At 58.3% G+C, this 47,897-nt stretch carries 33 protein-coding genes and 1 pseudogene (1 of these 34 running past the window's edge); 18 read left to right on the top strand and 16 right to left on the bottom strand.

What is annotated here, in order from left to right; all coding sequences use genetic code 11:
• The 3 genes from BFV97_RS14450 to BFV97_RS14460 all read left to right on the top strand — a co-directional run.
• Positions 1 to 660, top strand: partial view of an AAA family ATPase gene (locus tag BFV97_RS14450; RefSeq protein ID WP_069301104.1) — the final stretch only. It extends 729 nt beyond the left edge of the window; 660 of the gene's 1,389 nt are visible here — the last part of the coding sequence; its start codon lies beyond the left edge, outside the window; it ends in the stop codon at positions 658 to 660.
• A gap of 69 nt (positions 661 to 729) precedes the next feature.
• Positions 730 to 1,743 carry a ParB/RepB/Spo0J family partition protein gene (locus BFV97_RS14455; protein ID WP_069301105.1) on the top strand — a complete coding sequence of 338 codons (1,014 nt, stop codon included), beginning with the start codon at positions 730 to 732 and terminating at the stop codon, positions 1,741 to 1,743.
• A 269-nt stretch (positions 1,744 to 2,012) separates the two neighbouring features.
• Positions 2,013 to 3,014 carry a PAS domain-containing protein gene (locus tag BFV97_RS14460; RefSeq protein WP_069301106.1) on the top strand — a complete coding sequence of 334 codons (1,002 nt, stop codon included), beginning with the start codon at positions 2,013 to 2,015 and terminating at the stop codon, positions 3,012 to 3,014.
• 63 nt (positions 3,015 to 3,077) lie between these two features.
• Here the strand turns inward: BFV97_RS14460 and BFV97_RS14465 are convergent, their stop codons facing one another.
• Positions 3,078 to 4,052, bottom strand: a complete 975-nt coding sequence (locus tag BFV97_RS14465) for a DUF2793 domain-containing protein (RefSeq protein ID WP_069301107.1) — start codon at positions 4,050 to 4,052, stop codon at positions 3,078 to 3,080.
• Positions 4,053 to 4,336: 284 nt separating this feature from the next.
• On the opposite strand from BFV97_RS14465, the gene BFV97_RS14470 reads away from it, so the two are divergent.
• Genes BFV97_RS14470 through BFV97_RS14480 form a run of 3 tightly spaced genes read left to right on the top strand, consistent with a single transcriptional unit; the run spans position 4,337 to position 7,480 of the window.
• Positions 4,337 to 5,491, top strand: a complete 1,155-nt coding sequence (locus BFV97_RS14470) for a UDP-galactopyranose/dTDP-fucopyranose mutase family protein (RefSeq protein WP_069301139.1) — start codon at positions 4,337 to 4,339, stop codon at positions 5,489 to 5,491.
• A gap of 4 nt (positions 5,492 to 5,495) precedes the next feature.
• A complete protein-coding gene (locus BFV97_RS14475; RefSeq protein ID WP_069301108.1) occupies positions 5,496 to 6,509 on the top strand; it encodes a glycosyltransferase in 1,014 nt (337 codons plus the stop codon).
• On the top strand, positions 6,506 to 7,480 hold the full coding sequence (locus BFV97_RS14480) for a hypothetical protein (RefSeq protein WP_069301109.1): 975 nt from the start codon (positions 6,506 to 6,508) through the stop codon (positions 7,478 to 7,480). Before BFV97_RS14475 ends, BFV97_RS14480 begins: the two co-directional genes overlap by 4 nt.
• Before the next feature lie 64 nt (positions 7,481 to 7,544).
• Here the strand turns inward: BFV97_RS14480 and BFV97_RS14485 are convergent, their stop codons facing one another.
• From BFV97_RS14485 to BFV97_RS14500, 4 genes are all read right to left on the bottom strand, one after another.
• Positions 7,545 to 9,308 carry a glycosyltransferase gene (locus BFV97_RS14485; RefSeq protein WP_069301110.1) on the bottom strand — a complete coding sequence of 588 codons (1,764 nt, stop codon included), beginning with the start codon at positions 9,306 to 9,308 and terminating at the stop codon, positions 7,545 to 7,547.
• A gap of 48 nt (positions 9,309 to 9,356) precedes the next feature.
• Positions 9,357 to 10,502 (bottom strand): hypothetical protein, encoded by a 1,146-nt coding sequence (locus BFV97_RS14490; RefSeq protein WP_069301111.1) that lies wholly within the window; start codon positions 10,500 to 10,502, stop codon positions 9,357 to 9,359.
• Positions 10,503 to 10,513: 11 nt separating this feature from the next.
• Entirely contained in the window at positions 10,514 to 11,509 is a 996-nt protein-coding gene (locus tag BFV97_RS14495) for a hypothetical protein (RefSeq protein ID WP_069301112.1), read from the bottom strand.
• A 95-nt stretch (positions 11,510 to 11,604) separates the two neighbouring features.
• Positions 11,605 to 12,387: a WecB/TagA/CpsF family glycosyltransferase gene (locus BFV97_RS14500; protein WP_069301113.1), complete on the bottom strand. Its 783-nt coding sequence runs from the start codon at positions 12,385 to 12,387 to the stop codon at positions 11,605 to 11,607.
• Positions 12,388 to 12,604: 217 nt separating this feature from the next.
• Here BFV97_RS14500 and BFV97_RS14505 point away from each other — a divergent pair, with 217 nt between their 5' ends.
• From BFV97_RS14505 to BFV97_RS14520, 4 genes are read left to right on the top strand one after another with little or no spacing between them, the layout of a single operon-like run.
• A complete protein-coding gene (locus BFV97_RS14505) occupies positions 12,605 to 13,450 on the top strand; it encodes a glycosyltransferase family 2 protein (RefSeq protein WP_069301114.1) in 846 nt (281 codons plus the stop codon).
• Between the two features lie 38 nt (positions 13,451 to 13,488).
• Positions 13,489 to 15,477 (top strand): acyltransferase family protein, encoded by a 1,989-nt coding sequence (locus BFV97_RS14510; protein WP_069301115.1) that lies wholly within the window; start codon positions 13,489 to 13,491, stop codon positions 15,475 to 15,477.
• The gene (locus BFV97_RS14515; protein WP_069301116.1) at positions 15,474 to 17,066 is read left to right on the top strand and encodes an FAD-dependent oxidoreductase; all 1,593 of its coding nucleotides are present in this window, start codon (positions 15,474 to 15,476) and stop codon (positions 17,064 to 17,066) included. Before BFV97_RS14510 ends, BFV97_RS14515 begins: the two co-directional genes overlap by 4 nt.
• On the top strand, positions 17,056 to 17,826 hold the full coding sequence (locus BFV97_RS14520; RefSeq protein WP_069301117.1) for an SDR family oxidoreductase: 771 nt from the start codon (positions 17,056 to 17,058) through the stop codon (positions 17,824 to 17,826). Before BFV97_RS14515 ends, BFV97_RS14520 begins: the two co-directional genes overlap by 11 nt.
• On the opposite strand, the gene BFV97_RS14525 is transcribed toward BFV97_RS14520, so the two are convergent.
• Positions 17,768 to 19,321: an O-antigen ligase family protein gene (locus BFV97_RS14525; RefSeq protein WP_069301118.1), complete on the bottom strand. Its 1,554-nt coding sequence runs from the start codon at positions 19,319 to 19,321 to the stop codon at positions 17,768 to 17,770. The two genes, BFV97_RS14520 and BFV97_RS14525, sit on opposite strands and share 59 nt — an antisense overlap.
• A gap of 403 nt (positions 19,322 to 19,724) precedes the next feature.
• Between BFV97_RS14525 and rfbC the strand changes: the two genes are divergently transcribed.
• The 5 genes from rfbC to BFV97_RS14550 are packed head-to-tail and all read left to right on the top strand — an operon-like array spanning position 19,725 to position 24,243.
• A complete protein-coding gene (rfbC, locus tag BFV97_RS14530) occupies positions 19,725 to 20,291 on the top strand; it encodes a dTDP-4-dehydrorhamnose 3,5-epimerase (protein WP_069301119.1) in 567 nt (188 codons plus the stop codon).
• Positions 20,288 to 21,325 carry a dTDP-glucose 4,6-dehydratase gene (gene rfbB / locus BFV97_RS14535; RefSeq protein ID WP_069301120.1) on the top strand — a complete coding sequence of 346 codons (1,038 nt, stop codon included), beginning with the start codon at positions 20,288 to 20,290 and terminating at the stop codon, positions 21,323 to 21,325. The genes rfbC and rfbB overlap by 4 nt, the downstream gene beginning before the upstream one ends.
• Positions 21,322 to 22,182: a dTDP-4-dehydrorhamnose reductase gene (gene rfbD / locus BFV97_RS14540; RefSeq protein WP_069301121.1), complete on the top strand. Its 861-nt coding sequence runs from the start codon at positions 21,322 to 21,324 to the stop codon at positions 22,180 to 22,182. Before rfbB ends, rfbD begins: the two co-directional genes overlap by 4 nt.
• Positions 22,179 to 23,048, top strand: coding sequence for a glucose-1-phosphate thymidylyltransferase RfbA (rfbA, locus tag BFV97_RS14545; RefSeq protein ID WP_069301122.1), 870 nt, complete (start codon positions 22,179 to 22,181; stop codon positions 23,046 to 23,048). Before rfbD ends, rfbA begins: the two co-directional genes overlap by 4 nt.
• The gene (locus tag BFV97_RS14550) at positions 23,005 to 24,243 is read left to right on the top strand and encodes a glycosyltransferase family 4 protein (protein ID WP_157888339.1); all 1,239 of its coding nucleotides are present in this window, start codon (positions 23,005 to 23,007) and stop codon (positions 24,241 to 24,243) included. Before rfbA ends, BFV97_RS14550 begins: the two co-directional genes overlap by 44 nt.
• A gap of 23 nt (positions 24,244 to 24,266) precedes the next feature.
• Here BFV97_RS14550 and BFV97_RS14555 read toward each other — a convergent pair whose 3' ends face one another.
• From BFV97_RS14555 to BFV97_RS14565, 3 genes are all read right to left on the bottom strand, one after another.
• The gene (locus BFV97_RS14555) at positions 24,267 to 25,631 is read right to left on the bottom strand and encodes an oligosaccharide flippase family protein (RefSeq protein WP_069301124.1); all 1,365 of its coding nucleotides are present in this window, start codon (positions 25,629 to 25,631) and stop codon (positions 24,267 to 24,269) included.
• A complete protein-coding gene (locus BFV97_RS14560; protein ID WP_069301125.1) occupies positions 25,628 to 26,608 on the bottom strand; it encodes a glycosyltransferase family 2 protein in 981 nt (326 codons plus the stop codon). The genes BFV97_RS14555 and BFV97_RS14560 overlap by 4 nt, the downstream gene beginning before the upstream one ends.
• A 323-nt stretch (positions 26,609 to 26,931) precedes the next feature.
• A complete protein-coding gene (locus BFV97_RS14565) occupies positions 26,932 to 28,539 on the bottom strand; it encodes a GMC oxidoreductase (protein ID WP_069301140.1) in 1,608 nt (535 codons plus the stop codon).
• Positions 28,540 to 28,841: 302 nt separating this feature from the next.
• On the opposite strand from BFV97_RS14565, the gene BFV97_RS14570 reads away from it, so the two are divergent.
• Both BFV97_RS14570 and BFV97_RS14575 read left to right on the top strand, forming a co-directional pair.
• Positions 28,842 to 29,849: a sulfotransferase family protein gene (locus tag BFV97_RS14570; RefSeq protein ID WP_069301126.1), complete on the top strand. Its 1,008-nt coding sequence runs from the start codon at positions 28,842 to 28,844 to the stop codon at positions 29,847 to 29,849.
• A gap of 76 nt (positions 29,850 to 29,925) precedes the next feature.
• Entirely contained in the window at positions 29,926 to 30,723 is a 798-nt protein-coding gene (locus BFV97_RS14575; RefSeq protein ID WP_069301127.1) for a sulfotransferase, read from the top strand.
• 61 nt (positions 30,724 to 30,784) lie between these two features.
• Here the strand turns inward: BFV97_RS14575 and BFV97_RS14580 are convergent, their stop codons facing one another.
• The 7 genes from BFV97_RS14580 to BFV97_RS14610 all read right to left on the bottom strand — a co-directional run bounded on the left by BFV97_RS14580 (position 30,785) and on the right by BFV97_RS14610 (position 46,935).
• Positions 30,785 to 31,816, bottom strand: coding sequence for a sulfotransferase family protein (locus tag BFV97_RS14580; protein WP_069301128.1), 1,032 nt, complete (start codon positions 31,814 to 31,816; stop codon positions 30,785 to 30,787).
• Positions 31,817 to 31,848: 32 nt separating this feature from the next.
• Positions 31,849 to 32,682 carry a 2OG-Fe(II) oxygenase gene (locus tag BFV97_RS14585; protein WP_069301129.1) on the bottom strand — a complete coding sequence of 278 codons (834 nt, stop codon included), beginning with the start codon at positions 32,680 to 32,682 and terminating at the stop codon, positions 31,849 to 31,851.
• A 116-nt stretch (positions 32,683 to 32,798) separates the two neighbouring features.
• Complete coding sequence (locus tag BFV97_RS14590; RefSeq protein ID WP_069301130.1) at positions 32,799 to 33,728, bottom strand: hypothetical protein; 930 nt, start codon at positions 33,726 to 33,728, stop codon at positions 32,799 to 32,801.
• Between the two features lie 166 nt (positions 33,729 to 33,894).
• Positions 33,895 to 38,493 carry a MupA/Atu3671 family FMN-dependent luciferase-like monooxygenase gene (locus BFV97_RS14595; RefSeq protein WP_069301131.1) on the bottom strand — a complete coding sequence of 1,533 codons (4,599 nt, stop codon included), beginning with the start codon at positions 38,491 to 38,493 and terminating at the stop codon, positions 33,895 to 33,897.
• A gap of 4 nt (positions 38,494 to 38,497) precedes the next feature.
• On the bottom strand, positions 38,498 to 39,487 hold the full coding sequence (locus tag BFV97_RS14600; protein WP_069301132.1) for a glycosyltransferase family 2 protein: 990 nt from the start codon (positions 39,485 to 39,487) through the stop codon (positions 38,498 to 38,500).
• Positions 39,488 to 45,922 carry a type I polyketide synthase gene (locus tag BFV97_RS14605; protein WP_069301133.1) on the bottom strand — a complete coding sequence of 2,145 codons (6,435 nt, stop codon included), beginning with the start codon at positions 45,920 to 45,922 and terminating at the stop codon, positions 39,488 to 39,490.
• A 269-nt stretch (positions 45,923 to 46,191) separates the two neighbouring features.
• The gene (locus tag BFV97_RS14610) at positions 46,192 to 46,935 is read right to left on the bottom strand and encodes a VPLPA-CTERM sorting domain-containing protein (RefSeq protein ID WP_083225662.1); all 744 of its coding nucleotides are present in this window, start codon (positions 46,933 to 46,935) and stop codon (positions 46,192 to 46,194) included.
• Positions 46,936 to 47,133: 198 nt separating this feature from the next.
• Here BFV97_RS14610 and BFV97_RS14615 point away from each other — a divergent pair.
• Positions 47,134 to 47,897 (top strand): annotated as a pseudogene (locus BFV97_RS14615) (hypothetical protein); the annotation flags it as partial.

Raw genomic sequence — 47,897 nt, forward strand, 5'->3', positions numbered from 1 at the left:
ATTGATCTGATCGGGGCGCAGCTGAACCTCTACTGGGCGGAATTCCAGATCCCCGTCTGGCGCATGGGGCTCAAAAGCTGGAAGCTCTGGGATGCGCTGACCAATGCGCTGGAACGGGACGGGGTGCTTGATGATTACGATCTGGTGATCCTCGACACCCCCCCTGCCCTTGGCTATCTGACCATCAACGGGCTGACTGCGGCGGATATTCTGATGGTGCCCATGGGGGCGTCTTTCCTTGAATTTGATTCAACGGGGCGGTTCTTTGACATGCTGCACGCCACGTTCAATTCCATTGAGGAAGGCGAGAACATGGCGGCCCGCGCCCTCGGGCGGGACGAGATCCGTTTTGAATGGGATGCAGTGCGCACGGTGATCACACGGTTTGACAGCGGCCAGCAGGCGGAACTGGCCGCGCTGATTCAGGCCTATATGGGGCGGTTTATGACCCCCTACAGGCAGGATTACACTGCTCTGGTGGGGCAGGCCGGCGAACAGGTCAACGGCATCTACGAGGCCGATTACCGCGATTTCAACCGCGAGACCTATGCCCGCGGTCGGGAAACCTTTGACCAGACCTATGCGATGTTCAAAAAACTGCTGATCGGAAGCTGGCGGCGGGACGAACTGGAGGCGCAGGGCGCTGCGAGCAAATCCTGATGGCGCACTGTCATACACCCGAGGCATTTCCCGCGTTTTCTTTGTCCTGCGACAGAAAGGAATAACATCATGGCCCGCAAGAGACTGGCTCCGGCCAAACCGGATTTCCTGACACAGGACGGCCCTGCCCCCGCGACTGAAACCGCCCCGGAAGCGCCGCGCATGTCTGGCCCGCCAATTGCGCAGGTGGCTGCCGAGGCTTCGGCCCACAGCGCCCTGCAGGGGCTGGCGGATGATGTCAGCCGCGCCCGTGCTTCTGGTAAGATGATCCTTGATATACCGCTCGATCATATTGCGCCGGACCATCTGGCACGGGATCGTATCCGGCTCGACGGTGAGGAGATGAAGGCGCTGATGGATTCCATCCTGCGTCACGGTCAGCGCACCCCGATCGAGGTGATGGAAATCGAGGGAAGCCAGAAATACGGGCTGATCTCGGGCTGGCGGCGTCTGATGGCGCTGGAGTTCCTGCGCAAGGAAAACCCTGAAAACGACCGTTTCGCCACGGTGCAGGCACTGCTGCGCAAACCCGATGCCTCGGTGGATGCCTATGTGGCCATGGTCGAGGAAAACGAGATCCGTGTCGGTCTGAGCTATTACGAGCGGGCCAGCGTGGCCGCCGAAGCGGTAAAACACGGGGTATTCGGGACTGAGAAACAGGCGCTCTTGTCCCTGTTCGCCACCGCCAGCCGCCCGAAGCGGTCCCGCATTCGCTCTTTCATTGAAATCTATCACGCCCTTGGGGATGTGCTCAGCTTTCCGGGGCATATTCCCGAACGACTTGGCCTGTCGTTGGTGGACGGGCTGCGGCGGGATCCCGAACTGGCTGACCGGATCAAGCGCAGCCTGCGGGAGAAACAGCCTAAAACGCCTGATGCAGAGTTGGCCCTTCTGACGCCATTTGCAGCACCGCCCAAAGAACCAAAGTCTGCGCCCGCAAAAAAAGACGCGCCGGTCCGGCAAAAACTTGGCAACGGGCTGGAAGTGTCTTTGAAACAGGGGCGCATTGAAATAAAAGGGGAAAATCTGGACGAAAAGACCCTTACGCGGATTGCAGAACTGCTGGAGCAAGAGTCTTTTTAGCGGCTTTCCCCTGTTGGGATGTTCCGCATGCGGAACAATCAGGGGCGGAAAACTTATGGGCGCGGTGCGGCGATCATTCCGCTGCCGCGCCCTTGTTTTTAAGGGAGGATGGCCGGAGTATTTCCTTCACAGCAGCGGTTTTAACCGTTAGACAGGTTCAACGGCAGCGCGGTACCCCGTCTGCATTTCAGAACTTGCAGCAAAAAGGGGAACGTTGTGGGGCAACATATGAAACAGGACTCCGTGTTCTTGGAACAGGGACGAGTCTTTTGGACGTTGTAAGGAGCCGTGTGCGCTGGGATCTGGATAACGACAAGGCGATTGCCGCAGCGGTGCGCCATGCGCGTATTCCGCTGTGTATTTCCGATCCGAACCTGCCGGACAATCCGATCGTCTTTGCCAATGCCGCCTTTATGGAACTGACAGGCTATTGCGAAAGCGAAGTAATCGGGCGCAACTGCCGGTTTCTGCAGGGGCCGGAAACCACCCCCGAAAGTGTGCAGGCAGTGCGGGATGCGATTGAATCCTGCCGGGTGGAAACCGTCCAGATCATCAATTACCGCGCGGATGGGACGCGGTTTGACAATGCCCTGCAGATCGGGCCGATACTGGATGACGACGGCAATGTTGTGTTCATTTTCGGTTCCCAGCTGGATGTAACGGAAAAACGCCGACAGGAAGAGCAGGCGCGGGCGCTGGCCAATGAGGAATTGATCCACCGGCTGCGCAATATCGTCAATGTGATGTCCGTTGTCATCAAGATGAGCGCGCGGGAAGAGCCGGACAGCAAAACGCTTGGCGCGTTGGTGACACAACGATTGCAGGCCCTGAGCGATGCCCATTTCAGGGCTATTACCCAGCCGGTGGATGTGGGTGTGAACCTTGGCGAACTGGCAGAGGGCATTCTGGCGGCCTATGCCCCGAAGGGTCCGATGCAATTTGATCTGCAGGGGCCGCAGGTGGCTTTGAAGGGGCATCTGCTGTCTTGCATGTCGCTGGGCCTGCATGAATTTGCCACCAATTCCGTCAAACACGGCGCGCTCGGCGCGGAGACGGGCAGGATTGCGCTGAACTGGACGGTAGAGGCCGGTGAAGGCGATGCCCGTCATCTGGTGCTTCACTGGGCAGAGAGCGGCGGCCCGAAAGTGGTAAAGCCCGAGCGGCGCAGCGGATCGAAAATCGTCAATGACCTGTTTGTGGCTGTGGGGGGCGCGATCACACTGGATTGGGCTGAAACCGGCCTTCAGGCCCGTGTCAGCTTTCCGCTGTAGACTCTGATCAGACTCTGATCCGGTGCAAAATGTTCCGCATGCGGAACATTTGCCCCCCCTGCCCTAGAGTCCGCCGATGAAGGTGTAGGAATAGGTCCACGGGTTGGTATAACGGTTCTCGATCTGGAGTTGGCCAGTCTTGACCGCAATACTGCTGGTGTTCACTGATCCGGTTGTTCCGTCCAGCACCGCCGTACCCAGATTGGCAAAGCTGCTGCCTGTATAAATCGTATCACAGGCCAGCGAGCCGCCGGTGTCATAGCAGAAAATCCCGCTGTGACTGCTTTGGGGATAGGTGGCATGGACCACGGTGATCAGCACAAATCCCCCCGCGCCCGGCGTGTCGATCAGCCCGACATTGTCCGCAGCCACCGTCAGCTTGCCGCTGGACAGGCATTTGGCCTGTGTGGTCGCGCTGGCCGGATCAAAGGACAGTGCGGTGTCAAAACTGCTTCCATCCGCGCTGACCTTGATGCGAAAACTGTCATCCCCGGCCAGCCCCATCTCTGCCCGCCCCGACCAGTTGCTTTGATAAAGCAGGGAGGCGGTGTCGCTGCTGCCGGCTTTGTTGATCTTGAGCTGATGCCCTGCCCCGTCATGGCTGAGCAGCGTGGCATCCCCCGATACGGCCAACGGATTAGTGGCATCCGATGCGGTGTTAATGCCAAGGCCGCTCAGGTTTTGCAGGATCACGCTATTGCCCCAAACGCTGCCGTCAAAGGTAATTCCCGCCGCCTCGTCCAGCGCATAGGCGCGCCAGCCGGCCTGTGGCGGGGTAAAAGCCCAAGCCGTTCCTTGCCAGACCGCCAGAGCGCCCTCCTGCCCCTCCCAGTCGCCGCTGGCTGGGGCGGGCACTACATAACAATCCCCGATGGCAGGGCTGGCAGGGGGGCTGGTAATGGTGCGGCTGATCACAGTCAGTTGCACCAGCAGGTCGAGCATGCGGATCGATTCATTATGGGTGACATGTTTTTGCGCCTGTGCTGACAGAATATAAGGCAGGCCGAGGATCGGGGAGGTGTCTGGGAAAGCGGTCATGGGCGGGCTCCGGTTTTGGGTAATATTCGCGCCAGACTAGCCGGAATATCTCAACCACTCCTAAAGCGGGCGTCCGGTACTGGCAGGATTTTTTAACCTTTACCCCACCCGCGCCCCCGCAATGGGCGAAGGCTTGCCCGGACAGGGAAAACAGGTATCACAGAACTGCGGAATATGGCCCCAGCCTTGACCAGAGGGCCGCAATATGAAACGGGATGCGCGGAGCTTTTACCCGCAGCTTGGCGGGGTGTGTGAATTTGAAGAACGGGGTGGATGAATTGAATATGGCGCAGAAAAATCTTTTGATGGTGGGGGCCGGTCTGTCCGGTGCCGTGATCGGGCGTAAACTGGCCGAGGCGGGGCATAAAGTGACCATCGTGGATGCCCGCGATCATATTGCAGGGAACTGCCATACGGAACGGGACGCAGACAGCGGCGTTATGGTGCATGTCTACGGGCCGCATATTTTTCACACCGACGATACCGAGGTTTGGGACTATGTGAACCGCTTTCAGACCTTCATGCCCTATAAGAACCGCGTGAAAACCACCAGCGGCGGGCAGGTGTTTTCCCTGCCGGTCAACCTGCATACGATTAACCAGTTCTTCAACAAGACCATGCGCCCAGACGAGGCCCATGCCTTCATCACCGAAGAACAGGCCGATACCAGCATCGAAGATCCCCAAACCTTTGAAGAGCAGGCCATGCGCTTTGTGGGCAAGGATCTTTATGAAGCCTTCTTCAAGGGCTACACCATGAAGCAATGGGGCTGTCATCCTACGGAACTGCCCGCAAGCATCCTCAAACGCCTGCCGGTGCGGTTCAACTATGACGACAACTACTTCTTCCACAAATATCAGGGCATGCCGGAGAACGGCTATACCGATATGGTGGCGGGTATTCTGGAACACGAGAATATCACTGTGCATCTTTCCACCCGTTTTGATCGCAGCCAGACGGCAGAATACGATCATGTGTTCTACTCGGGGCAGTTGGACGGCTATTACGATTACGATCTCGGGCGGCTTGGCTACCGGACGCTGGATTTTGAACGCTTTACCTATGATGGGGATTATCAGGGCTGTGCGGTAATGAACTACGGTGAGGTGGACGTGCCTTATACCCGCATCACCGAGCACAAGCATTTCTCCCCTTGGGAAACACATGAAGGATCGGTCTGCTACAAGGAATTCAGCCGCGAATGCGGGGCCGAGGACATTCCCTATTATCCGATCCGCCTGATGGATGAAAAAGACATGCTGCAGGACTATGTAAAGCGGGCCGGAGCAGAACAGAAAGTCACCTTTGTGGGCCGGCTTGGCACCTACCGCTATCTCGATATGGATGTCACCATCCGCGAGGCGCTGGACACGGCGGATGTCTTCCTGAATGCAACAGACACCAACCCGATGCCCGCCTTCGTCAAGGCGCCCCTGTAAGACAATGGTAGCGGACGGGCAGCATATCCTGCTGGACCAGCGGCTGGTGGCGGTTGTGGCCACCTTCAACCGTTCTGCCGCGCTGCAAAAAACCATCGCCCGTCTGCTGGATGAACCCTGCGAAGCCATCGTGGTGGTGGACAACGGATCGACGGATGGCACGCGGGAGTGGCTGCACGACCAGACCGATGCGCGGATTTATCCGGTGTTTCCCAAGGACAACCTTGGCGGGGCAGGGGGGTTCGAGCTGGGCATGCATGTGGCGATGGAGCAATTCGACCCCGATTGGGTGGTGGTCATGGACGATGACGCCCGCCCCGATCCCGGTGCCTTTATCCGCTTTGTCGATGCGGCCCATCATGGCTGGGACGTATTGGCGGCGGCGGTCTATTACCCCGATGGCAGCATTTGTGAGATGAACCGCCCCTCGCGCAATCCCTTCTGGCATGCGCGCGAAGCCCTTGGCACCATCTGGGGCACCCTGCGGGGGCAGGGGCGGCAGGGGTTTCATATTCCCGATACCGCCTATACCGGCGCGGATGTGCTGCCGGTGGATGCGGCCTCTTTCGTGGGGATGTTTGTGTCCCGTGCGGTGATCCAGAAGATCGGTCTGCCTGATGGCAAGATGTTCATCTACGGCGACGATGTGGGCTACAGCCTGCGGGCACGGCAGGCGAATTTCAAAATCGGCTTTGCGCCCGATCTGCGCTTTGAGCATGAATGCTCCACCTTCATCGAAAAAAAGGTCTACCGGCCCTATTGGAAGATCTATTACAACTACCGCAACGGGTTGATCAATTACCGCGCGGCAGCAGGAATCTATTTCTGGTTCGTCGCCCCTGTGTTCATCGCGAAATGGTTCCGCAATGCAAAGCATTACGGCGAAGATAAACATATATTTCTCAATCTGTTACGCCGCGCAATTAAAGACGGTTTTGCCAACCGCAGAGAGGTCAGCCACACAGAGGTTCTGGCCCTTGTAGAAGCATTAAAAACAAAGGATAGGCCCGCGCCATGACCTGTGAACTCGTATTCCATCTCGGGGACCGGAAAACCGGCAGCACCTCGATCCAGAAGACCCTGACCGATGGCTTGTGGAACAGCGACAGCCGGTCCCTGTATTATACCGCCAACGGGCATAACGGGCCGCTCGCCAAGGCGCTGGCTACAGGGGCGAATGCCGACATGATCCAGCAGCGTTTTGCCAATCTCGGCCAGCGGCTGACCCGTCACGCATCAGAGGCAGATGTGGCGGTGGTCTCCAGCGAAGGCTTTGAGGATGTCGCCCCCAAGACCCTGAAACTGGCGCTTGAGGCTTATCTGCCCGATTATGCAGACTCCGTCCGCCTGATTGCCTATGTGCGACCCCACGGCGCGCGGGTGCTGTCGGGGTATAGCGAGCAGGTCAAACGGGGCCAGAGCGTGGGGAGTCTTGAGTCCTATTTCAGCGAAGGCATGGCGCTGGGGCGGTTTGATGCCTTTCCGCGGCTGTCTGAATGGCGCGATGTTTTTGGCGCGGCCTTCACCCTGCGCCCGATGATCCGCGAGGGGCTGTATCAGAACTGTGTCGTGCAGGACTTTCTGCGCTATGCCCTGCAAAGCGAGGATTTCTCCCTGTCATGGCAGCCGGATTCGAACCCGTCTCTCTGTTCACAAGACATCGCCATGTTGCGCGATATTCACCAGCAACTGGACGGGGCAGGGGTGTCACCGGCGCAGGCGGGCTATCTCGGTGCGGCTCTGGGGGAGCAGATGGCAGAGCATCCAAACCCTGATGGCCAGCGGCTGCAACTGCCCGAAGCGCTGGCAGAGCAGGTGATCGCCGGCTGTAAACAGGATGCAGCGGCACTCGACCAGATGTTCTTTGACGGCACCCCGATGGGCGATGCGCTCAACGCTTTGAAAGGGGCTGGCGATACCCTTGCCGCCCCAAGCCCGGATGCCGCACGGATTGCCGGGCTGATGGGCGCGTGGCTCGGCCGGTTGTAGACGCCGCGCCGGATTTCGACAGCCTGTTATTTAGCCGAAGAAACAAGGGGTCAGCGCCCCTTGTTCAACTGTCCTTATAAACCTCGTCCCAATAACTGGCAGCGGCGATCCTTGGATAGCTCTCGCGGTAGTCTTTCACCAGTTCGGGATAGGTGTTGCGCAGTTTCCAGAACAGTTTTACGCCCCGCCACATCAAGCCGATCCCCCGCCCGGCAGAGCGGCGCGTGGTATAGGCTTTGGTCCTGTCGGTGTTCAGATAGGTGATCCTGCGCGCGCCCCAACAGATATGCAGGCTGCCACGATCCTGAGGCGCAACCACCACGGTGCCAGCCCCGAGCATGGGCAGCAGATGTCCGTTCAGGCTGAATTTATAAAGCATCAGCTTCCAGCGGGGAATATGGCGATGGGGATCGGCTACATTGTCCAGCGTGCTGGCATCTACAGGGCGCCAGACTTCGTTTCCGACCATGGATTTGATCCGCCCGCGCCGTTCGGCCATGTCTTTATTGTCCAGAAAAAACTGGGGACCGCGCATCACATCTTCCCAAGCCAGAAGACAGGTTTCCATGGTATCATACTGGAATTTAATAATATTCCTGAGCAGAAACTTCAGACCGATCTTGCCAACACCGGTGCTGCCGATCTCCATACTTTCCAGTGACAGGTGATGGGCCATATGGCTGCGCAGATCCAGATACCACGTCAGCGGGTTCTCTTTTTCGATGAACCCGTCCTGAAAGGACACAACCCCGTTCAACAGGGTGATGTTGAAATCATTGGCAATGGAAAAACTGACATCATCGCCGCGCACAAAGAACGGGTAGGGGTGGTATTTTGCGTGTTGCACCGGAAAGGCAAAGAACCACCAGCCGCCGTAAAGTGTGGGGTGGTGATCCCGTTCGGAGGCAAATTCCATATGGGCCAATGCGCCAAGGTCGCGCAGGTCAAGGTGACTGTAGAGCGGGTGGCAGCTCTGATCGAACCACGCGCCGTTTTCCCACATGGCCCATTTATGGGTGTTGTTGATCATCGCCCCTGCAATGGCGGTGCGGCTGTCTGTGGCAAGGGCCAGAAACACAAAGCTGCGGTGCAGGCTTTCCATCGGGAAGGCAGCATCGTCATCGGTAAACAGCACATGGGTGAAGTCCCGCTTGATTGCTGTCTGCAACCCCCGCGCAAAACCACCGGCCCCGCCAAGATTGTCATTGGGATAATAACTGGTCTGCGGGCTCTCAGATACGTCTGCACTTTTGCCGTTATCTACCACAAAAATATGAATATTCTCTTTATATTCATGGTCTTCAAGGTAGCTTTCCAAGCGTTTCACCGTGTTCTGGACAGCGGTTTCCCGTTTGAAAGTGGTGATCGACACAGCCAGTCGCGGCAGGGTGGTCAGGGTGCGTTCCGTAGTGAAACGGGCCTCTGTAATCCGTGCATCGCTCAGCGCTTTCAGGCGGAAATAGATCATCCCTTTTTCCGAGGTGTCGCTGTAGCGGCTGATGTCCACCAGCGAAGGCGTGCCGCCCAATGTGACGATTTCGCATTGCTGGATGTTCCAGGACTGGTCAGGCAGGGCGTGGTAGACTTCCAGCTCCAGCGTGCCGCTGCCTGTCAGCTCCAGCCAGAGATTGTCCAGCGCACAGGCCTTATGCCATTTGCCAATGGAGAGCGCGTTAAAATACGTGCCGAAATCCGCCACCCCGCCAGCACTGAACTGCAGCGTCCCGTTCGGGCGGTCCAGCCCCACCAGATTGTTTAAACGCACATAAAGGTCGATCTCGGTACAGATATCGGGATCGGGAAAAACAATATTCTGTAATGTAATCATAAGTATATCCTCTGTGCGCAGGCCTCGCGCTAAATCGGAAAAAAGGCTTTAGAAAAGATCAAGAAGGTCGTCCTCGTTAAAGTCCTCGACAGAATTTTTTTCAGGGGTTTTGTTCTTGGCCCCCTCTTTGGTCTTTTGGCTGGCCGCGCGGGGCCCGTCCTTGAGGATTTCCCGCAGGGCGGCGCCATCCGAAGCTGCGCGGCTGGTCAGCAGGCCGGCCCAGACCTCGACCATGCGGAGGGCTTGTTGCGAAAGATGGTCTTTGGCGTCAACGGACTGGGGCGCCGCTACAGCCTTGCTGCGGGCGGCCATCAGGGCGTCTTCCATCGGGGTTGCGGGGGCGAAAAAGGCGCTGTCCAGCGCTTGGGCGTCCTCACGATAGGCCGTCTCTACTGCCTCCACCAGACCGGCGTGCAAGGCTGGTTTGGTATGATCCACAGGCTGTTCCGGTGCTTCGGACAGCAAGGTGCCAAGGGTCTTGCCCAGACTGATTTTGAATTTTCTCATATTCGGGGCCGAGCCGAGCCGGTTTTGCAAATGCCGGACCATGGCAAGGTCTTGGATTGACATGGAGGGATTGCTTGGCGCACCGCTTTCGACCTGATGGGGGGTATCCCCGAAAAGGAACTGGGCGAAATCCTCGACAATATCCCCGCCGGTAAGGGTCTTGCGCACGAAGGGGCGTAGGGTAAAGGCATCCCCGAAAGTCTCGCGCCATCGGGTGAAACGCTCGGTATATTGCAGCGGTTTACGGGTCAGCCGCATGGCATGATAGGCGTCCAGATCTCCGTCAAAATGCCCGAGCTTGACGGACTCGGCAAAATTGGAGACCAGCCGGTCCGCATGGGGACGCACATAGGCGAGCAAGCGGGTCCTCCCCCGAAGATCAGGGAAAAACCTCTCCAGAGCATCCCGCAGGGCCAGCGGATCGACGGATTCAAAATGCTCTGCCGAGATCACGGCAATATCCGCATCCGAACGGGCAATCCGTTTGGCAAGCTTGCCAAACCGCTGGTCGCGCTGGCTTGCCAGCGCTTTCATGGACAGGGTCTTGGCCAGCGGAATGTGATTGTTGCCGGTGGGGTAGAAAATACTGCTCTCAGGGCTTTGGATCGCCCCTGCGACCAGCGCATCTTGAATGGCGGTGCTGCCGGTTTTACGGTCCCCCAGATGAATGACAAGCTGCTTGACCATTACGTTCTATCCTACTGTTTGGACTTGGCTTTATGCGCATCTATCAAGGCGCGCACCAAAGGGGCCACAAGGGTTTCCATGGTTTCGTAACTGTCCGCAGGCAGTTTTAACTCTGAAACTTTTGCGCTCTCGTCGGGAACCGGATCCTGAAACAGCTCCTTGCGCCCGAAATAGCGTTCCGCCACCCATGCGTTGCCCGCTGCATGTTCCTCCAGCACCCTGCGGCGCTGCTCATGGCTCAGGATCAGGGAGCCGGCGGCTTCAGGCTGTGTTTCGCGGATGATCTTGTCCACCTTGCCACAGGCGCGATCAAACACCACGCGGTAATCGGTGGGGGCTTCGTCCAGCGGCAGGCAGCGCATCATCTCACTGACCAGCGGTGTCAGGCTGGCATTGCGTTTGGGCGGTGTGGTGAAGCTGTCATCCAGTTCCAGCCCCATAAGCTGTGCAAAACTGTGAACCGGTCCTTCGGGCATCTGGTCCCGCTCGAACACATTCAACAGTACATTCTCGCGGCCGAACAGCTTTTCTAGATGGGTGATATGGGCCTTGTAGTCCATCCACGGGAACTGGTTGCGGCGATCAAAGAATTCATTCACCGTCAGATGGCACAGGGCCGGGCGCCATTGCCATTTCACATTCTGGAAATACCAGCTTTCCAGCCACAGATCCTGACGGCGCAGGCAGAAGATCACTTTGACATCGAAAAATTCGCGGAACTTTGCCAGTACCGAAAGATCGCGCCGACAGGAGATATCTTCGTCGCTGAGCAGGATGGAATGGATGTCCATGTTTTTGCTCTCGGCGCGGAAGTCCAGATCCTTTGCCACCTCCTGCGGGGTTTTGGTGCCGTCGAACAAATTGTTCATCAGCTTCAGATGACGCGGGGTGTTATAGGGGTAGAGCACGCCTTTCTGACGCAGGGCTTTGGCATTCTTTGCCATAAAGGACTGGATTGAACTGGTGGCCGTGCGATGGTTGCCAATATGTAAATACAATCTGCGCATGAAATACAGTACCCTCTGAGTGTCGCTGATGTGTTTAGTCAAGTTGCTCGGCGGGCAAAACCCTATTTCTGCGGATTTGGCAAGGAAAAGAGCCGTTAAGCGCGGTTCTGCTGGGGGGGGCGATCCTTACGGGCGGTCCAGGCCAACTCCGGCAGGATCGCAAAACAGGCACCATAGCGTCGTGCCAGCCGCCCAGGGTTTCCTGCCAGTCGCCAAAGCCATTCCAGCGCCAGCCGTTGCACGATACGGGGTGCGCGGTGTTGCGTTCCGGCGATGAAATCCAGACCGGCGCCAATCGACACAAAACCGCAGGCGGGCAGGGCCTCTGCGCCACGGACTGCCAAAATCTCCTGCTTGGGCGCGCCAAGGGCCAGAAAACACAAGCCTGCACCGCTGGCTCCCAATTTGGCGATCAGTTCGCCCGCATCCTCGCCTGTCGGGTCAAACCCGAAAGGAGGAGCAATCTGCGCCACGATCTCAAGACCGGGATGGGCTGCTTCCAGCGCTGTGGCTGTGGCAGATAATGTGTCCGGAGTTGAGCCGAACAGCGCCACCGGAACACCGTGCTTTGCTGCGAGATCCGCCAGAGGGGTGATCAGTTCGGACCCGGGTACGAGATCCACCGGTCGCCCCGCCAGACGCGATAACCAGACGATCGGATTGCCATCAGCGACCACATGGCTGTGGTGAAGGTAGGCCGCCTTGAAGTCCGGATTTTGGCGCAATTTGACACAATGGTCCAAATTCAGCGTGGCAAGTGCAAAACCCTGTCTCTTTGCCAGACGATCCGAAATTTCCCCAAGGAGGGCGTCGCGGTTCGGGTGCGTGATACGCACTTTGCCTGCCGGCGCGTTTTGCCCCCAATAAATATCCGCCATGATCTTCCGCCTAACCTTGTAAATTATCTTGTAAATAACTTCCGATATTGCCTTCGCAGGAGGCTAAAATTTCCTTTGAACAGGTCTGTAACCAGAACGCTTTGTATGTTGCTTCATTGTGCTAAGAATAGGGCACAGCGAAGCACGCTCTGCCCGAAGTGTCGTCAAGTTAGACAGAAACAGGCAAGACCGGCAAGATGGAGCAAGAGGTTTGAGTATGACAGTGGCAGTGAATACCCAGTTGAGCATCATCATCGCGGCGAACAATGAAGAGGACTATATTGGCCCCTGTCTGGATGCTGTGCTGGCGCAGGATGCGCAGGCCGGTGCGCTGGATGTCATCGTTGCTGCAAATGCCTGCACGGATCGTACCAAAGACATCGTGGCAGGTTATGTGCCCGACTTCACCGCACGGGGGTGGCGGTTGACCTGTCTGCATCTGGACCGGCCTGGCAAGGTGGGTGCGCTGAATGCAGGGGACGGGGCGGCCCTTGGCGCAATGCGCGTCTATCTGGATGCCGATGTGATCTGTGACCCTGCCCTGATCGGCCAGCTTCGGGCTGCCTTGACATCAGAGCGTCCGCTTTATGCCACCGGCACGCTGGTTGTGACACCGGCCCGTAGCTGGATCACGCGGGCCTATGCCAAATTCTGGCAGCAACTGCCATTTGTCAAAGGCGGCGCTGTGGGGGCGGGGCTGTTTGCAGTGAATGGTGCGGGCCGTGCCCTTTGGGGGGACTTCCCCGAGGTTATCTCGGATGATACCTTTGTGCGGCTGAATTTTCCGCCAGATCAGCGGATTGAGGTGCCAGCGGCCTATCACTGGCCCATGATCGAAGGCTGGTTCGGGCTGGTCAAGGTGCGCCGCCGTCAGGATGCCGGAGTGCGTGAAATTTATGATCTCTATCCCCATCTGGCCGCCAATGAAGCCAAGGCGGGTTTGGGACGGAAGGAACTTGTGTCGCTGGCGTTGCGATATCCGGTCAGTTTTGCTGTTTATGTGGGCGTGGCGCTGAACGTACGCGCACGCCCTGCGCCTGCGGGCTGGACCCGTGGGCGATAGCATCGTATTTGGAAAGAACATATTCAAGGATCATTTGATTGCATCAATACCGTAGAGAGATCGATGGACTGCGCGCGCTCGCCATCTTGCCGGTCTTGTTCTTTCACTTCGATATTCCCGGATTTTCGGGTGGTTTTGTCGGGGTAGATATCTTTTTCGTCATATCGGGCTTTTTGATTGGCGGTATCCTCTGGGGGGAGTTGTCAGACACCGGACGGGTGCGGCTGGGGCATTTCTATCTGCGCCGGATCCGGCGGCTGGCTCCGGTTTACTTTGCGGTGATCCTGACCTGCCTTGTGATTGGCTGGCTGATCATGCTGCCGTTTGATTTCCGCGCCCTTGGCAAAGAGATCATCAGCTCCTCGGTATATCTGTCCAACGTCTATTTCTTTTCCGAAGCAGGCTATTTCGACACGGCGGCCAAGGAAAAAATCCTGTTGCACACATGGTCTCTGTCGGTGGAGGAACAGTTCTATATCTTCCTGCCTTTGACCCTGCTTTTGCTCAAAGCTGTGCGATCCTCCCTTCCGGTTGTGTTGGGTCTTGTCGGGCTGGTCTCGTTTATAGCCTGTATTGCCGTGACCCCCCAGTCCCAGACTGCGACATTCTATTTGTTCCCGTTTCGCGCATGGGAGATGCTGGCAGGTGTCTTGCTGGCTGTCGCGGGCGCACAGCGGGGCCTGACATGGGATCTGCACCCCGCCCTGTCTTGGGGGGGCGTTGCGCTAATGGGGGCGGGGGTGACGCTGCTCGTTCCGGACCCCAGCTTTCCGGGCTGGAAAGCCGCCGTGCCGGTGCTGGGGGCCGTGCTGATCATCGCCAATGGAAAGAACACCAATCTGATCAATCAGGGGCTCTCCAGTCGGGTGTTGGTCTTCATCGGGTTGATCTCCTATTCGCTTTATCTCTGGCACTGGCCGATCGTGACGCTGTCTACCTATTATTGGGGCGAGGCGGGCTCGCTCCCTGTGCGTCTGGCGAAAATCGCTTTGTCTGTTGGCGTGGCTTACCTGAGCTGGCGGTTCATCGAAGGGCCTACCCGCCGTGCCAGAATTTCCCCCGCGTGGTTGTTCACCACAGCTGGTGTTGCCACGGCGGGGGCGGTTGCGGCAGGGGCGCTGTTGTTTGTCAGGGACGGACTGCCTGCGCGGTTTGATCCGCAGGTGCGCACCCATATCGAAGCCACGCGCGGATTCCGGCAGGACTGGCGCCGCTGTAGTGTACCGGCAGAGGGTGGTTTTGCCGGGATTGAGGTCTGCCCCATAGGCCCTGAAGGTGAACCGCGTCTGTTGATCTGGGGGGACAGTCATGTACGCGCCTTCAAGGAAGGGTTGGAGCAGGCGGCTTTTGAACACAATGTGCCTGCACTCATCATCTGGCGGGCGGGTTGCGTGCCGGCTTTCGGATTGGAGAAGTCCGAGAACACTTCGACTCCGGTGCAAAATACGGCGTGCGGTGAGACAAACCGGCAAATCGAAGCAGCCCTGAACACAGGCGCCTTTGATACGGTACTGCTGATCGGTCGCTGGACCTATTATACCCAAGGGGTCGGTGTCGGGCGCGATGTGCAAAACACGATCAAGATTAGCGCCACCGATGGGCACGAAGCCCCGCAGGATGCGCTGGTCCGCCAGGCGATGCAGGACAGTATCGCCACCCTGACGGCGCAGGGGCGCAAGGTCTTTGTGTTGCGTCAGGCTCCGGAAATATTCGACTATGATTCCCGTGTGGTCGCGCGGGCTCTGGCCCATGGCCGTATGGATCAGGAGGATGTGGCAAGGCTTTCCGTGACCCCGCTGGCAGATCTTGAACTGCGCAACGCCGAGGCCGACCGGATGCTCGCCGCCCTGACAGGGCAGGCCGAGATAATCGACCCCTGGCCGTTCTTTTGTGATGACACCGGTTGTTCGGCCATGTGGAATGGTCGTGCGGAATATCTGGACAACAACCACGTGATTAATACTACTGCCAAACGCCTGCGCGGGATTTTTGCCCCAGTGTTTGATGCTGCCGGAGGTGTACCATGAACCTGCAACAGGCACAGGCCCGCACCTGGGATGTGATCGTCATCGGTGCGGGTATGGGGGGCGGGATTACCGCGCGCCGGCTGGCTGAACAGGGGCTGTCCGTCCTGATTGTTGAAAAAGGTCCTCAGGATTATCCTCAAGAACAGCAGGGGCTGAACCAGAAGATGCTGGATCCGGTGGCGCGGCGTGTGCGCAGTTTCTGGCCCACACAGATAGAGTCCACGCTGAACGGACGTACCAGCCGCAGTTTTGCCGCCCTTGGGTGCGGTGTGGGAGGATCCTCGGTGTTTTATGCAGGCGCGTTGGAGCGCCCCGAACGCCACGATCTGGAAGATACACCGGCCATGCCCCATCCCACAGGGGGCTGGCCCGTCGGCTACGACGATTTTGCGCCCTATTATGCGCAGGCCGAAGACATTCTGCATATCGCTGGTGAAAACGACCCGCTTTCGACCGAGGCTGCGTTCCCGCTGAAAACGCCGCTGCCGATTGGTGCCGAGGAGCAGCGGATGATGGACAGGATGGCGGAGAGCGGGTTGCACCCCTACCGCTTGCCGCTGTCGATCCGTCAGGTTGACGGCTGCATGATGTGCATCGGGCATAAATGCCCGCGCCGTTGCAAGATGGACGGGCGCTCTGCCGGGATCGAACCGGCTCTGGCCACGGGCCATGCCATGTTGCTGACCGATTGTGATGCCACCGCGCTGGACTATGACGAAAGGGCCGTGACAGGGGTCAGGCTGACCCAAGACGGACAGGACGCGACCTTGAAGGCGCGTTTTTACGTGCTGGCCGCAGGGGGGTACGGCTCGCCCCGGTTGCTGTTGCGGTCGCAGGGACCAGACCCCGCCGGCTGCGCCAATTCTTCGGATTGGGTGGGGCGCGGGCTGATGTTTCACCTGAATGAGCTGTTCGTGCTTTGGCCCCAGCGCAAACATCGCTTCAAAGGGGCGTCCAAGGCGATTTCCCTGCGGGACCTATACAGTCACAAGGGCGAAAGATTCGGGGTCATCCAATCGGTCGGGCTAGAGGCTTCCTTTGGCAATATAGCCACATTCCTGTGCGGGCTTTACGACCGCTCGGTACTGCGCCATATCCCGAAATTGCGCTATCCGCTGACCAATATTCCGGCTCTGATTGCAGCGCGGATGTTGGGAGACGCCAAGATTTTTTCCGCCATTATGGAAGATCTGCCATACCCTGATAACCGGGTGGTTCTGAACAAAAATGACCCCGATGTGCCGACGTTTCAATATACCATCTCTGATGAGATGATGGCGCGATGGCGCACCTACCGGCGCCGGATCAGAAAGGCGTTTTCCGGGCACCGGCGGCTGATGACGGGGATGGCCCCCCAGTTGAATTTCGGCCATCCCTGCGGCACCTTGCGGTTCGGACATGATCCGGCAACCTCCGTTCTGGATGCCAGTTGCAGGACCCATGATTTGAATAATCTCTATGTGACGGATTCGTCGTTCTTTCCGACCTCTCTCGGAGTGAACCCCAGCCTGACCATTGCCGCCAATTCCCTGCGTGTCGGTGATATCATCGCCGCACGCGCCAGATCGGAGACCCCAGATGGATTATAGTCAAACCTTGGCAAACGGTGTTGTTGTCGTCACCGGGGCCAGCGCGGGCCTTGGGCGGGCGCTGTGTCAGGACTTGATGGGGCGGGGCGTGCGCGTTGCAGGACTGGCCCGCTCAAACGCCCCTTTGCAGGAAATGGCAAAAGACGCGCCCGAGGGATTGTTCTTGCCGGTTGCTGTGGATGTGGGCGATCCGCTGGCGGTTACGGAAGCATTTGCAAAAATCCGCAGCGAAATGGGTGCCGTAAGCGTATTGATCAACAATGCGGCGCTCTATCCGCGCCGTGATCTCCTTGAGGAAACGGTCGACAGCTTCATGCACACGGTGCAGGTCAATCTGGGCGGCATGGTCGCCTGCACGGCCCAAGCGCTTGCCGATATGGTGGAAACCGGCGTGGGCCGGATCGTGAATGTCACGACCTATGCAGGCAACAGACCGGCCCCGACGGCAGCAGCCTATTCGGTATCCAAAGGGGCCTGCCGGATTTATACCAAGGCGCTGCTGGCCGATCTGGGCGACCGGTTTCCTGACATCATTATTAATGAATGGATCCCCGGACGATTAAACACAGCGATGGGCATTCCGGAGGGACTGGACCCTGCCGATGTCGCCCGCTGGGGGGGCAAACTGGCGTTGATGCATGACCGTGAAATATCCGGAATGACATTTGCGGGGGATCGCTCGGTTCAACCCCCCGCCGGGATCAAACGGCGGATCGTGAACCGGATATTGGGGCGGGAGCGGCAAATTCATCTCGGCTAGGTCTTCTGCGCGGGGTTGGTTTGGCCGGATCTCCGCGCGGCCGTCGTTCGTATCGCCCCAAAAGGGCCCCCGTCACCATCCAGGTGACGGGCGTCAGTCCGGAGTTGGGGATCAGATCAATCAGATTGACCACAAGGATTACGCAAAGTCCTTGGGTGACGAAAGAATTTGCCAGCGCTCCCCTGCTTGTCATGTACAAAAAGGCCGGCAGGGTCAGCAGCCCGAATTGCGCCAGATAGCCCGCCCACCCTGCATTGCCAAAAACGATCACCCAAGTGCCATCGGTGACGGACAGATCCTTGCCGCTGACAGGGTCGTATACGCGGCTGCGGCCCCATCCACCCCAACCCAACAGAGGTTTTTCCGAAGCGCGCTCCAGCAGGATATCTTCGTTGTCGAGCCGGAATTTGAACGACTTTGCGCGATCGGCACTGATCGACTGGGCGAATTCATACATACGGTCCACCGGGGCCAGTCCCGCCGAGCGCATCATCGGATAGACCAGTACAGCCAGTGCAAAGACCACCGACAGGATACGCCAGTGCCGCGCTTTGGTCAGGAACATGATCGGCAGGAACAGTGACGCAATCATAAAGGCGCCAAGGGTTTTGGACATAAAAAGGATGAAGAAGAGCCACAGGAACGCATAAAACGTAAGCGCTGCACGTTGTGGCGGGGCGGCGGCTGTGTCACGTGCGCCCCGCAGTTTGCCTGCAGCAGACCTGCTGGCAATCCGTTCCCGGTAAAGCGTGAAGGCGGCCAGAACCGACAGCAGTATGAACAATCCGACCCGCAGCCCGTGCTGGATAAACACCATCGGGCGGTATCCTCCGTCCCGCACCTGCTGGCCAAACAGATGGGCGTGAAAGCCGTAAAGCCAGCGATGCAATTGCGGGCTGAGACGGATCTCGATCAGGATCAGCAGTGAATAGACCAGTCCGGCGGCGACAAAGGCGCGCAGCAATTGAACATGCGCCTCCTGCGTGGCCAGATGCCGCCGCGCCAGCAGAAACGGCAGCAGCATCACGGCGGTATTCAACATCATCGAAAAGATGTCATAGGTCCGGATACCCGGGATCACCCGCGGTCCGGCGACAACCATATCGTTGTTTGTCATCGAAATCCCGATCGGGGTGATAAAGAGCATCAGCAGGCACAGGTTCGCAATCCAGTTGTGCCGAAAGGGTTTCTTCTCTTTTTCCCTGGGGCGGGGCCGCCTTGCCGGGGGCGATGTTCCCGCAGCGACGGGCGGCACGCGGCGCGGCTGCAAGGGGGGCGGGGTCAACCAGCACATTATTGCCGCCATCAGACTGGGAATAAGCACTTTGTCCAAAGCGGGCAAAAGGGGAAGGTCTATTTCGGTGCGTTCGGGCAGAAACAGATAGCCGCCCATAATTGACCATACTAGTGCTTGTGGCAGGGGTAATCGCCGGAACAGGATGATCACAACCAGCGGATAGCTGAACAAAACAATGTATGCGAACAGATTGGGCATCAGCTTATGTCGGGTAGACCTCTATTACGTCATACTGTTGTTGATATCTTAACCAATAGATACCCTGCATGCCACAAACCATGACTTGTGATCCAGCACTGCTTTTGAAACGGAGAGGCACATGTGGCTTGTCTGTCGGGGTTCCTGACGTGCCGGGCTCTGACCTATGTGCTACAAGCTTTTGACAGAAATGAAGAATTGCGATATCGAGATACCCTTAATAGATAGTATGAAAACGGGATGAATCCCCATTTTTCCAATACGGATTTCCATAAGGAGACAACCTCGGCGGCGAGCGCTTAAAACATGACCTAACCTCTCCCCATTCGTGTTATGGTGTCTTGGAAACAAGAAGCGCGACACAGTATTTTAAGGGTATTCAGGGTGCAGAAAGTTTGAATTAATGATTGAAAAGACTGAATTGGACGGCGTTGTTATTATTGAACCGCGCCGCTTCACCGACAGCAGGGGTTATTTCTGCGAAACGTATAATATTAATACCTTGGCCGAATTTGGCATCACCACCACCTTTGTGCAGGATAACCAGTCTTTCAGCGAAGAGACAGGCACCGTGCGGGGGTTGCACTTTCAGGCGCCACCGGCGGCACAGGCAAAACTGGTGCGGGTGCTGAGCGGCGTGATCTGGGATGTTGCCGTGGATATCCGTTCGGGCTCTCCGACATTCGGCCGCTGGGTCGGCTGCGAATTATCCGCTGAAAAAGGCAATCAGTTGTTGATCCCTGCCGGTTTCCTGCACGGGTTCGTCACACGCACCCCAAAATGCACCGTGGCGTATAAATGTTCCGCCCCCTATGCCCCTGCCACAGAAGGGGCGGTGCGTTTTGACGATCCCGATCTGGGAATCGACTGGGGGATCCGGCCCGAGGACGCAGTGCTTTCCGACAAGGACGCGGCTGCCGCAGCTTTCGCTGATTTGAATACGCCGTTCACCCATGAGGCCCACCCTTGAAAATTCTTGTAACCGGAGGGGCAGGGTTCATCGGCTCTGCTGTTGTGCGGCTGGCAGTGGCACAGGGACACACTGTGGTGAACCTTGATGCGCTGACCTATGCGGCCTGTCTGGCCAATGTTGCCAGTGTGGCGGGCATGGCGAATTATGCCTTCGAACAGGCAGATATCCGGGACCGCGATGCTTTGGACCGTATCCTTGCACAGTATCAACCCGATGCGATCATGCATCTGGCAGCGGAATCCCATGTGGACCGCTCCATTGACGGGCCCGGTGCGTTTATCGACACCAATGTGACCGGCACCTACATCCTGCTAGAGGCCGCACGCACATATTGGGAACGGCAGGGCTGTCCCGACAGTTTCCGCTTTCATCACGTGTCCACGGATGAGGTCTACGGCTCCCTCGGGGTAACGGGACAATTCACCGAAACAACGCCTTATGATCCCCGAAGCCCCTATTCCGCTTCCAAAGCCGCATCCGACCATCTGGTCCGTGCCTGGGGTGAAACCTATAACCTTCCCATCCTGTTGACGAATTGCTCCAACAATTACGGGCCGTTCCATTTTCCCGAGAAACTGGTCCCGGTGGTCATTTTGAACGCTCTGCACGGGAAACCCGTTCCTGTGTATGGTGCGGGTGAAAATGTGCGCGACTGGCTTTATGTTGAGGATCACGCCGATGCGCTACTGACCGTTCTGATGCGCGGCGTGCGGGGGCGCAGTTATAACGTTGGCGGGGGAAACGAGGCCCGCAACATTGATCTTGTAAAAACCATCTGCAGTTTGCTGGACCGTCACCGTCCTGATGCAGCCCCTCACGGGGATCTGATTACCTTTGTGGCCGACCGTCCCGGCCACGACCTGCGCTATGCAATTGACTCTACACGGATCAACACGGAATTGGGCTGGTATCCTTCGGTGACACTGGAACAAGGGCTTGAGAAAACCGTCGCGTGGTATCTCGGCCACGCGGACTGGTGGCAGCCTCTGCTGGAACGGGACGGCGTGGGTACACGTCTGGGAGTCTTATGAAGATCCTCGTCTTTGGCAAAACCGGACAGGTCGCGCGCGCCCTGATCGCTGCCGGACCCGCCGCTGGCGTGCAGATCACCGCGCTTGGGCGCGATGATGCGGATTTACGTGATCCTGCCGCTTGTGCCGGGGCCATCGCCCGGACGGAGACGGATGCTGTCATCAATGCAGCGGCCTGGACTGCGGTGGACGCGGCCGAGGAGCATGAGGCCGAAGCCCATGTGATCAACGCCAAAGCTCCTGAAGCGATGGCCGCTGCCTGTAAAGACCGCGGCGTGCCATTCGTACATATATCAACGGATTACGTTTTTGACGGGGCGCAGGGGCCAGCATGGAAGCCTCAGGACCCCACAGCCCCGCTGAGCGCTTACGGGCGCAGCAAACTGGCGGGGGAAGAGCTTGTGGCGGCTACGGGCGCGCGCAGTGTCATCTTGCGCACGGCTTGGGTCTTTGACGGGACCGGCAGGAATTTCGTGACCACCATGCTGGGGCTGAGCGTGACCCGTGATGCCTTGACTGTGGTTGGCGACCAGACAGGCGGGCCGACACCGGCGGCAGCCATTGCTGCGGCCTGTCTGACCATCGCCAAGGCGCTGCACGCCGGGCAGGGTGCGCCGGGTGTTTATCATTTCTCAGGCGCCCCCGATGTGACCTGGGCCGATTTTGCCCGACGGATTTTTACCACGGCCGGACGCCCTGTCACGGTCACAGATATCCCCACATCCGATTATCCGACCCCCGCCATGCGCCCCGCCAATTCACGGCTTGATTGCAGGAGTCTTGAAGCAACTTTTGGCATCTCCCGCCCCGATTGGCAGGCGGAACTGGATGCTATTATCAAGGAGACCCTCCCATGAGCACCCGAAAAGGTCTGATCCTCGCCGGCGGCACCGGATCGCGGCTCTGGCCGATCACACAAGGTCTGTCCAAGCAGTTGATGCCGATTTACGACAAGCCGATGATCTATTACCCGCTGTCGGTTCTGATGCTGACGGGCATCCGCGACATCGGGATCATCACCACACCGCAGGATCAGGGACAGTTCCAGAACCTGTTGGGGGACGGGTCGCAATGGGGCATTACCATCACCTGGCTGGTGCAGCCCAACCCTGAAGGTCTGGCACAGGCCTATCTGATTGCAGAGGAGTTTCTGGCCGGAGAACCCTCGGCCATGGTGCTGGGGGACAATATCTTTTTTGGTCATGGCCTGCCGGAATTGCTGACCTCGGCAGATACCCAATCTGCGGGGGGCACGGTCTTTGGCTATCGTGTCGCTGACCCCGAACGCTACGGTGTGGTGGGGATGGACGGGGATGGGAAAGTGACCAAGATCATCGAAAAACCCGAGGTTCCCCCTTCAAACTATGCGGTGACGGGGCTTTATTTTCTGGACGGCACCGCGCCCGAGCGGGCACGTTCTATCCGGCCCAGTGCGCGGGGCGAACTGGAAATTGTCACCCTGTTGGAAAGCTATCTGAACGAAGACGCACTGACTGTGGAGCGTATGGGACGGGGCTATGCCTGGCTTGATACAGGCACTCACGGCAGCCTGCTGGATGCGGGCAATTTCGTGCGCACCTTGCAAAGCCGTCAGGGGATGCAGACCGGCTGTCCCGAGGAAATCGCCTATGAGGCCGGCTGGATTGATGGTGCTGCTCTGCGCGTGCTGGCCGAGCGTTATGCCAAAACGGGTTATGGCGATTACCTGCGCGGGCTGCTCTGATATGGGGCTGGCCTATCTGATGAACACCTATCCGATCACGTCCACGACCTTTGTGCGGCGGGAAATCCACGCCCATGAAGCCGCAGGTGTGCCCGTCACCCGTTTCGCTATTCGCGACTGGGCAGAGGTGCCTGTGGATCCGCGTGATCGGGACGAAATCGGCAAGACCACCTATATTCTCAAGCAGGGGGCTGGCAAACTTGTGACCCGCACATTGCGCGAGATGATATTGAACCCCGTAGGCTTTGCGAAGGCGCTGAAGACGACAATCCATCTGGCCACCCGTCCCGGCAGCACAGGGATAAAAAACGCAGCCTATCTGGTGGAAGCCGTATTTTTCAAACAGGCGGCGCTGGCTTTGGGGGTGCATCACGTCCATGCGCATTTTTCAACCAATTCCGCGGCTGTCACCCTGTTGGCCCGCCGGATGGGGGGACCGAGCTACAGTTTCACCGCCCATGGTCCGGATGAGTTCGATGACCCGATCGGCAATGCTCTGCCGGTGAAAGTCGAACATGCCGCTTTTGTTGCCGCAATCACCGATTACGCGCGGGGTGTGATCCTTGACGCCTCCGGGTCCGGGGCTGCGGATAAGGTCAAGGTGGTGCGCTGCGGCATTGATCTGGATGAATTCGAGACAACGCCGACACCCCCAAATAAATGTATCGTTTGTGTCGGGCGGCTTTGTCCCGCCAAAGCGCAAGCCTTGCTCGTCGAAGCTGTGGCGCCGCTGGTCAAGGATCACCCGACGCTGGATCTGGTCTTTATCGGGGATGGGGAAGACCGCGCCGGAATTGAAAAACAGATTGCCGAGCTTGGGCTTGAGAACCATGTAACATTGTCGGGTTGGGGCACAGGCGAAGAGGTCCGCGCGGCGATCAAAAGCGCTCGCATTTTTGCCCTGCCCAGTTTTTCCGAAGGTCTCCCGATTGTGCTGATGGAAAGTCTCGCCATGGCCCGCGCTGTGGTGACAACGCGGATTACCGGCATTCCCGAACTGGTGGATAGCGGCTGTGGCTGGCTGGTGGAGCCTGGCGACGTGCCTGCCCTGCGCACTGCGGTCGCGGCGGCCCTGTCAGCGGATACGGAGACTCTGGAAGCTTTGGGCGAAACGGGCCGGTCCCGCGTGATCCGCGCCCATGATCAGGCGCGAAATGCGGCCAAGCTGCGGACGCTCTTTCCCGCGAAACTGTAGTATTTTTCCGTTACTGAACGGGTTTACGCGTAGACATAGACGCAACCGGCCACAACAAGCGTCAAAACCAGCCAGAGCATATCGAAACGGATTTGTGTGTTTCCCAGAAACGGGCGCAGCACTGACAGGGTATAAACCGCCGTTATCAGCGGATTGACTGCGATCACCAGCAGGGCCGCTGACAGGCCGAGCGTATGATAGGTGAGCGGCAGCAATATACAGATCGACACGGCCCGAATGGCCGAGATTATCATCATCGTCTTGGAGTGGCCAAGGTTCATAATCAGCCCGTTGAGCGTGTTGAACCGCAGCGTCAGAAAGATGACCGACAGGATCGCCAGATAGCGCCCGGCCTCGCTGTAGACGGGGGTGTAAAGCAGATCAATCAGGGTCTGCCCGCCAAACAGCACGATCAGAAAGGCCAGAATACACATGATGTCGATGACGCTTTGAAACTTGCGATAGAGGCGGGGGACATCATCAGGGCGGGTGCGTATCATCTCGCTGACCGCCGGAAACCCGACGCTGTCGCTGATGCGCGAGATGATCATCCCACCGGCTCCGATCCATGTTTGTGCAATGGCATAGATGCCAAAGGTTGTGGTGCTCAGAAGGGCTGCCAGAACGAACCGGTCCGCGCTTTGCGCAACAAAGCTGAACACAGAGGACCCCATCAGCCATTTGCCGTAGTGCCAGATCCTTCCCGCGATTTCCGTATTCCAGGCCCATGTCATGCGGGGACCGGAAAACAGGAAGTGGGTGCTTCCCGATTTTAACGCGGCGCCTGTCAGCATGCCTGCCATCAGGGCCCAGACTGTTGGGGACAGGGCAGCGAATGCCACCATAGCAACAATTTGCAGCACCTGCCCGCCAACTTCGATCAGGGCAATATATTTCATGTTCAGGTGACGCGCAGCCAGATCGTAGGTGGTGGATTCAAACCCCATAATTATAGGCGTAAGGGCTGACAGCGTAATAAGCAGAGGCAATCTGGGATCGGCATAGACCGATCCCAAGGGGGCCATCGCGGGGGCCAGCAACCAGAGCGCCAGCGCGGTGAGCAGTACCCCCAGACCAATGGTCGCCCCCCGAAGGATTTTGAACACCCAGGCCACATGCAAAAAGTGCTCCTCATCCCCGTCAGGCTCGCGGGCGATGCTGCGGTTGATCCCGATGTCGGTGAAATGACCAAAACCTGCTATCAGAATACCCACCATCGCCATTAGGCCAAAGGCTTCGGGCACGAGGATTCGGGTCATGATCAGGTTGCTGGCCAGCCGCAGACCGCGTCCGCCCACCACCAGTATCAGGCTCCAGCTGCCGGCTTTGAGAATACGTTGTCCCAAAGATCCGGGACGGGGTGCAGGGGGGGAAGTGGGATTGCTCATTTATATTCAATCAATTCCGCATCATGGCCACGCCAGCGGCGCCAGTAATAATCCAATACGCCGCGGCATTCGGCAAACTTGCCCAGGGTCAGCAGCAATCCCCGTTCCCATCCAAACCGGCTACCGCCGTCGCGCAGCGCCAGCCGGACCATCTGTGCAGGATAGATTATCGTCATCCAAAGGGCCAAAGGCCCGAATACAAGACAGCTCAGTAGAATTATGACAGGAAGCACCAAGCCCCAGACCAGCGCACGGCTTGTGGTCGCGACGCCGTGCCGTTCCCCGCTGGCACCATACATCGCCGCACCTTCCGCCGCTGCATAACCGGCCCGCCGCGCGCGACTGAAAAACTGCCGGGCTGTCGTCATCGCGGCATCGTGCAGGGTCATTTCCGCGTCCAACCGCCAGATGATCCACCCCATACGTCGCATCCGCAAACACATTTCGGGCTCTTCGCCGGCAATAAGGTTTGGATTGTAGCCGCCCACCTCGCTCAGTGCCTGCATCCGGATCAGGGCGTCTCCGCCGCAGGCTTTGGCCTCACCCACCGGCGTGTCCCATTCCGCGTCACACATGCGGTTGTAAACCGAGACATCGGGGGCGCGTTCGCGCCGGCGTCCGCAAACCACAGCGACCTTGGGGTTTTGCGTTAAAAAGGCAGTGGCTGTTCTGATCCAGTCTGGGTCCAGCGTGCAATCACCGTCAATGAACTGTACCAGATCGGACCCTGTACCCCGCTCCAGCGCGTCAATTCCGGCATTGCGTGCCCGCGCTGCGGTAAAGGGCGTGTCTGTATCCAGCACCACAATTTCGGCTCCGGCAGCGCGGGCGGCGGCGACCGAGCCATCCGTTGACCCGCTGTCGACATAGATGATGCGTTCCAGCCCCTTGCCCAGAGATGCGAGACAGGCCAGCAGGCGCGCGCCCTCGTTACGCCCGATAATCACAGCACTGACGGTTGGGCCGGGTTCAATCATCGCGCTCTTTTCAAAATCCGCGCGAACATATTGCGCTTTGTCCGGCGACCTGTCCCGATAGTGATCCGGCCGCGGGAAATCCCCAAGGCAGAATGCGTCCCAAGGACTGTATCGTCTCCAATTTTTTGCGTTAGCAATATCATAGCGTCAAAGTGGTCCAGTTCTATCAGCGGTCTCTAAAAGTCGCATCAGGCAAGCTGATGCCTCTGCCGGTCCTAAAAAACATATCGTAAAGCAGATTGAATGGCGTCCGCAAAGCCTGCAGCGGGAATTCCATGCGCTAATTTTCAAACCGATGCTAAAACACCGCTTGTTAACCGGCTCTATCGGGGCAGTTTTTGACCCGAGGGGCCAGTGTGACGGGTCTTCAACCGGCCTGCAATAACATCACCGACCCGCAACGCATTGGCCGCAATGGTCAGACTGGGATTTACGCCCATTGATGTGGGGAAAAAGGATGAATCCGCCACGTATAGATTGTCCAGATCATGGGTCTTGCAGTTTGCATCCAGCACCGAAGTTTCCGGATCCCTGCCAAAGCGCAATGTGCCACAGGGATGGCCGTAGTTCAGTTCGGGCCGCTGGCCCATCAGCATGGTGCGATACCCTTTGAAGGTCTTTTTGATCTGGCGCCGGAAAACCTGACGGCGGTGCAGCAGTTCCGCAGGCAGATTGTAAACAAAGCTGGGGACCTCTTTGTCATCAGCGTCTACCAGAACGCGATTTTCGGGGTAGGGGAAATCCTCCAGAATTCCGACGAAGACTTTTGCCTTTCCCAGAACCTTGGCGGCGACCAGCGCGGGGATATTGGTCAGATAGCGCAGCTTCGGGATGCGACCCAGGACCGAGCGGTCATAGAGTCTGGCAAGATAGGCCGCGATATTGTTAAAGGACACCTCAAGCCCCAACGACTGGATCATTCCCATCCGCGCGCCGTTCACCGTGTAGATGTCGCGCAAGGACACAGCTTTGGTGGCTCCCTCAAAGCGCTGGTGCCGTTTTGGCCAAAGGGCAAAAACTTCGTTCAGGTGGAACATCAGGCCCCGCCCGACCCAACCGCTGGAATTGGCACAGCCTTTGGGGTTGGCCCTGTCCGACATTAACAGCAATCTGGGCGACCCAAGCGCCCCGGCGGCGAGCACGTAATACTGCGCGCGTAAACTATAACATGCGCCGGCATGTGCGACTGTAATTCCGGTAACGCTCCGGGTGTCATAGTCGATTTCTGTTACGTCGCAGTTCTCCAGCAAGACAGCATTGCCGGTTTCAAGCGCGGGTTCCAGTCCGGCGGACCGACCGTCCATCTTGCATTTGCGCGGGCATTTGTGACCCAGACAGACAAGACACCCGGGCAGGTTGCGAAGGGCCAGATGCTGGCGGTAGGGGTGCAAGCCATCGGCGCGCATTTCAGTGATCATCGCCGTCTCGCCGGCGCTGATTTCGGGGGGCGGGCCCAGATCCGACGGCGCTTCGCGGGACAACGGATCATGGGTGCCCGAGATGTGCAAAAGGGCCTCGGCCTGTTCAAAATAGGGAGTGAAAGCATCATAGCCGACAGGCCAGCCGCCAGTGGGATGTGGTATCTCGGCGGTCTCCTCCAGATCGTGCCGTTCGGGGCGTTCCAGCGTACCGGCATAAAAGGCCGAGGTGCCACCGACACCGCAGCCGATCGGGGCGAAGAACCGCATCTGGCGCTGGTTCACTGTGGCCTGTACCGGCTTGGGCCAATACCCGCGGATGCGGCGCGCGTGGGGGTCGGACATCGTCTCGTCGAGTTCTTGTTGTTCTTGGGTGTACCCTCTGGGGCCCTTTTCCACGACCAGCACCGACAGCCCCTGCTCGGCCAGCCGCCGCGCGGCCATACCACCGCCCATCCCTGCGCCAATTACGATGACATCCCAGTGGCGTGTTCGGGCATCTTGCGGTGTCATCTCTTTGCTCCTGAGACGGAAAAACTCCGGGGCACTGATGTCCCGGACCCGCCGCGCGTTGGTGTTGGTGGTGACGCAGTTGGTATCGCAGTATCCCGCCATGCCGTACGCGATGGCCGAACCTGTCGAGTTGTCACAAAACAGGGACCAGCGGTCAAGCATGCAGACCCCTGGTCTTGCGCTTTGGACCCTTTGGCAGAATTGTTCCGGAACAAGTTTACGGTTGACGGACTGTCTTGGTAACGGATTATGTTTCTGTCTGGAGGAGCTATGACAGAGCAAACGTTTGCCGTGATGTGGGCATGGCCACATTCGGTACCCAAAGCATGAGCGCCAGCTCCAAAGCCCGGCTATTGGCCCGCAAAGCCAAAGCGCATCTGATCCGTTTTGACGCGGCCCACAGACCCATCGTCGTTATGGCATTGCGCCGGGGAGGATCGACGATGGTGGCGGATACCATTTCGATCAACCGTGGTGTCTGGGGGGCCAATGAACCCTTTGCCGTTTTTGACGCGCATCCGGGATATGACCTGAAACAACGCCTGCTGCCGCCGCGCGAACATTCGCAGTTCTTTGAACTGGACCCCGAAGAGCTGGATCAATTCGCCCGCTTTGCCAAGGGTTTGCTAGGCGCACAATACCCCCAGCTTGGGTCTTGTGCGCGGCCCAAACCGTTTCTGAAGGCGGATCGGGTCTGCCTGAAGGTCTTGAACGCGCCTTGGATGATCGACTGGTTTGCGCAGAACACCAATGCCCATGTGCTGCCACTGGTGCGTCACCCCGGTGCACAGGCGATTTCGGTGCTGCGCCAGAACTGGGGCTTTGCGGTTGAAGCTTATGGTCGCCAGCTGGATCGCATCGGACATCATTTCAGCGAAGGTCAAAGAGAGATGATCACGGATGTGCTGAAGGGTGACGACACCTGGGCCATCGCTATCCTGGATTATGCAGTTCTGACGCGACTATTCTTTACCGGCTACACCGACCGGATTGTGCGGTACGAAGACATCGTCACTGATCCCGCCCGCTTTGTGGATGAGGTGCTGATTGCGCAATTCGGCCTGCCCGAACGGGACCGGATGCTGGCTACTCTGTCCAGACCCTCCCATTCCTCGCGGATGAGCTTGAACAGCGTGAACGAGGCTATCAAGGCGGGAAAAACCAATGACATCCTGCACAACTGGCGCAGTAAGGTCACACCCGAGATGCTGGCCGTCGGGCAGCGGATTCTGGATATGTTTGAAATTGAAACCTATCATTTTCTTGATGACAGGAAGGCAGATTTACAGCCCTCGGACAAGGGGCTGTGACACGGGTGGGGTGGATGGTATTTCTGGATGATAAAACGAACTGTCGAATCCAACGACGCGGGCTATTGGAAGTTTAATGGAGCGGCATTTCATCCTGACTTTGGGGCGATCCGGTAGCAACGCGCTGGTTGATGTGATCAATCAGCATCCGCAGGCGCTGAATTATGGCGAACTGCTGGGCGACTGGATGCAGATCCGCAAAATACGTGACCGGTTGGGTCTGTGGGGCGGCGATGATGCGGGGTATCTGGACGCTTTGCTGGCGGATGGCGTGCCCTTGCGGGTGGTTAACACCTTGCGCAATCTACGCAAACGCCGCGCGGGCAAGGGCGGCGAGGTGCAACGCCGCGCTAACCTGCACACCATCGGGGCCAAGGATTTTGCGACGTTTTTTCAGGCGCCCGACCTGCGGCGCTATTTTCTGGACCGTCCCGATCTCAAGGTAATCGGGCTTTATCGCGCCGACACCATCGCCCGCTTTGTGTCCTGGCAATTGCTGGATCAGACCGGCACCGTCAAACGCGATTTGAATGATACCTCCGGCCCTGCCCGGATTACGCTGGACACAAGGACCCTTCTCGCGGACATCACGCGCGTCGCAGAAGAATCTGCGCTGCTGGAGACCCTGCTGTCAGAACTGCCGGAAGACCAGGTCACACGGGTCTGTTACGAGGAGTTCTTTTTTGACGCACAGGCACAAAAGGCCACCATCAAGTCCCTTTATGCCTTTCTTGGCTTGCCGGACGCACCGGCAAACATACGTGCACGAAAGATCAACACCACACGGCTGCGCGATACGGTCCTGAATTACGACGACTGCCTGAACGCGCTTGCGGGCAGCCGGTTTTATGACGGATTTCTTGCCGCGGGATAAAGCCAGACCTGCGCGGCTGGTCCATGAGCATCTGTAAGACCCTTATGTGACGAGAAGCGCTTTAAGAAGAACCGATACGCGCTTTGATCCGCCCCAAGGCTCTTCCCAGATGGAACCTGCCAAAGCGTAGCGTGGTTCGGGTGAGGTCGGCAAAATCCGCAGGCCGCACCGGTGTCTGTTGCAGATCATACTTCAGTGCTGCCATTTCACGATGTGCAATCCTGTTGAGAATCCAGTGTTCTAACCCGGTAAGCTCATCTGGTTTGCGCGGGCCTGTCCCATGGGACGTATTGGGCTTTTCCGGCACATCTACGTCTTTGGGTGGTGTGGCCCCGAGAAAACCAGCGATCCGGTTGGCGGTCTGTTGTGGCTGGCCTACGAGGTCCTCAAACTGTACCAGCGTCAGCCCGTCGCCCAGTGTTTTGCAGTGTCGTTGATAGGATCGCACAGCCATGCGCCAGTAGATTGCATAGGCGATGGGATGATAGCGTCGCGGATCGCCATCCTGCGAGGACATCGGCATATGTTTGTAAGAGGCCAGAACCTTGTAGGGATTGCGCAGGATAAACATGAAGCGCGCCTGCGGGTAATGCTGCAGCAACTCGGGAATCCGGCGGAACGCGCCGGGCATCTTATAGCCCCAACGGGTGCAGCCGGCACGTTTTGCCAGACGGCGCATGAACTCTTCCTGCATCTCGGCCCACGATCCGGGCCGGTCTGTGAAAGCCTGTGCGAGGGCCCCGTCCAGTGCCGGGACTTCTTCTTCGGTCACATTGGGAACCGCATAAAGACCAAAGCGCAACCGCGCCCGGATTTGCCAGCCCAGATAATAGGTCAGCTTTTTGACATCCCGGGCATTCATCGGGGTGTTTACCCCGATCTCTCGCGCCTTGCGTTGGGTATAGAGATCGTCAAACACATACCAGTCGGGGATTTGTGACAGGATATGGCTGAGAAAAGAGGAACCGCTGCGGGGCATGCCAACCACGATCAACGGATCGCGGGTACAAATCTCGACAGGCAGGCGGATCGGGGCAAAAAGCGGATCGCAACTGTCAATTTTTGCGGCGCTAAATCCTGTATCATCAGCCATCCGAATGTCCTGTCAGAGGTCCGCAGAGGACTCTATTTACGCAGTTTGCGGAGCAGGTTGCGGGATTTGCGGTAAATCAGAGGGGGCACCAGTTCGCGGAGCATTCTTTGGGTCGCCTCGGAGCTTTTGGCATCATTGGTGCCGGGGCGCTGCTTGAACACGGTGGATTGAGAGACACGGGCGTCGTCCCAGGTTGAGGTGTAGTAATAGAGTGCGATGGACAGGCGCGGGTCGTCTTTGGGATGGTTTACCACTTCGGGGTTGCCGTGCATCGTGTTGTCGCCGGTTGAAAAACAGCACATCCGGTTCATCACCGGGGCAAAGGACGCCACTTTTTTGGACATGTCATTGGTCCAGACCTCAAAGGAGCCGCCGTATTCTTCTTTCCAGTCGGGATTGAGATAGATCAGCAGGTTCAGGCGGCGTTCCAGATTCATGATCGAATGGTGGTTGAAATCCGCATGGATATCGAGAAATCCGCCGGTGTTGGTACGGTGAATGCCACCGCCCAGATAATAGGGATCGGGGATCAGCCCCTTTATGCCCGACATTCTCTCCAGAAACTGGATGAAAGGGCGCGACGAGAGCGCGTGGAACACGGACTTGGTATAGGTTGGCAGACGATCAGGATTGTAAGAGGTCTTGAGTTTTTCGTTCTCGCTGGCGTTTTCCGCTGGCTTGTCGCCCATAGCCAAAGCTTCCTCGCGCACCCGTTCCAGTATTTCTGGCGGCAGGAAATTGTCCACGCAGGTGTAATGATAGGGCGTCTTGGATTGGTATTCAGTGGCAATGCTGTCACCGATTTCTTTTGCCTTTTGATGGGTGATCGTCAGGGTTTCTGGGTCGAGTGGAAAAAATGCAGACACGGGTATATACCAATAAAAAATGAAGATTGAGTAACATTAGGAGGGACCGCGCGGGTCAAAAAGTCAAGATTCGTTTAAGAGACAGAGCGTTTCGAAATGAGCACCCGCCCATAGTGTCAGCCCTCCGGAACACCTGTCATCGGATCCTGCGAGACCACCTGCCAGACGATCTTTTGCATCAGTCGCGCGGCCGCAGGACCGGGATCGTCCGCCGGAGTTCCATCGGCCCGTTGCAGGGTATGGGGGAGTCCTGTCGGGTCGCGCTGGTAAAGAACTGCATAATGGGTGAGCGCCATCAGGTAGGCGCCGTAGTCGTTGAAATGGATATCGTCCTTGAACAGATCACCATGCTGGGCCAGCGGGCCGACGGCGCCTCCGGTTTCCAGTGCACGGGAGAGGGCGGCCATGACCGAACCACCGGGGATCACATAGATCGGGCGCAGCGGATCACTCCGGGCGAGGGCAGGGCGCAGCACAGCATCCTCCCAATAGAGAGTCCGGTCGCGGTCCAGCCGCACCCGCCAGCCGGCAGGGTCATTCAACTGATGCCAGGTTTCATAAAGATAGACCACCATACCGGCCTCTTGGCCTTTGGCGGCCCAGCGGTGCAGATACGTGGGGGTGTCATGGTAGCGGATTGCGTCTGCGATTTCGACCATTTCGGTCAGCACCAGCGCGTCATAGGTGCCGGAGGCCAGTGCTTCATCGGGGTCACGATAGGCGGCATGGGCGTTTTCGGCTTCAAATCCTTTAACCGGCACATCCGGCTCCCAGTGGGATCGCAACGTCGCGCCCCAACCAAGCTGGCTGGCGTAGCCGTGCCCCGCACCCGCCAGTTGCGCGAGCATCGCCGGCATATCCCGCCCTACAAGGCTATGGCCCAGATGGTATACCTGACGCGAACCCTGCGGCGCAGGGGCCGGAGTGTCGTAAAGGGCTGCAAAGGTCTGCGGGTCCAGCGGCGCAGGCTGGCGGCTGTAAAGGCCAAGCGCTGCAAGGATGAATAGCGCCGGAGCGATCAGGATCTTTTTCAGACGGTAGCGCATGATGGACCGGAAAGAGGTTTGAGGAGGAATGCCACGGGTTTCAGTTTGATGCTGCCCGCGGATAAGGGCAACAGATCAAAGCAAGGCACCTTCGGGGGCAAGCCGGTTTGCCCCTGGCCGACAGAAATCCCCGGCAGGTCACACAGGGTTGCCCCGCATGGAAGGCTCATCGGCTTTGCCGCTGTTTGCGCATCTCACGCCGCCGTGCCATGGCATCGGTGAGCGTGCCCCCTGCTGGGGGCACGGGAGTTACGGGGGCGGTTTGCGCGGGCTGGGGAACCGCCGCGACCGGGGGGGCTTTGGGCGCAGTGTTTCCGGCTTTCTTGGCGACGATCTCTGACAGGGCGCCAAGGGTCGGGGCGCGAAAAATATCGGTGATCGAGAGCTTTTGCACGCCAAGCCTCGCGCGGATTTCCCGATGCGCCTGTACCGCCAGCAGCGAGTGACCGCCCAAGTCAAAGAAGCTGTCTTTGGGGCCAATCTGCCCGACCCCGAGGATTTCGGACCATATTTCAGCGATCTTCTGGCTGATTTCAGCCTCAGAACCCAGATCGACCGCCGCTGCCTTCGGCGCCGCTTTTGTCGCTGTAGCTGTGGTTGGTGTTGGTTTCACAACGATTGGGGCGGCTTTACCCGATACAGGCGCGGGCAGGGCCTTACGATCGACTTTCTTGTTCGGGGTCAACGGAAAGGCCTCCAGCGTCACGAAATGACGCGGCACCATGTATTCGGGCAGGGATCTGAGCATTTCGGCGCGCAAAGCGGCTTCATCTATGTTCGCTTCCGTCAGCATATAGCCGACCAGCTGCACCCCCCCCGGCGTATCTTCCCGTGCCATAACAACGGATTGCTGGACACCGTCAAACCGGTCCATGACGCTTTCGATTTCGCCCAGTTCCACACGGTAGCCGCGCAGTTTGACCTGAAAATCCGCACGTCCCAGAAAGTGCAACCGCCCGTCCGGTTCCCAGCGCACCAGATCGCCGGTACGATACATGCGCCCCCGCCCCGCAGAGTTAGGGTCAAGGGCCTTGAAGGGATCTGTCACAAAACGCTCCGAGGTGAGCGCGTCCCGCTGGAAGTAGCCCCGCGTCACACCGGCCCCTGCGATATACAACTCGCCCGGCATACCAATGGGCCGGGGTTCCATATCCTCGCCCAACACATAGACTTGTGTATTGGCGATCGGGGTGCCGATGGGCACTGCGCCCTGGCCCGGCGCGGCTGTCTGTGTGGTGGACCAGATTGTGGTTTCGGTCGGGCCGTACATGTTTTCCACGTGCCCCCCTGTAAGGGTGCGCAATTCATCGGCCAGCGCCCCGGGCAAAGCCTCACCGCCCACCATCAAATGGTCGAGCTGGCGTAAAGCGGTCCTTGCCTCTTCGTTCATGGCCAGCATTTGTGCCATGGACGGGGTGCATTGGAGATGGGTGACGTTATGGCGCAAAATCTGCGCCGCAATGGAATAATCGTCGTCCGCCACCGTTTGATTGCTGGCAGCGACCACCTGTGCAAGCGGCTTCAAGCCTTCCAGCACGTGATCCACGTCGATGCCGTAATCAATCAGGCAGGCGATCTCGGTGACGCCGATGGCTTTGACCTCAGCGACCCGTTCAATCGCGTCCTCAACCGTGCCAAACAGCCCGGAGTCGTTGAAATACCGTTCAAAGGCGAAATCGAGGATACCTTCCATTTCCTCGGCATTCAGCGACGCCAGATCAATCTGCATCGGGTTCTCAACCCCTTTGGGTTTCTTGAAGGCCGGAAAAGCCCATGCGTATTGTTTGATCAGGCCGGCGGCGGCCCGCAGGTAATCCTTCATAGGCTCGCGGGCAATCTCGCGGGCCTGCTCGCGGGTGTCCGCAAGAAAGCTGTGCAGCATCAGAGTGACGGAAAAATCATCGGGATTATGGCCCGCTTCGCGCAGGGCGGCGTGGTAGATGGCAATTTTCTCCGCAACCTCATCGACGCTTTGTCCCAGAAGATGGGTCAGCACGTTGCAACCGTTTTCTCCGGCCTCTTTCCAAGTGGCAGGATTGCCAGCGGTCGTGACCCAGACATTCAGTGTCTTGGAGACGGGACGGGGTTGGGTGACAACACCATGCATCTCGCCGTTCTGGCGGGGAAATTCTACTGTCTCTCCGGCCCAGAGCTTGCGCAGGTCACGGATGGCCTCAAACATCGCCGGTTTGTTGTTCGGGGGCGTGTTTTCGGGACGCAGCACAAAGTCGTCAGGCTGCCAGCCGGAGGCTATAGCAATTCCACTCCGCCCGTTTGTCAGATTGTCGATGACGGCCCATTCTTCAGCGATACGCGCGGTATGGTGCAATGGGGCGACGCAGGAACCGGCCCGCACAGCAAGGTTACGGGTGACGGCTGCGACCGCTGCCCCTGTGACCGAAGGGTTCGGATAGGGGCCGCCAAAGGCGTGGAAATGCCGCTCAGGGGTCCAGACTGCGCAAAAGCCGTTTTTGTCGGCAAACTGTGCGCCCTCCAGAAGCGAGCGGTATTTGTCGCGGCCGACGCCATCGTCATTGCCCCAGTAAAACAGGCTGAAGTCCATGCCGACACCGGCTGCGGGGCCGTCGCCTGAGACCAAGGCGCGGCTTTCATCGCCCGAGATGACCAGTTTGAAACCGCGCGCAAGGGTCCAGAATAATTCCAGCACCGAAATGTCAAAGGACAAGCTGGTCACAGCCATCCAGACGCCGGGGGGGGAATGGGAAATACGGTCGTCCATTCCGGTAAAGAAGTTTGCCACATTGCGGTGTTCGACCATCACGCCTTTGGGGGTGCCGGTCGATCCGGAGGTGTAGATCAAATAAGCCATGTGGTGGCCTGCAACGTCTGAAACAGGATTGCCGGCTTCGCTTTCTGGCGACACTGTATCGACCCGTATGATCTCGGCGGATGTTCGGGGCAGGTTGGCGGCCAAAGCGCTGTCGGTGATGATGACTTTGGTGCCGCTGTCCTCAATGAAGAACTCTGTACGGCTGGCTGGATAGACCGGATCGAGTGGCAGATAGGCACCGCCTGCCTTCAGGATCGCAAGGGCTGCGACCAGCAGAGCCGAGGAGCGGGGCAGGTGCAGGCCTACAATCACATCGGGGCCAACGCCTTTGGCTTGCAGGATGCGGGCAAGTTGATTGGCTTTCCCGTTCAACTGCGCATAGCTGAGGCTTTCGCCCTCAAAAGCCAGTGCCTCTGCCTCAGGGGTGCGTTCGACCTGCGCTTCAAACGCCTGATGGATACATTGGGATTCGGGAAAGTCTGTTGCGGTGGCGTTCCAGTCGAACAGCACTTGCTGGCGTTCGGCGTCGGGCAGGATGGTGGGGGTTTCGCCTTTGGCGATCTGGGCGGCCATATGGGTTAATCGGGCCGCCATAAGGGTGGCAGCCTCGGCCGTGATTTTGCCGGTATCGGCGTGCAAGGTCGTACCTGCAACAGTCAGGGCCGTGCCGGAGATATAGGCATCATCCGAGAGTCCCAAGGCAGGGATTGCGACATCACCGGGCATCCGGGCAAGCAAGTCGGCGGCAAAGGGGCCGCGGGCTCTGGCTGCGGCGGGGTCAGAGCCTGCGCGCAGCGGCACCCAATCGGACAAGTAGCCGGAATGGTCATGGGGCAGACCCAGAGCCAAATCGACAGGGTCTTCAGCCAGCGCACTGCCCAAATGCATCAATGCGCGCGCCAGATGGTCGTGATCACCGGCAAGCGGAATGGCGACGATCTCGCCGGACGGGGCGCCCATGTCGATCAGCGGCAGGGCGACAGGGGACATGGCTTCTAGGGTGTGGCGCCAGTCTTCTTCGGTTTTCAGCGTGGCTTTCAGGGCTGCAGTCAGGGCCTCGGCCTCGGTTGTATCAAGGGTGGGCAGCACATCCCCCACGGCCGCGATCCGCGAGGGCGCAACCGGCGTGCCGTAAGCATCACACAATTTGCTTAAAGTTACGGGCGCCGTGGCGGTAGCGACGGTCAGGCTGTCACTGTCCAAGGCGATCACGGTTCCTGCGCTGGCATCGGCAGAGCTTTTGCCGGCTTCGGCCTTGCCCACCAGAAAGACACCGGCGGCAGAGGCGAGTTTGGGACAGGACAGCGGGTTCCAGTAAGCGCCATGATCCAACGCCCGGACCAAAGTGGTGATCTGTCGCGCACTCCGGCTGAAATCAAGCCGTGCGGCGTTCTCTGGCCGGTCGTTCTTGGAAAAATAGCTGCGCTGTGACAGGTCTTGGGCCGTGGTGACAGGGGCCTCTGTTGCCAGTTTCTCGATGACTGTGGCAAAGCTGTCGATGGCCGCAGCATAGCATTTGGTGTTCAGGGTCAGTGCGGTTTCGTCCGGGCTGATGTCAAAGAAGCTTTGTGCCAGTAAATCCCCTTCGTCGACGCCGCCCGAAATCATGTGCCAGCTTACGCCGTATTCAGCCTCACCGTTCAGCAATGCCCAGACCGGAGCGTTCAAACCTGCATAGCGCGGCAGGGGGCCGTCATGAAAATTCAGCGCCCCGCGAAGGGGCAGCGCCAATACAGCCTCAGGGATCATATCAAGATTGGCAATCGACATCAGCCAGTCGAATTCCATTCCGCCAAGGGCCGCACCAAGATCGGTGTCAGGGCTATGCAGCACCAGCCCTGCGTCCTTTGCCCAGTCCGCCACATCAGGGTGGCGGGTCACAACGGCGACGACCGTATGGCCTGCTTCGCGCAGCATCTCACCACATTGAATGGTCAGCGTTTCATTACCAATAACAACGGCGCGATAGGACATGGGGTTAATCTCCGGTTTGCGAACGGGCCTTGATCGTGTGGTCTCGTTTAGAGGTAAAAAGTTGGGCGATATCGTGACGGGCAAGGGTGCGCAGGAAATGCGGCGCGCCGCCATGTGGTTTGCGGGTCACTTTGCAGCGCAGCCAGTGCAGCCCGCCACCGCTCAGGTGCAGGGCCGTGGCCAAAGCGGTATAAGCGCGCCCGTGGTTTTTTGTGAAATAATGCCAGCGCGAGTTGAACCAGTAATCCGGCACGCGGGACCATTCCTTCATCCCTGTAGACACCGATCCCAGATGGGTAACGACGCTGTCTTGCAGAAACATCACCCTGTGACCTGCCTTCTGGGCGCGGCGACACAGGTCTGTTTCTTCAAAATACAAAAAGAAGGTTTCGTCAAAAAGGCCGATTTCGTCCAGCACGTCCTGACGCATCATCACCGAGGCCCCCGCCAGCCAGTCGACAGGCCCGGAGCTGTTGCGAGGATCGGGCACGCGATGGGATTTCAACAGGCGGCTGACGGGGCCCAGTTTCACAGAGCGTTCAAACTCGCTCCAGAAGGAAGGGAAGCGGAAGGTGGTGATGTGACGTATCTCGTCCTCACCCTCTATATAGCTGCCAGCGAAACCGGTGCCGGGTGTGGTGTTCAGATGGTCGTAAAGCACCCGGATGGCCCGTGGTTTGGGGAAGGCATCCGAGTTCAGAATATAGACGTAATCGGGGCGTGATCCATCCGAAAGCCCGGCCCGGATGCCAACGTTATTGCCCGCGCCATAGCCCCCGTTATGGCCCGACTGGATGACCCTGACATTGTCCCGGCCCTGCGCCGTCACACGGGCGCTCAGGGTTTCGTACGACCCGTCCTGACTGTCATTATCCACAACCAGAATTTCACCAGGCAGACCCTCCATCGCTCTGTGGGCGGCTTCAACGGCCTTCAGGGTCATTTCAGCGGTTTTGTAATTCAGAATGATGGTCAGAATGGTCGGGTCAGACATTTATTCGGCGGCTTCCTGAAATTGGATCTGATCGCGGGGGCGTTCCAGATACCGGCGGATGCGGGCAGCAAGCACGCGCACATTGGGTTCCAAAACCATGGAATCGTGATCGCCGGGCACCTCGAATATCTGGATATCGGGGGCGAATTTGCCCCAGTCGTTATCGTCATAGAGATAGACGCGCTCATGGCTGATCAACCTGTCGCCTACGGTCCATTTGGGCGCAAGTTGCGGGCGGAACAGCGCCAGCGTGCCATCCCAGGCTTGCACCTGATAGGCACCGACGCTTTCCAGAAACGCATCCTGAATGGCGACGTTGTGGAATTGCTGGCCGTCTTCGGCGGTTTCCTCGCGGGTCTGACGCTTGCGCATTTCCCAGGCAATGCGGTCGCGGGCCCAGTCGCGGAAATACCCCAGCCCGCCCTTGCGGATATCCTGTAACTTGATCCTCAGCCTGTCGGCTTTTTCTATTCCGGGACGCACCGGCAGGGGGGTGTCCAGCAAGACCAGCGCTGCGATTTCTTCGCCATCTGCGCGCAGTTGCCGGGCTATTTCAAACGCGGTGATGCCACCCCCTGAAAACCCGCCCAGATGATAGGGGCCATGGGGCTGCACCTGACGCATCTCGGCGATGTAGTCGGCCGCAGCGGATTCAATCGTGCGATGGGGCGGATCGTCCCCCAGCAATCCGCGCGCCTGAAGCCCGTAGAACGGACGGTCACTGCCAATCAGATGGGCCAGATGGCGCAGGTTCAACACATTGCCAAACATCCCTGCCACAAGGAAAAAGGGTGGTTTATGCCCGCCTTCGCCCTGATGCATCGCGACCAGATGGGTGAAACGGCGGGGCGGGGCTTTGGGTTTATCCGCTACTGCCGCCTCGTCGCTATCGCCATCCGTGACACCGCGTGCAGCAATCAATTCGGCGCATTTGCGGATTGTGGGGGCTTCAAACAGCACGGATATCGGGAAATCGACCTGATAGGCTTTGCGGATCTGTGCAAACAGCCGCACGGCGATCAGGGAATGGCCGCCAAGATCAAAGAAACTGTCCTCGACTCCGATCTGATCGACGCCCAGAAGGTCCTGCCAGAAGGCGGCGAGGCGTTCTTCGATGGCATTCGAGGGGGCCACAAAATCACTGTCCAGTTGTGGCCGCGAGAATTTCTGGCTGTCTTCGGTGTCGGTATCGTCAGATTGTCCGGCCTGTGTGATAAGCGCGTTCAGATCGAGCGAGGACAGGATGATCTGGCGGTGCGTTCCCATCAATGCTTGCAGGAACAGGTCGGCGCCTTCTTCGGCCCGGATCCCCTGCGACAGATTGTGGCGCAGCCGTTCTTCGGCGGGCGACAGGGGGCGTGCAGTATCGTCGGGCGCTTGCGACGGGGCTTCGTCCTGCGCACCAAAGCCCGAAATTTCTTCCATCTGGCGGATTGAGAAGCCGCTGATTTCCACGCAGACCGTCCCGTCGGGGGCTGCGAGTGTGATGTCAAAGCTGGCGATATCCCCGTCCGAGGTGTTGTCACCCGCGTTGCGCACCCAGCTGACAATTTCGCCGGGCAGCGGTGCGTAAACCTTGACCGAGCGGTAACTGACCGGCACCCAGAGGTGCTGGCTGGCATAGCCCGCAATCAGTTCCATTGCCCAACCTGTCGCCAGATCCATCAGGCCGGGATGCAGCAGATAGCCCTGATCCGTGTCTTTTGCAGCGGCAGCGGGCAGTTTCAGACGTGCGATGCCTTCGCCGTCCCCGAGCGCAGTGGATTGCAAAACACGCCAGCGCGAACCAAAATTCAGATGCGCCTCTTGGGGGGAGGTGATCCAGCCTGTTTCCCCTGCCTCAACCGGCGGGTTACAGCGGGCGGTGATGGCCGCGACATCCAGCGGGGCTGGTGCTGCCAGAGGCAGGATTTGCAAGCTGGCTTGGGCGTTTTGCGCAAACCCTCCCTGTCCGCCGCTTTCCACCAGAAACCCGTAACCCGCATCGCTGCGCGGCAGGGTCAGGCGCAAATCAACCGCGCCCGCATCGCCCACCGCAAAGGGGCGCAGGAAATACAGGTCGCGAATTTCAAAGGCTGCCGTTTCCCCCATGGCATGCAGCGCCTCGATTGCCATTTCCAGATAGCCGGTGCCCGGAACCAACGCATCGCCGGCCTTGGTGCGGTGCTCGTCCAGAAACCAGCGGTCGGCCACAGTGTAGCTTGCGGTAAAGACCCTGTTTCCGGCGCGGTCAAACGTGGCCTGATCCAGCATGGGGGCGTTTATCTCGTGAACTTCCGGGGGGGTGGCACTGCCGGTGCGCGCCTCCATTGCGTCGGCGGCCATGCCCACATCGGCCCAGATGCCCCAGTTTATCGCCCGCACACGGGTCTGGTCGCCGCTGCGGGATTTGGCGTAGGCATTAAGATATTCATTGGCGGCCACGTAATCCACCTGCCCGATCGGGGCTGTCGCGGTGGAACTGGAGGCAAACAGCACGAGCCAGTCCAGCGTCCCGTCCGGAAACACTTCGTCCAGCACATTGGTGCCGTGGATTTTAGGGGCAAAGACGTCTTCGATACTGGTGACATCCTTGGTCATGATTGGCGCGTCGTCGATATGGCCGGCAGCATGGATGATGCCGTTGATCGTACCCAGCTCGGCTTCAATCGCGGATTTTGCATCGCGAATGTCTTCTACATTGCTGATATCGGCAGCGAAGGTCATGATGGTTCCGCCCAGTGCCTCAAGTCGCTGCAGGGCTGTAATCCGGCGGGCAAGCGGGGCTGTAGCCGCTGTGTTCTTCAGGACCCTGTCCCAGGTTTCGCGCGGTGGCAGGGGGCTGCGCGCAACCAGCGCCAGCTTTGCACCTGCACGTTTGATCAGGGTCTCGGCCAGCGTCAGCCCGATGCCGCCAAAGCCGCCGGTAATCATATAGACCCCGCCCTGTTTCAACACGGGGAGTTCCCCCTCGGGGGGATCGTCCAACGGGGCGGGACGATAGGTCAGGGCATAACGTTTGCCCCCCCGTATCAGGGCGGTGTCATTGTCCGGCTCCGCCAATGCGTCCTCAAGGATATGATCGACCAGTTGGTTAACCTGATCCTCGGGCAGGGCATATTTCTTGGGCCCGGACCGGGGCGGCAGGGTAATGTCGAGCGTTGAGACCGTCAGATGCGGAAACTCGCGCGGGATCACACGGGCCGGACCTGCAAGGGTTGCCTTTTCAGGGTGGGGCAGGGGTTCGTCCCTGTGCTGTGCCGCGCCATTGCTGAGCGCCAGAATATGGATGTCTTCGGGCAGGTCTTCGCCGCCAATCGCCTGAGCGAGGAAAAACAGGCTATAGAACCCCTGTTCCTGCACCCGATGGAAAAAGCTGGAACCGGGGCGGAAACTTTCGTCAGGGGTGATCATCCAGCCGTGCAGGATACGGGTGGGGATCAGATCGCGGGTGTTGAGGTCTGATATCAGGGCGTCATAGCTTTCGCGGCCCCGTTCGGGGGCAATGAAATAGCCGCCCTCTCCATCCCGGGAAAAAGTGTCTCCGGTGCGCACGGTGATCACGTCATGACCAGCGGCACGCAGTCGTTTTGCGGCCGCAGTCACCAGCCCTGCCTCATCGGTGAAGGCCAGCCAGACCTGTTTTTCCGCCTCGGACAGATCGCCCGTCACATCCACGTCACAGGCAGCATAACGCGGCACCCATGCGGGTCTGTAACCCCAGTTTTCAGGCGTGTCGCTCCGGGTCAGCCATTGCGCATCGGCATCGGATTTGGCCATGCCGGGTTCAATGAAATAGGCAGCATGCTGGAAGGCATAGGTGGGCAAAGGCACGCGGTGACGGGGAACGCCGCCCCAGATCTGATCCCAGTCAAATGTTCCGCCCACAGCCCAGATCCGGCCCAGCATCGCCATGAAATAGGCGTCATCGGCCACGTCATCCTGCTGGTGGCGCAGGGTGTTCACAATTTGATTGGCCTGTACCTTATCGTGTTGCCCCGCCAGCGCGGACATCGCCCGTCCCGGCCCGACCTCAATGAAGACCCGTTCGTCTTTTGACGCAAGGGTGCTCAGGCAATCGGCAAAATGCACCGTGCCGCGGAGGTGTCCAACCCAGTAGTCGGGGTCTTGTGCCTGTGCATCAGTGATGAAATCGCCGCTGCGGTTGGATGTAAACGGAATCTGCGGTGCCTTCAGGGGGATTGCGCGCAGATAGTCGCCAAAATCTTTCAGAATAGGTTCCAGCATCCGCGAATGGGCGGCGATATCAATCGGAATGCGCTGGCAGTCGATACCGTCGGCTTTCAATCGCGCTTCAAGAACATCCAGTGCGGCCTGCGGTCCGGTCGCCACGCTAAGGGAAGGTGCATTCACCGCCCCGAGATCCAGTTCATCCCCTAAAAGCGGTTCAAGCTGGTCTGCGGGCAGGGCGATGGACAGCATGCCCCCCGCAGGAACGGTGTCAAACAGCTTGCCGCGCAAGTGAACAAGGCCGATGCAATCTTCAAATGACATCACCCCTGCCACGCAAGCAGCAGTGTTTTCCCCCATGGAGTGTCCTACAAGCGCAGCAGGCGTGACGCCCCAGCTGATCCAGAGCTGCGCCAGCGCATATTCCACAATCATAATCAGCGGCAGTTGCACCGAAGGCTGCGTCAGCCGGGAGTCGGCGGCTTCTTCGGCCCCCGGTTCGGGCAACCACAGCGCGCGGATGTCGTAATCCAGCTTGGGTTGCAGAATTTCCAGACCCTTATCCATCCATTCGGTAAAAACGGGTTCGGTCTCATAGAGATCGCGGGCCATGCCTGCATATTGGGCGCCGCCGCCCGGAAACATAAAGACGTAATCGGGATCATCGCCCAAAACGCTGTGGGAAAATGCGCGACGTGGATCGTTCTTTTCCAGCTGGTCAGCGGCGTCTTCGTGGCTTTCGGCCACGATCACCCTGCGGCGTTCAAAGCCCCGCCGCCCGTTTTTCAGGGTCCATGCGATATCGGCCAGATCCTGTTCGGGATGGGCCCGCAGATGTGCTGCCAGCCGGGCAGCATTTCCGTCAAGTGCTGCCTTGTTGCGCCCCGATACAGTCAGAATCTGAAACGGCCAGTCCGAGGGCTGCGTTTCTGCCCGGTCCGGGGCTTCTTCCAGCACCACATGGGCATTGGTGCCGCCAACGCCCAGAGAATTGACTCCGGCGCGGCGGGGGCCTTTGTGACTGATCCAGTCTGTTAGCTGATCATTGACGCGAAAGGGGGTTGTTTCAAAATCAATCGCAGGATTGGGTTTCTCATAGCCCAAGGACGCCGGGATCTGTTTGTGATGGAGCGCTAACGACGTCTTGATCAGACTGGCCACACCGGCGGCAGTATCCAGATGGCCGATGTTGGTTTTTACCGATCCCAAACGGCAAAATCCGACCTCTTGTGTGGTTTCGTTAAAGGCTTGCGTCAGTGCGGCCACCTCAATCGGGTCGCCCAGATAGGTGCCGGTGCCGTGACATTCGACATAGTCGATGGTGTCGGCAGGGGTGTCAGCGATCATCTGTGCTTCGGCAACGGCTTCGGCCTGACCATCCACCGAAGGCGCAAGATACCCCGCCTTTGCCGCGCCGTCATTGTTGATCGCGGAACCTTTGATCACCGCCCAAATGTGATCGCCATCGGCAATCGCGTCTTTCAGGCGACGCAGAACCACAACGCCGGCGCCCGATCCGAACACCGTGCCCTGTGCGCGGTGGTCAAAAGCATGGCAATGACCGTCCGGCGACAGCACTTCGCCTTCTTTATAGATATAGCCGCGATCCTGTGGCAGTTCGATCGTGACACCGCCCGCCAGAGCCGTGTCACATTCGCCCGACAACAGGGCTTGCGTGGCGTAATGGGTGGCAACCAAGGAGGTGGAACAGGCGGTTTGTACGTTTACCGAAGGCCCTTTCAGGTCAAAGATATGGCTGACCCGCGTAGAGAGAAAATCCTTGTCGTTCCCTGTGTGTCGTAACAGGAACATTCCAACGTTATCAACGAGATCCTGATTGGAGCAGATGTTGAAATAAAAGTAGCTGCCCATACCACAGCCGGCAAAAACCCCGATAGGCCCGCGTGTGTCTTCAGGGATGTGTCCGGCGTTTTCCATCGCCTCCCATGCGACCTCGAGGAAGTGACGGTGTTGGGGGTCCATAATCGCAGCTTCTTTGGGGGACAGCCCGAAAAATTCCGCATCAAAATTCTGATAGCCCTGTAGCGGGGCGGCGGCAGCTACGTAATCGGGCCGGTTCAGCCGATGTGCCATCTCACCGGCGGCGAGCAGCTCTTCGGAGCTATAGGAGCGGATCGACTCGATGCCGTTGCGCAGGTTTTCCCAATAGGATGCTACAGTATCAGAACCGGGCAAATGGGCCGCCATACCGACAATGGCGACGTCGGTTTCAGCGAATGTATTCTGTGTGCTACCCGTACCCATCAAATAACCGTATATAATAAAACACTCTTTTCTCCTACCTATCTGTGCCCACAGGCAGAATTATGTCAATTAAAACAAAATAGGGAAATTCTGTTCGGAAGACCCGATTTTGCAACACTGTGGGGGCGGCCGGAGCGACCTCCCTTTTGCAGAGCAGGTTGAGAGATCCTATCCCGGAAAGACATTCTTCCAATCAGGGGTCATACCATAAAATCCCGGGATGCAATCCACTTGGTAACGGTTCCCTTGTTCGACACACTACGTTGTTTTCAAACGTATTTGCGGCGCCGGCGCCGGGCGGCAAATGCCAGAGCCCCAAGGCCGGTTAGAAGCAGTCCCATACCGGCAGGCAGAGGCACTTGTGACAGCAAAGCCAAGTCGCTCGGGGTTGCCAGAACGTCCAGATCCGCGCGCCATGAAATGCCGCCCAGTTGCCCACCCCCGTCAAGTCCGGTGAAATCAAGGTCCAACTGTGTGAATGCATCCTCGCCGGTCATATGATTGCCAATCCGGACATGGCCGCTGTAATGCGCACCGATCACCCCTGTTAATGCATCGCCTCCAGCGCTTACGTTGAACTCGATCCCGATCTTGGTGGTCGGAGAGTTCCGCACATCGCTGTCGGGATATTCGCCAGCATCAAAAATTACATTTGCCCTGCCCATATTCACCGTCAGGTTGGTGAGAAGCTTGCTGGCGTTCATCGAGAAGGTGTTGCTGTTATCGTAGGTGAAGGAGAGGTCCGGGCTTTCGTGATCAACACGCACCGAGAATATATTCGATGTATGCTGGATGAACTCCCAGTTTTCCGTGGTGCCATCGCCAAACCTTGCCAGAACAGTCGCCCCGACCAGATCAGAGCGATACGTGGCTGTCCGGGTTCCGACACCGTCTATGGATTTATAGGTCGGACGCAGATCGTAGGTCACGTCGACTGTAGCTGCATGTGCAGGCATAACGGCGGCCCAAGCCAGCAGGCAGGCGGCAACTATGGGTTTGTGAAATAATCTCATGATTCCCAACTAAACTAATTTTGTAATTAAATTAGAATTATCTTAGGCAAATCGGGGACAACTTGCAATATTGATTGCAGGTACCATCTGGAAACGCGCTGTTTCCGGATGGGACTGTCAATTACCATAAGCCCTGTTCGCAAAAGCAGGATCACTTCTTTTATTTGAGACAATCCTAATTCTGAAACGGGGTCGACTATGTCCATAGATGATAATGCAGCTGCCCGAACCACGCTTTCGACATTTGTTTTCGGACATAGCCTGATTTACCACCACGCAGATCACGGGGGGTCCGATCAGACCAATGTGCCTTACTGGATGGATGCCTTTGCGGATGCAGCAGGGACGGATTTTTCTGTGTCAGGCCAGTTTGGTCAATTGGAAAAACACGTTAAAAAATTGCCCCCGAAGGCGACTTGGTCGTGGCGTTTTGACGGGGTGGATGCGGCGTGGACTTCCGCAGCGAAGACCTTTTCCGAGGCAGATTTTGACTCGATCCTGATCACTCCGGCGAATTACATCCAAAATCTCGATCCAAATGACCCGATTTACAGCCTGCCCCGTTCTGCTGTCAGCTATACGCTTGAAATCATTGATTATGCGGTCACGCAGGAACCCGGAATTGACATCTATATCTACGAAAACTGGCCGGATATGCGGCGGGTGATTGATGACAATGTATTTCCGGCCAATACAGCGGAGCTGGCGGCATATCACAATCTGACACTGACAGAGCATGCCGCCTGGTTTGATGAATACCACGATGAATTGTCAGCGGCCCGTCCGGACGTCAATATCATCTCCATTCCGGTCGGACCGATCATCTCTCAACTGCTGAGCGAAACGCCTCTGTCGGGAATTCCCGTTCAGGCGCTTTATCAGGATATTGCACCGCACGGGACAGAGACGCTTTATTTTCTGGCCAGCGTCATCACCTATTCCGCGATGTATGGCACCCTGCC

It is taken from the genome of Neptunicoccus sediminis, assembly GCF_001719615.1.
In the GTDB taxonomy this organism is placed as follows: Bacteria; Pseudomonadota; Alphaproteobacteria; order Rhodobacterales; family Rhodobacteraceae; genus Amylibacter; species Amylibacter sediminis.

Bases quoted from the DNA above. Each gene is read 5' to 3' on its own strand.
- BFV97_RS14455 (WP_069301105.1), top strand. From the start codon at position 730: ATGGCCCGCAAGAGACTGGCTCCGGCCAAACCGGATTTCCTGACACAG.
- BFV97_RS14465 (WP_069301107.1), bottom strand. From the start codon at position 4,052: ATGACCGCTTTCCCAGACACCTCCCCGATCCTCGGCCTGCCTTATATT.
- BFV97_RS14470 (WP_069301139.1), top strand. From the start codon at position 4,337: ATGGCGCAGAAAAATCTTTTGATGGTGGGGGCCGGTCTGTCCGGTGCC.
- BFV97_RS14475 (WP_069301108.1), top strand. From the start codon at position 5,496: ATGGTAGCGGACGGGCAGCATATCCTGCTGGACCAGCGGCTGGTGGCG.
- BFV97_RS14480 (WP_069301109.1), top strand. From the start codon at position 6,506: ATGACCTGTGAACTCGTATTCCATCTCGGGGACCGGAAAACCGGCAGC.
- BFV97_RS14485 (WP_069301110.1), bottom strand. From the start codon at position 9,308: ATGATTACATTACAGAATATTGTTTTTCCCGATCCCGATATCTGTACC.
- BFV97_RS14490 (WP_069301111.1), bottom strand. From the start codon at position 10,502: ATGGTCAAGCAGCTTGTCATTCATCTGGGGGACCGTAAAACCGGCAGC.
- BFV97_RS14495 (WP_069301112.1), bottom strand. From the start codon at position 11,509: ATGCGCAGATTGTATTTACATATTGGCAACCATCGCACGGCCACCAGT.
- BFV97_RS14500 (WP_069301113.1), bottom strand. From the start codon at position 12,387: ATGGCGGATATTTATTGGGGGCAAAACGCGCCGGCAGGCAAAGTGCGT.
- BFV97_RS14505 (WP_069301114.1), top strand. From the start codon at position 12,605: ATGACAGTGGCAGTGAATACCCAGTTGAGCATCATCATCGCGGCGAAC.
- BFV97_RS14515 (WP_069301116.1), top strand. From the start codon at position 15,474: ATGAACCTGCAACAGGCACAGGCCCGCACCTGGGATGTGATCGTCATC.
- BFV97_RS14520 (WP_069301117.1), top strand. From the start codon at position 17,056: ATGGATTATAGTCAAACCTTGGCAAACGGTGTTGTTGTCGTCACCGGG.
- BFV97_RS14525 (WP_069301118.1), bottom strand. From the start codon at position 19,321: ATGCCCAATCTGTTCGCATACATTGTTTTGTTCAGCTATCCGCTGGTT.
- rfbC (WP_069301119.1), top strand. From the start codon at position 19,725: ATGATTGAAAAGACTGAATTGGACGGCGTTGTTATTATTGAACCGCGC.
- rfbD (WP_069301121.1), top strand. From the start codon at position 21,322: ATGAAGATCCTCGTCTTTGGCAAAACCGGACAGGTCGCGCGCGCCCTG.
- rfbA (WP_069301122.1), top strand. From the start codon at position 22,179: ATGAGCACCCGAAAAGGTCTGATCCTCGCCGGCGGCACCGGATCGCGG.
- BFV97_RS14550 (WP_157888339.1), top strand. From the start codon at position 23,005: ATGCCAAAACGGGTTATGGCGATTACCTGCGCGGGCTGCTCTGATATG.
- BFV97_RS14555 (WP_069301124.1), bottom strand. From the start codon at position 25,631: ATGAGCAATCCCACTTCCCCCCCTGCACCCCGTCCCGGATCTTTGGGA.
- BFV97_RS14560 (WP_069301125.1), bottom strand. From the start codon at position 26,608: ATGATTGAACCCGGCCCAACCGTCAGTGCTGTGATTATCGGGCGTAAC.
- BFV97_RS14565 (WP_069301140.1), bottom strand. From the start codon at position 28,539: ATGACACCGCAAGATGCCCGAACACGCCACTGGGATGTCATCGTAATT.
- BFV97_RS14570 (WP_069301126.1), top strand. From the start codon at position 28,842: ATGGCCACATTCGGTACCCAAAGCATGAGCGCCAGCTCCAAAGCCCGG.
- BFV97_RS14575 (WP_069301127.1), top strand. From the start codon at position 29,926: ATGGAGCGGCATTTCATCCTGACTTTGGGGCGATCCGGTAGCAACGCG.
- BFV97_RS14580 (WP_069301128.1), bottom strand. From the start codon at position 31,816: ATGGCTGATGATACAGGATTTAGCGCCGCAAAAATTGACAGTTGCGAT.
- BFV97_RS14590 (WP_069301130.1), bottom strand. From the start codon at position 33,728: ATGCGCTACCGTCTGAAAAAGATCCTGATCGCTCCGGCGCTATTCATC.
- BFV97_RS14595 (WP_069301131.1), bottom strand. From the start codon at position 38,493: ATGTCCTATCGCGCCGTTGTTATTGGTAATGAAACGCTGACCATTCAA.
- BFV97_RS14600 (WP_069301132.1), bottom strand. From the start codon at position 39,487: ATGTCTGACCCGACCATTCTGACCATCATTCTGAATTACAAAACCGCT.
- BFV97_RS14605 (WP_069301133.1), bottom strand. From the start codon at position 45,922: ATGGGTACGGGTAGCACACAGAATACATTCGCTGAAACCGACGTCGCC.
- BFV97_RS14610 (WP_083225662.1), bottom strand. From the start codon at position 46,935: ATGAGATTATTTCACAAACCCATAGTTGCCGCCTGCCTGCTGGCTTGG.